The following is a 57,671-nucleotide window of genomic DNA, read 5'->3' as shown; positions in this document are numbered from 1 at the left end:
ACAAACTTTCATTCAAGAAAGTATTGATAAATTAGATCAACTTGACAAGATGAAGAAAGAATTAAATTTATCATTTGAAATTGAAGTTGATGGTGGTATTAACGAAGAAACAGTTGCAACTGTAATCGAACACGGTGCTACTATGTTAGTAGCTGGTTCATATTTCTTTAAACAAAAGGATTATAAACAAGTGACGCAAACATTGAAAGGTTGAAGTCAATGAAAGTCAATTTATTATGCGGTGCAAGAAATTTACCAGAAAACATTTTACAAAATAAAACAAATGAGGCATGGATAGGGATTGATCGAGGTGCATTAATCTTGATTGAATCAGGGATTATGCCACAATTTGCAGTCGGTGATTTTGATTCAATAACTAAAGAAGAAAAGGATTATTTGACTGAAAAATTAGCAATTAATCCATATAATTCTGAAAAAGATGACACTGATTTAGCATTAGGTATCGAACAAGCTATAAGTTCAGGTTATAGTGAAATATGTGTTTACGGTGCAACCGGAGGGCGTTTAGACCATTTTATGGGTGCAATGCAAATATTAGAAAAGCCAGAATATACAAAAAAACAAATTAATATTAAAATCATTGATCAACAAAATGAAATTTCATATCTTTCTGCTAAAGACTATCATATCGATAGAGATTTAAATTACCCATATATATCATTTATTCCTATTGCATATCCCACAGTTATTTCATTAATCAATTTTAAATATGAATTGAAACAAGCATCTTTACAGCTAGGTTCTACATTGACAATATCTAATGAATTAATAAAACCACAGGGCATTGTTTCTATTCATTCAGGTAGCGTGTTAATGATTAAAAGTAAAGATTGATACATCGTAGTAAATTTAATTTCAAACAAAAAAAGACCAATCCTCCACATAAGGATTGGTCTTTTTCGTGCATTATATTTATTAAACTCTAGTTACTTTACCAGATTTTAAAGCACGTGCAGAAACCCAAACTTTTTTAGGTTTTCCGTCTACAAGAATTCTAACTTTTTGAAGGTTAGCATTCCATCTTCTTTTAGAAGAATTTAAAGCGTGTGAACGATTGTTTCCAGTTGAAGCTTTGCGACCTGTTACGAAACATTGTTTGCCCATGAAAGTACCTCCTTTAATAAATATAAATACACATATCTACTACATACTTGAATAATGTACCACATAAAAAAAATAATGGCAATAAAATGAAAAAAATTTCTTTACATAGCTTCTACTTTTGTTACACTCATTTTATGATATAATTGTAAACTATGGATAATATTGTATTTTTTAATCTTAATAAAAAGTTTTAAAGTATCAAAAATAAAGTAAGAACCATAAACTAGGAGGCCCAATAAAATGACATTAGAAATTACAAATGATTATGGTAGCATAGACATTTCAAACGAAGTAATAGCTTCAGTTGTGGGTAGTAAAGCAGTAGAATGTTATGGCATTGTAGGAATGGCTTCTAGACAACAAGTAAGAGATGGAATTGCTGAAATATTAGGCTATGAAAATTATGCAAAAGGCATTGTTGTGAGAGAAGAAAATAGTGTGTTGGATGTTGATATGTACATTATTGTAAGTTATGGTACGAAGATATCAGAAGTTGCAAGCAATGTTCAATCAACTGTCAAATATACATTAGAACAAACATTAAAAGTTAAAGTAAATTCAATTAATATATTTGTACAAGGCGTACGAGTGGATAATGGCAAGAAAAACTAGGAGGACATAACGAGATGGTTAGTAAAATAAATGGTAAATTATTTGCCGAAATGATTATTCAAGGGGCACAAAATTTATCTAATCATTCAGATTTAGTAGATTCATTAAATGTATACCCGGTTCCAGATGGTGATACTGGGACAAATATGAACTTAACTATGACATCAGGTAGAGAAGCTGTAGAAGAGAATTTATCTCAACATATAGGTGAGTTAGGTAAAACCTTTTCAAAAGGTTTATTAATGGGTGCACGAGGTAATTCTGGTGTTATTTTATCACAACTTTTTAGAGGCTTTAGTAAAAATTTAGAAGAATTTAGTGAAATTAATGCACAACAATTAGCAGACAGTTTTAAAGCTGGTGTTGACACTGCATACAAAGCAATTATGAAACCAGTAGAAGGTACAATTTTAACTGTTGCTAGAGATGCTGCGGATGCAGGTATACAAAAGGCACAGGAAACAGAAGATTGCATTGAACTTGTGACATATATTATAGAACAAGCTCATATTTCTTTAGAAAATACGCCTAATTTATTACCTGTATTAAAAGAAGTTGGTGTAGTTGACAGTGGCGGTAAAGGATTAGTCATCGTTTATGAAGGTTTTCTAAAAGCGTTAAAAGGTGAAACTGTAACTGCAGAAACTCCAAAATTAGATACAGAAACTTTAGTAAATGAAGAACATGACTTCCACGGTGTGATTAATACTGAAGATATTGTTTATGGGTATTGTACCGAAATGATGGTTCGTTTTGGAGTTAATAAAAAAGTATTCGATGAAAATACTTTTAGAGAAGAGATGAGCCAATTTGGTGATTCTTTATTAGTTATTAATGATGATGAAATTGTAAAAGTTCATGTACATACTGAAAAACCCGGAGATGTTTTTAATTACGGTCAGCAATACGGTGAATTAATTAAACTAAAAGTTGAGAATATGCGTGAACAACATCGTGAAGTTGTAAAAAAAGAACAAAAAGGTACAAATGCACAACAATCTAATCAAGAAACTTCAACAGTAGACACTGCAGTCATCGCTATATCTATGGGAGAAGGCATATCTGAATTGTTTAAATCCATGGGTGCGACACATTTAATAAGTGGTGGCCAGACAATGAATCCGTCTACAGAAGATATTGTAAAAGTGATTGAACAATCACAATGTAAACGTGCAATCATCTTACCAAATAATAAAAATATTATGATGGCGAGTGAACAGGCTGCAACAATCGTAGATGCTGAAGCTGTTGTCATTCCTACGAAATCTATACCACAGGGAATAGCTGCATTATTTAACTTTGATGAATCCGACGAGCTAACTGACAATAAAGCACGTATGGTTGAATCATTAGAAGTGATAGCGTCTGGTTCTGTTACTTACGCGGTGAGAGATACTAAAGTTGATGGTGTAGAAATTAAAAAAGATGCATTTATGGGATTAATCGAAGATAAAATTATCACAAGTAATGAAGACGAATTTGAGACAGTTAAGCAACTATTGTCTCAAATGATTACTGATGAAAGTGAAATCATCACTATGATTATCGGTGAAGATGCCAATGGTGATATAACATCCAATGTTGAATCTTGGATTGAAGCAACATATCCAGACATTGAACTAGATCAACATCAAGGTGATCAGCCAGTATATCAATATCTGTTCTCCGTTGAATAATTTTAGTTTGTTGATAATGACAAAAATTTCTATCAATATACGTAATTAGGTATGTTTCATATCTAGTTACGTATATTTATTTTTGAAGTAAAATAAAACATTTGGTAGATTTAAAATTTTTAAAAAGTATATACAAGATTGTTATGTTTAATTTATTAACGTTTATTGTGAAAAATAATTATTTTCACTATTTTTATATGTATATTCAATTCACAATAGTGTGCAATTTGTAACAATTTTAAATTAAAAGCAGTACAACCAAAATTAGTTTATAATGTTAACTTAAATTGTTATAATAATAAAGGTGCAAATAAAATGTAAGCGCAACACTTTAGAATGATTAAAAATAAGGGTGGGGTATCCATTATGAAATATAAAACAGTTTTCGATATAATTGGTCCAACAATGGTTGGTCCATCATCTTCACATACAGCAGGTGCAGTCAGAATTGGGTTAGTAGCTAAAGATTTATTTAATGAAATACCAAAACAAGTTGATATATATTTGTATGGCTCATTTATGGAAACATATAAGGGTCATGGTACTGATGTTGCACTTGTAGGTGGTTTATTAGGATATGATACAGACGATGATCGAATCCAAAAAAGTTTGGAAACTGCTGAAGAAATTGGGATGAAAGTAAATTTTATTGAAATGGCAGAAGAACGCTCTCATCCAAATACTGCAATTATTAATATGAGAGACGGAGAAAAAGAAATTTCTGTTGAAGGTGTATCTATCGGTGGTGGTAAAATAGAGGTTGTTGCAATCAATGGTTTTAGTATTGCAATTAGTGGCAATTATCCAGCACTTTTAGTATTCCATAAAGATACATTCGGTACGATTGGACGCGTAGCTAATATTTTAGGTGATTCCAGTATTAATGTTGGCAGCATGCAAGTTTCAAGAAAAGAAAAAGGTGACCAAGCATTAATGACTTGTGAATTAGATGATGCTATCAATGATGAAATAATAGAAAAAATAAAAAACGTCGATGGTGTAGTGACAGTTTCACTCATGGGCGACGCCTAATGGAGGGTTATCAATGTTTAAAAGTGTGAAAGAACTCATTGAAAAATGTGAGACAGAAAATAAAAAAATATATGAAGTGATGCTCGAGCAAGAAATGGAAGTTACGGGTCTATCAGAAGAAGAAGTATATGCACATATGGATAAGAATTTACAAACTATGGAAAATGCTTTAGATGAAGGCTTAGAAGGTGTTACTTCAACGACTGGTTTAACAGGTGGAGATGCTGTTTTAATCAAAGAATACTTAAAAACAGGTAAATCTTTATCTGGTGCAACATTATTAGACGCTGTGAGTAAAGCAGTAGCAACAAATGAAGTAAACGCTGCAATGGGGAAAATTTGTGCTACACCAACAGCTGGTTCAGCTGGGGTAGTTCCCGGCGTTCTATTTGGTTTGAAACCACGACTAGAACCTACGCGTAAAGATATGTTAAATTTCTTACTTACTTCAGGTGCATTTGGATTTGTTGTAGCAAATAATGCATCGATATCAGGTGCGGCAGGAGGTTGCCAGGCTGAAGTTGGCTCTGCTGCAGCTATGGCAGCAGGTGCAACAGTTGAACTCGCAGGTGGTACACCTCAACAATCTTCTGAAGCTTTTGCAATTTGTTTGAAAAATATGCTAGGTTTAGTATGTGACCCAGTAGCTGGTTTAGTAGAAGTACCTTGTGTAAAAAGAAATGCAGCTGGAGCATCTAATGCAATCGTATCAGCAGATATGGCATTAGCAGGTGTAACTTCTAGAATACCGACAGATGAAGTTATAGAAGCGATGTATAAAATAGGGCAAACGATGCCTTCAGCATTGCGTGAAACTGGTCGTGGAGGTTTAGCAGGTACACCGACAGGACAGCGTTTAAAACAAGAAATATTTGGTGATTAAAATGTCAAAAGTCAATTTAATAGAAAGTCCATTTCCTTTATCTCAAATCAAGGGTTTAGGTCCGAAAAGGTTAGCGGTATTAAATGAATTGAACATTTATACAGTAGAGGATTTAATTTTATATCTACCAACGCGTTATGAAGACAATACTGTAATTGACTTGAATGAAGCAGAAGATCAAGCGATGGTGACTGTTGTTGGGGAAGTATACTCAACACCCACTGTCGCTTTTTTTGGTAGGAATAAATCTAAACTTACAGTTCATCTAATGGTTAACAATATTGCTGTAAAATGCGTGTTTTTTAACCAACCTTATCTGAAAAACAAATTAGAATTACACCAAACGATTACGATTAAAGGTAAATGGAATAGAAACAAGCAAGAAATCAACGGAAATCGAATGTTTTTTAATCAATCAGCGATGGATGATGTACAATTTGAACCCATTTATCGAATTAAAGAGGGTATAAAGCAAAAACCACTACGTGATATGATTAGGCAAGTATTAGGACATGTCACGATTCATGAATGGATATCAGATTCGTTAAGAGCAAAATATAAATTAGAAACGCTAGAAGATACAATCAAAACATTGCACCTTGCGCCTGATAAAACCTCATTACTCAAAGCTAGAAGAACATACGCATTTATTGAATTATTTATGTTTGAACTAAGAATGCAATGGCTAAATAGATTGGAAAAAATTTCAGATGAGGCAATCGAAATTGATTATGATATTCAATTAGTTAGAAATTTTATAGCAAGTTTGCCATTTGAATTAACCGACGCACAAAAACAAAGTGTCAATGAGATATTTAGAGATTTAAAAGCACCCATCCGTATGCATAGATTATTACAAGGTGATGTTGGCTCAGGGAAAACAGTAGTAGCTGCAATTTGTATGTTTGCATTAAAAACGGCAGGTTATCAATCTGCTTTAATGGTACCTACGGAAATACTTGCCGAGCAGCACGCTGAAAGTCTTGCGGAGATATTTGGTGACAGAATGAATATTGCTTTACTAACAGGTTCAGTTAAAGGGAAAAAGCGCAGAATTTTGTTGGAACAACTTGAGCAAAATGAGATAGATTGCATTATTGGAACACATGCGCTTATTCAAGATGATGTTGTGTTTAATAATGTCGGTCTTGTAATTACAGATGAACAGCATCGTTTTGGTGTCAATCAACGACAATTGTTGAGAGAGAAGGGTGCTATGACAAATGTTTTGTTTATGACAGCGACACCTATTCCACGTACATTAGCGATTTCAGTTTTTGGAGAGATGGATGTATCCTCAATCAAACAGTTACCAAAAGGTAGGAAACCTATTATAACTTCTTGGTCTAAGCATGAAGCATATGAAAGTGTATTAAAACAAATGTCTGCTGAATTAAAAAAAGGTAGACAAGCATATGTGATCTGTCCATTGATAGAAAGTTCAGAGCATTTAGAAGATGTACAAAATGTTGTTGAATTATTCGAGTCTTTACAAGTTTATTATGGTACTGAAAAAGTTGGATTACTTCATGGTAAATTAACTTCTGAAGAAAAAGATCAAGTGATGCAACAATTTAGTAAGCACGAAATTGATATATTAGTGTCTACAACTGTTGTAGAAGTGGGCGTTAATGTACCAAATGCAACATTTATGATGATTTACGATGCAGATCGTTTTGGATTATCGACTTTGCACCAATTAAGAGGACGTGTTGGTAGAAGTGAACATCAAAGCTATTGTGTATTAATCGCTTCTCCTAAAACAGAAACAGGAATAGAACGTATGAATGTAATGACCCAAACAACAGATGGCTTTGAATTAAGTGAACGCGACTTAGAAATGAGAGGACCTGGTGATTTCTTTGGTGTAAAACAAAGTGGATTACCTGATTTCTTAGTAGCCAATGTAGTTGAAGATTACAAAATGTTAGAAGTAGCAAGAGATGAAGCAGCAGAATTAATACAATCTGGTGCATTTTTTGAAGATGAGTATCAAAGGCTAAGAACTTTTGTAGAAGATAATTTACTATATACAAGCTTCGATTAACCAAATAATATAAAAAAACAGCAATTTAGTACGGGTTTCGCTAAACTGCTGTTTTTTAATATTTACTAATCAACCCCTACATTAGTCCACGCTTGATCTATGGACTTTGATTCGGTACTATCATGACCATATAATTCATCTGAAGCTTGTTTTAAAGCAATTTTAGCATCAGAAAATTCAGCGTTGGATGTCAAATATTGCGTTAATGCTAGATAGTATATTTGTTCAGCCTTATCTTTACCAATAGATTGTATAGTAAGATATGCTGCTTTGTTTGGAATACCACTATTAATATGAACACCACCATTATCTTCAGAGCCAGTATAAAATTGGTCCATATGTGCTGGTTGATCATATTTTTCTGGATTTTTTAAGCTTCTTAACGCATCACCATCTTGTTTGGGTGTATATACATCTTCACTCATTAACCAGTTATCAGGATCTATAAAATATCCAAAAACATCTGAAAAAGATTCGTTGAGCGCACCAGATTGGTTTGCATATTCTAAATTAGCAGTTCTTTCTGTCACTGCATGCGTTAATTCATGAGCGACAATATCTTTAGCGCCTGATAAAGGATTAAATGTTTGACCATCACCATCACCATAAACCATATATTGTCCAGTCCATGCAGCATTATTATAGTTCTTATCAAAGTGTACGATAGAATTAATGTCAGCAGCATTACCGTCGTAACTATTTCTGCCGTGCGTATTTAAATAATAATCATAAACTGCTTTTGCGTAATAGTGTGCATCGACACCCGGACGTTGTTGTTTTTCATCAAAATGTTTTGAATCGTGAGTGATAGGAGAAAACCGATCAATGGTTTCATCGGCACTTTTAGTATTAATATGCGTATCTGTAGTTGTATCATTTAAAGTATATTGTCCACCGTTACTAGAAACGTTAAGTGGTGATTTTTTATCCCCGTTCACTCCGATACCAGAACCTTCTTCCGAAGCATGTTCAATCACATTTTGTTTTTTTAATATTTCCCCAGTACTAGCATCCACTTGTATTTGCCAATGCGCAAGTTTTGGAGATACGTAATTTAATTCAATATTATGTATAAATCTTTCTTTTTCACTATTAATATCTAATTTGTTTTTAGACACTATTTTAAAGCCATCTATGTTTGCAACATCATTACTTTTTTTACCAATCGCTTTAAAGGCTAATTTTTCTGCTTGAGAAGATGAAATGTTTACTTTGTTTTTAACGTCGATATGTTGTCTGTGTATATGCCCATTAATGAGTGATACCTTACCATCTCGGTTGACATGGACTTTTATCGTACTATCATCTGCTAATACATTATTGATTTTTGGCTTTAATTCATAATGCGAAACGCCAGTTGAATCAGTATTGCTATTGATTACTTTATATTGTTTGAAAGCATTTTTATTAATTGATTCCGTTTTCGTTTTATTATTATTGTTAAGCATAGACGTAGCATTGTTTTGAAGGTAATTTTCTACATCTATTTTATTGGAAATTTCTGTTTCAGTTGAACTTTCTAAGCGTTCAGGAATGATACTATTTAGTTCTTTTGCGTTGGACTGAGTAGAGATAGCTGCAAAAAATGTTGCTGATAGTAATGTATTGGTCACTACTTTTTTCAATGTTTTCAACCCCTTTGAATTGGAATGTATGATCTATTTATTTCTTAAAAATTTCTTGATAGTTAAGAATTTTTAAAATTATACATATTATTTTTATATAATTTAACATACTATTATTTTTAATTATATATTAACTACAAAAAACTTTTTTGTTTTAACAATAAAGATGCTCAGTTTTAACTGATATATTATAGAAAGTCTTATGTTTTTAGTTGAGCAATTGAAATAGAAAGTGTTATGATATGTGAGGAATGTTTAAGACTTGGTACTAAAATTGGGGAGTAGTAAACTATGAAATTAAAAAAACAAGAACGTCGTGAAGCAATTAAAAAAGAAATAGAAAAAAATCCCTTTATTACTGATCTTGATTTAAGTAGTCTTTTTTCAGTCAGTATCCAAACAATAAGATTGGACCGTACACACTTAAATATTCCTGAGTTGAGAAAAAGAATAAAATCCGTTGCTCGAAAAAATTACGAAAGTATTCGGTCTATTGACGGAAGTGAAATCATAGGTGATGTGATTAACGTAGAACCTGATCATCAAGCAACATCTCTGATTAATATTGATGAAGATTCAGTATTTACAAGAAATAAGATTGCCAGAGGTCATGTGTTGTTTGCACAGGCCAATTCATTATGTGTGGCACTTATACATAAACCAATCGTTTTAACTAAAGAAAGTAACGTTTCATTTTTAAAACAAGTTAAATTAAATGATACGGTACGTGCTGAAGCACAAGCTGTTGAAATAACTAATAAATATTTTAAGATAAAAGTAAGTTCGTATGTCAAAGATACTTTAGTATTTAGAGGTACCTTCAAAATGTATTATACAAGTGAGGATGAACAAAATGGTTAAAATAGCTATCGACATGATGGGTGGCGATGATGCGCCCGGCATCGTTTTAGAAGCTGTTGAAAAAGCGGTCAATGATTTTAAAGATTTAGAAATTATATTATTTGGTGATCAAAATAAATGTAATATTAACCACGGTCGAGTGGAAGTGCGTCACTGTACAGAAGCAATAACGATGGAAGATGAACCTGTAAGAGCAATTAAACGAAAAAAAAATAGTTCCATGGTGCGCATGGCTGAAGCAGTAAAATCTGGAGAAGCGGATGGTTGTGTATCAGCTGGGAATACAGGTGCTTTAATGTCAGCAGGATTATTTATAGTTGGTAGGATTAAAGGTGTTGAAAGACCAGCCTTAGTGCTTACTTTACCGACTGTCTCAGGTAAAGGTTTTGTATTTATGGATGTTGGTGCAAATGCAGATGCTAAAGCAGAACATTTATTGCAATATGCGCAATTAGGCAATATTTATGCACAAAAAATACGTAATATTGAACAACCTTCTGTAGCATTACTTAATATAGGAACTGAAGCAGCCAAAGGGAATACATTAACTAAAAAAGCATTTAATCTAATGGAAGAACAACAAGATTTTCATTTTGCTGGTAATGTTGAAGCTAAAGTATTAATGGATGATGCTGCAGATGTCGTTGTTACGGATGGGTATACTGGGAATATGATTTTAAAAAATCTAGAAGGTGTAGCAAAATCTATAGGAAAAATGTTGAAAACCACACTTTTAAGTAATTTTAAAAATAAGTTGGCAGCATTAGTCTTGCGTAAAGATTTAAATGAGATAACTACAAAAATGGACTATGCAGAATACGGTGGCTCAGTTTTACTGGGATTGAATGGTATCGTTGTTAAAGCGCATGGTAGTTCTAATGCCAAGGCATTTTATTCAGCAATTCGTCAAGCTAAGGTTGCCGGAGAATTAAATATAGTAGATACAATGAGAGAAACGGTGGGGTCAAAAAATGGGTAAAACAGCGATTATCTTTCCTGGACAAGGGTCACAAAAAGTAGGTATGGCTAGTGATTTGTTTAATGAAAATGATGCAGCAACATCAATTCTAAATGAAGCGCAAGCACAATTGGATTTTGATATTTTAGAAACAATGTTTGAAGATGCCGAAGATAAGTTAGGCCAAACTGAAAATACACAACCAGCATTACTTACGCATAGCACTGCACTATTAAAGGCGTTAAATCAGATCAATGCAGATTATACAATGGGGCATAGCTTAGGTGAATACGCAAGTTTAGTAGCGAGCGGTGTATTAAAGTTTGAAGATGCGGTAAAAATAGTACGTAAACGTGGACAATTAATGTCAGCAGCTTTTCCTGATGGTGTTGGTAGCATGGCGGCTGTACTAGGTTTAAATTACAGTGAAGTTGATGATATTTGTAAACAACTTTCAACAGAAGACGAAATCATAGAACCTGCTAATATAAATGCACCTGGACAAATTGTGGTTTCAGGACATAAAACTTTGATAGATCAACTCGTTGCTGAAGGAAAATCTATGGGTGCTAAACGTGTGATGCCTTTAGCCGTTTCTGGACCATTTCATTCATCAATGATGCAAGTCATTGAATCAGATTTTGCAAATTATATCGAGCAATTTGAGTGGAACGATGCGCATTATCCAGTTGTTCAAAATGTAAATGCTAAAGGTGAAACAGACGCTAAAATAATTAAATCAAATATGATTAAGCAATTATATTCTCCGGTTCAATTTATAGATTCTACAAAATGGTTACTCGACCAAGGTGTAGATCATTTTATAGAAATTGGACCAGGTAAAGTGCTTTCAGGTCTAATTAAAAAAATAAATAGAGATGTTAAACTCACTTCAATTAAAACATTAGAAGACGTAAAAGGGTGGAATGAAAATGACTAAAAATGCATTAGTAACTGGGGCATCTAGAGGTATCGGTCGTAGTATAGCAATTCAATTAGCTGAAGAAGGTTATAACGTAGCAGTAAATTTTGCAGGTAATAAAGAAAAAGCAGAAGCTGTAGTAGCAGAAATCAAAGCTAAAGGTGTAGAAAGTTTTGCAATTCAAGCTAATGTTGCCAATGGTGATGAAGTAAAAGCAATGATTAAAGAAGTTGTAAGCCAATTTGGTACAGTCGATGTATTAGTTAACAATGCAGGTATAACTAGAGATAATTTATTGATGCGTATGAAAGAAAGTGAATGGGATGACGTTATCGACACTAATTTAAAAGGTGTATTTAACTGTATTCAAAAAGTAACACCACAAATGTTACGACAAAGAAGTGGTTCAATCATCAATTTATCTAGCGTAGTTGGTGCAGTCGGTAATCCTGGTCAAGCAAACTATGTGGCGACAAAAGCAGGCGTTATTGGTTTGACTAAATCTGCTGCGAAGGAATTAGCTTCAAGAAATATTACAGTTAACGCTGTTGCACCAGGATTTATTGTTTCTGACATGACAGATGCGTTAACAGATGATTTAAAAGATCAAATGCTTCAACAAATTCCATTATCAAGATTCGGTGAAGATACTGATATTGCAAATACAGTGGCGTTTTTAGCTTCAGACAAAGCAAAATATATTACTGGTCAAACAATACATGTTAATGGTGGCATGTTCATGGAATAGTGTTAACGTGTGAAAAACACCATTTTAACATTACTTGATGTGTCTTATATATGTATGTCATGCTTTAAGTATGTAATTCGTCGAAATACTACTTGTATTTCAATGGATAAAATGGGAAAATATAAAAGTCTATCATAGACTTTTAAAAGGAGGTGAATCGACGTGGAAAACTTCGACAAAGTAAAAGATATCATCGTTGACCGTTTAGGTGTTGACGCTGAAAAAGTAACTCAAGATGCATCTTTCAAAGATGATTTAGGCGCTGACTCACTTGATATTGCTGAATTAGTTATGGAATTAGAAGACGAATTTGGTACTGAAATTCCAGATGAAGAAGCTGAAAAAATCAACACAGTTGGTGACGCAGTTAACTTTATCAATAGTATGGAAAAATAATAAACCAATATCTGAGTCGTGGATTTTACGGCTCAGATTTTTTTCTATTAAAAATGGTTAATTTCAGCAATAATATTATGAGTATTCGTTAAAAAAGTTAAGTGTACGATATATGATAAAATGAACGTATTATTAGCAGTTTTCCCTTTTGTTTTATAATAAATTCACGTAAAATATAAAGGCATAAGTATATACAAAATTACATTAGATTGAGGTGGAAAAGTATTGACGAATCATAAAAAGAAAGAAATGGTTCATGCATTCCAAGAAAAGTTTTCCAAAAAAATGCAAGAATTAAATTTGAATTTTAATCAGGTAAATTTATACCAACAAGCATTTTCGCATTCGAGCTTCATTAATGACTTTAACATGGACAGATTAGATCATAATGAACGTTTAGAGTTTTTAGGAGATGCGGTATTAGAATTGACGGTTTCACGCTATTTGTTTGATAAATATCCAGAGTTACCTGAAGGTAATTTAACTAAAATGCGTGCGACAATTGTTTGTGAGCCTTCACTTGTAATATTCGCGAATAAAATTGCATTACACGACCTTATCTTATTAGGTAAAGGAGAAGAAAAAACAGGTGGCAGAACAAGGCCTTCACTCGTATCAGATGCATTTGAAGCTTTTGTAGGTGCATTATATTTAGACCAAGGACTAGCCGCTGTTTGGAAATTTGCTGAAAATGTGATTTTTCCATTTTTTGAAGGAGATAAACTTGATGGCGTCGTTGATTTTAAAACACAGTTTCAAGAATATGTGCATCAACAAAACAAAGGTGACGTTACTTATCGTTTAATAAATGAAGAAGGGCCTGCACATCATCGTTTATTTACGTCGGAAGTCATCTTAGAAAACAAGCCAGTTGCGATTGGCAAAGGCAAAACGAAAAAAGAATCGGAACAGCAAGCAGCAGAAAGTGCATATAAACTTTTGAAAAATAAAGAAGTTTAATAACAGTGCAATTGTTTAGTGTGATATAGCTCACACGTGATTTATCGCATATTGTACAAAATTGTAATTTATGTAGCATGAGTTAAGAACTGATGTAAAAGTATTTCTAAGAGATTAGTCTATAATGCATTTATTACATGTCTTTAATTGTGGATATTATTTGGTGGAAATGTAATAACTGCAAGTCGTTGTGCCAAATTTATTGATGCACTAATCATATAGAAGCGAGAGCATGAGCATAACTGTATTGCGTAGTTTTTATCTCGCATCTGAGAAACACTTTAAAGGAGAATAGCATGGTATATTTGAAATCTATTGATGCCTTTGGATTTAAATCATTTGCTGAACATACAAATGTACAGTTTGATGAAGGTGTCACGGCAATAGTTGGACCTAATGGTAGTGGTAAGAGTAATATTACAGATGCAATAAAGTGGGTATTGGGCGAACAATCCGCGAAATCATTGCGTGGCGCTAAAATGGAAGATATTATTTTTTCTGGTGCAGAGCATAGAAAAGCTCAAAATTTTGCTGAAGTAAAATTAAAATTAGATAATAGTACAGGTAAATTAAATGTTGATACAGAAGAATTAGTAGTCACTCGCCGTTTATATAGAAGTGGGGAAAGTGAATATTATTTAAATAATGACCGGTCACGACTTAAAGATATTATAGAATTATTTTTAGATTCGGGATTAGGAAAAGAAGCATTCAGTATAATATCTCAAGGTCGCGTTGATGAAATTCTTAATGCAAAGCCAATTGATAGAAGACAAATATTGGAAGAATCTGCAGGTGTATTAAAATATAAAAAAAGAAAGGCAACTTCTGTGCAAAAATTAGATCAAACAGAAGACAACCTGACGCGTGTAGAAGATATTTTATTTGATTTAGAAGGTCGTGTCGAACCATTACGAGAAGAAGCTGCAATAGCAAAAGAATATAAACACTTATCTAATGAGATGGAAAAAAGTGATGTGCTAGTCACTGTTTATGATATTGAGCAATATAATCAAAATATTTATGAGCTAGACGAAAATCTCAATCGCTTAAAAAGTCAACAAGCTTCAAAAGATGCAGAAAAGGTACAACACACACAATCATTAAATCAATATAAATCTGAACGTCAACAATTAGACGAAACAATCGAATCTTTAAATTTTAAACTGGTTAAAGCAACTGAAGAAGTTGAAAAATTTGCTGGACAGTTAAATGTGTTAGAGGAACGTAAGAAAAATCAATCACAAACTAATGCACGATTTGAAGAAGAACAAGAAAGTCTAGAGACACAAGTCACAAATATAAAGCAAGAGCAAGCAGAAGTGAAAGACCAAATAAAACATTTAAAATCCAAACAAACAGATTTAAATGAAGAGATACAACAATATGAGTCACAGCTTTATGTATCCGATGAACAACATGATGAAAAGTTAGAGTCAATAAAAGATAAATACTATCAACTTATGTCAGAACAATCAGATGTCAATAATGATATTCGTTTTTTAGAGCATACGATTCAAGAAAATGAAACGAAACAATCACGATTAGATTCACGCTTGTTAGATGCTTATAAAGATTTGAAAAATATTCAAAATCAAATTACTGAAACTGAGAAACAAAGTACCATCGCGAAAAAAGAGTTGAAAAAAGCGGAAAGTGATTTAGCATCTTATGAGAAAAAACTAACACAACTTAAAAATCAACAAAATGAATACGAAGAGAAATTACACCAAGCATACAGATTTAATGAAAAATTAAAATCACGTATCGACAGTTTAGCGACACAGCAAGAAGAATATAGTTATTTTTTCAATGGTGTCAAACACATACTGAAAATGAAAGATAATAAACTTTCTGGCATCCGTGGCGCAGTCGCAGAAGTCATCCATGTGCCTTCGAATTTAACGAAAGCAATTGAAACGGCATTAGGTGCTTCACTGCAACATATCATTGTGGATTCTGAAAAAGATGGTCGTCAAGCAATACAATATTTAAAACAAAATGGTCTTGGAAGAGCTACATTTTTACCATTAAATGTCATTCAACCTCGTAATGTTGCAAGCGATATTTTGAATATAGCAGATAGCTCAACTGGCTTTGTAAACGTTGCTTCAAATGCGATACAAGTTGAAAATGATTATAAACATGTGATTCAAAATTTATTAGGTAATACAATAATTGTAGACAATTTGAAAAATGCTAACGAGTTAGCTAGAAAAATTCGTTATAGAACACGTATCGTAACGTTAGAAGGAGATATTGTAAACCCAGGTGGTTCCATGACTGGTGGTGGTGATCGTAAAACTAAAAGTATTTTATCTCAAAAAGATGAGCTTTCAACAATGCGTGCACAATTAGAAGATTATCAACAACAAACTGTTTCATTCGAAAAACAGTTCCAAGCTATTAAAGAAGAAGCAGATGCGTTAAGTAATACTTATTTTGATACGAGTCAAAACTATAATACGATAAAACAAAACGTACATGAATTTGACTTAGAATTGGATAGATTACGAAAGCAAGAAACACATTTAAAAAATGAGCATGAGGAATTTGAATTTGAGAAAAATGATGGTTACCAAAGCGAAACAAGTAAGCAAACCTTAAACGACAAAAAGGAACAATTAGCAACAATTCAAGCGCAATTGCAAAAATTAGAAGAAGATATTAATATCTATACAAAATTATCAAAAGAAGGTAAAGAGAGTACAACGTTAATACAACAAAAATTACATCAAAAACAATCTGATTTAGCAGTAATTAAAGAAAGACTAAATACTCAAAAGCAAACTGAATCAAGATTAAATCATCAACTTAAACAATTAAAAGAGCAAAAGCAAAAATTGAGTGAACAAATTGAATTATTTAATTCAGATGAAATAACTGGCGAAAAAGCTTTCGAAACGATTCAAAATAATATTGAACAAAGTAAAAATAATAAAGTAAAATTAACTGAAGATTTAGCTACTATTAAATCACAACGTCAAGCTTTGAATGATACAATTGAGACAACAGAACGTAAGTTGGAAGAAGCAAATCAAGATATTTTATCAATTGAAAACCGTTACCAAGATATTAAAGCAGAACAATCTCGTTTAGATGTACTCATTAACCATGCGATAGATCATTTAAGTGAGCAGTATCATCTTACCTTTGAACGAGCGAGTGAATTATATACATTAGAAGAAGATATTGAGAGTTTGCGTAAAAAAGTAAAATTAACGAAGATGTCTATTGAAGAATTAGGACCTGTAAACTTAAATGCGATTGAACAATTTGAAGAAATCAATGAACGTTATACTTTCTTGAATGAGCAACGTGCAGATTTAAGAGCAGCCAAAGCGACATTAGAACAATTAATTGAAGAAATGGATAAAGAAGTTAAGGAACGGTTTAAAGAGACTTTTCATTCCGTACAAGGTCATTTTTCTGAAGTATTTAAATCATTATTTGGTGGGGGACAAGCAGAGCTGCGCTTGACAGATGATGATTATTTATCAGCAGGGGTAGATATTATCGTCCAACCACCAGGTAAAAAACTACAAAATCTATCATTATTAAGTGGTGGAGAACGTGCTTTAAGTGCAATTGCTTTGTTATTCGCAATTTTAAAAGTGAGATCAGCGCCATTTGTGATTTTAGATGAAGTAGAAGCCGCTTTAGATGAAGCCAATGTTATACGTTATGCGCAATATTTAAAAGCATTATCAAGTCAAACTCAGTTTATTGTCATAACACATCGTAAAGGTACGATGGAATTTTCAGATCGTTTATACGGTGTAACGATGCAAGAATCAGGTGTATCAAAATTAGTAAGTGTCAATTTAAATACGATTGATGAAGTCATTAAGGAGGAACAAGTATGAGCTTTTTCAAACGACTAAAAGATAAATTCACAACGTCTACAGAAAATCAAAAACCAGACGAATTAGAGCAAGAACAACAATCTGAATTAGATGTAGAACAATCTCAAACATCTGAAGAACCACAAGAAAAAACAAAACAGCCAAAAAAATTAAAAGAAGCTGATTTTGATGATGACGGATTAATTTCAATTGAGGATTTTGAAGAAATTGAAGCACAGCAATTAGGTGCAAAATTTAGAGCAGGGTTAGAAAAATCTCGCGAAAATTTCCAAGAACAGTTAAATAACTTAATTGCACGTTATCGTAAAGTTGATGAAGATTTCTTTGAAGCATTGGAAGAAATGTTAATAACTGCAGATGTTGGCTTTAATACAGTGATGGAACTCGTAGAAGAATTACGTAACGAAGCTCAGCGACGTAATATTTCAGAAACTGAAGATTTACGTGAAGTTATCGTAGAAAAAATTGTAGATATCTATCATCAAGACGATGAACATTCAGAAGTAATGAACATTGAAAATGAAGGATTAAATGTCATTTTAATGGTAGGTGTGAATGGTGTTGGCAAAACGACAACAATCGGTAAATTAGCACATCGTTATCAAGCTGAAGGTAAGAAAGTGATGCTAGCAGCTGGTGATACTTTTAGAGCTGGCGCTATTGAACAACTCAAAGTATGGGGAGAACGTGTTGGTGTGGAAGTAATGAGCCAAAAAGAAGGTTCAGACCCAGCTGCAGTTATGTATGATGCTATCAATGCAGCTAAAAGTAAGGGCGTTGATATTTTAATTTGTGATACTGCAGGTCGCTTACAAAATAAATCTAATTTAATGAATGAATTAGAAAAAGTAAAACGTGTGATAGGCAGAGCAGTACCAGAAGCGCCCCATGAAGTACTTCTTTGTTTAGATGCTACTACCGGACAAAATGCATTGTCCCAAGCTAAATCATTTAAAGAGGTTACGAATGTGACTGGTATTGTATTAACTAAGCTGGATGGAACTGCAAAAGGCGGTATCGTTTTAGCGATACGTAATGAATTAAAAATACCAGTTAAATATGTTGGCTTAGGTGAAAAATTAGATGATTTACAACCATTTAATCCAGAAAGTTATGTATATGGACTATTTGCTGATATGATTGAACAAAATGTTGATGATACAGAGGCATCTGACGATGGTGCAGATAGCACGGATGTGCAGAATGAAGGCAATAAAGATGAGTCAAAATGATTTAATTAAGACAATACGTATGAATTACTTGTTTGATTTTTATCAATCATTATTAACGGAAAAGCAACGAAACTATCTAGAACTATTTTACCTACAAGATTATTCTTTAAGTGAGATTGCAGATACGTTTGATGTGAGCCGCCAAGCAGTGTATGATAACATAAGAAGAACTGGTGATTTAGTAGAAGATTATGAAGAGAAACTAGGTCTTTATCAAAATTTTGAAAAACGACAAAATATATATGAAGCAATAAAAAAGCATATTGAGGAGCCAGAAAAAATTAAACAGTATCTTCAAGCACTTGAAGATTTAGAATAATTAAGAGTATAAAGGAGGGTATTGATATGGCATTTGAAGGGTTATCCGATCGTCTCCAAGGGACGATGCAAAAAATCCGTGGCAAAGGGAAAGTAACTGAAGCAGATATTAAATTAATGATGCGAGAGGTCCGACTAGCATTACTTGAAGCAGACGTTAACTTTAAAGTCGTAAAGGATTTTGTCAAAACCGTATCAGAACGAGCTTTAGGTTCAGATGTAATGAAGTCTTTAACACCTGGACAACAAGTTATTAAGATAGTACAAGAAGAACTTACACAACTCATGGGTGGCGAAAATGCAACCATCCAGATGGCCAACAAACCGCCAACAGTTGTGATGATGGTTGGTTTACAAGGTGCAGGTAAAACTACGACTGCAGGTAAGTTAGCATTGCTTATGCGTAAAAAATACAACAAAAAACCATTATTAGTTGCGGCCGATATTTATAGACCAGCAGCAATTGATCAATTACAAACTGTAGGTAAGCAAATTGATATTCCTGTATACAGTGAAGGGGACCAAGTTAAGCCACAACAAATTGTAGAAAATGCAATTAAACATGCAAAAGAGGAACATTTAGATTTTGTCATTATTGATACTGCAGGTCGTTTGCATGTTGATGAAGCATTAATGGAAGAATTAAGTGATGTAAAAGAAATCACTAAACCAGATGAGATTATGCTTGTTGTTGATGCCATGACTGGTCAAGATGCAGTAAATGTAGCCCAATCGTTTGATGAGCAATTAGAAGTTTCAGGTGTTACCTTGACAAAACTAGATGGTGATACACGTGGTGGTGCTGCTTTATCAATTAGAGCAGTGACACAAAAGCCAATTAAATTTGTTGGTATGAGTGAAAAGTTAGATGGCTTAGAACCATTTCATCCAGAACGTATGGCTTCTCGAATATTAGGTATGGGTGATGTGTTAAGTTTAATAGAAAAAGCGCAACAAGATGTAGATGAAGATAAAGCTAAAGATTTAGAAAAGAAAATGCGTACGTCATCATTTACTTTGGAAGATTTCTTAGAACAATTAGATCAAGTCAAGAACCTTGGTCCATTAGATGACATTATGAAAATGATCCCTGGAATGAACAAAATGAAAGGGATGAATAATCTTAATATGGATGATAAACAAATCGACCATATTAAAGCTATTATTCAATCTATGACACCTAATGAACGTAATAACCCTGAAACATTAAATGTATCACGTAAAAAACGTATTGCTAAGGGTTCAGGACGTACTGTTCAAGAAGTTAACAGATTGATGAAACAATTTAATGAAATGAAGAAAATGATGAAGCAATTTTCTGGTGGCGGCAAAGGCAAAAAAGGTAAACGTAAACAAATGGAGAATATGTTAAATGGTATGAACTTACCATTTTAACAATTGTCTATAAAATAATTTTTTAAAGAAATAAACGGGCACAAGTCTCATTCACAAAATAAAGGACTAATCCATATGAAAATGGATTAGTCCTTTTTATATGGATAATTTGCGATTTTGAACGTGCATGCTTGCCTGGGGATATGGCTCGAGCCCGTAGTCTCTCGCTCATATCATTTCCCTGGGCGTCAGCACGATGCAAAATCGTAGAAAATATAAAATTATGAATTTTCATTTGTGAATGACATGTTATTTAATTTAACTTAGGTATATTAATATTTTCCCTGAATGTCGTACCTTCATATTCTGTTCTAAAAAGATTTCTTTTTTGTAATTCTGGAATGATGTAATCTACAAAATCTTCCAAGCTATTAGGAAAAGTTGGCGGCATTAAATTAAATCCGTCAGCTACACCCTCATTAAACCAATGTTCCATTTCATCAACAATTTGTTCTGGTGTTCCGATGAGCGTTAAATGCCCACCACCTGCACTAAGATATCCTAACAATTGTCGTAAAGTTGGATTTTTGTCTTTTATAATTTCCAACACAGTTTGATAACGACCTTTGGGGCCTTTAAAAGATTCTAATGGTGGTAAAGGTGGCACCGGTTCATCCAAATCCCAATTATGACAATCTTGATGGATGAAAAATTCTAATTGATTTAATGCTGTTTCAATTGCTAAGTTTGCATCTAGTTTTTGCTTTTTAGCATAAGCTTCTTCGTATGTTGGGGCGACATATGTGACTAATCCTGGAAAGACTTTTAAACTGTTTTCTGATTTACCTGCTAATTTAAGTTGATGATTTAATCTTTTTTTAAATACAGTGGCTTGCTGTATGTTCCAAGCTACTGCATAAACAGCATCTGCGTATTTAGTAGCTAATGCAATGCCAGGATCTGATGCACCAGCTTGCATAGCAACAGGTTTGCCTTGTAGGCTGCTTGGTGTTGTTAAAAGTCCCTGTACTTTGAAATGCTCTCCTACATGATTGATCGCATGGATATGATTCGCATTGATTAGAATATCATGTACCTTGTCATGTATAAAATCATCTGAGCTCCAAGATGTTAATAATTGATTCATGACACATGCAAATTCATCTGCTTTTTTATAACGTTCATGATGTGCAGGTAAACTAGACATGCTATGATTTGCAGCTTCTAAATCCGTCATAGACGTTACTAAATTCCAGCCTGCACGTCCTTGACTCATATGATCAAGGCTCAATAATTGCCTTGCAGCAGTAAAAGGATTCGAAAATGTACTTGAGATAGTTGCAACAAGACCTATATTTTGTGTTACTTGTGCTATTGCTGCTAAATTCATTAATGGGTCAAACCAAAAAGCAGGCATGTCATTATCCGTTTTAGCAGGAAAAGATTGATTATCTGCAAAAAATATAGCGTCCAACAACCCCCGTTCTGCTAGTCTAGCTAACGATTTGTAATAAGCGGTATCTCCAATTTGGTCAATACTAGAATCATGCATACGCCATGCAGCTTGGTGATGGCCACAACCATAAAGTAATACACCTATATTGAGATGTTGGGTATGTGTCATAATTGATGTCCTCCATATTTTAATTCATTGTTAAGCCGCCATCTACGGTAATATTTTGACCAGTGATACCATTAGCCTGATCGGAAACTAAAAATGTCACCATGTTAGCTACATCTTGTGGTGTTGTAACTTTATGTAATGGCGTAGTTTGTTCGATTAAATCAAACACTTCATCCGTAGTGACAGCACTAGCGTCTGTAGTTTTTAATAAACCACCAGAAACGACATTAACTTTGATGCCATATTGTCCTAGTTCGGCAGCGATATTTCTAGTGAAACCGATTAAACTTGACTTAGCGGTAGTATATTCGTGGTAGGGTACGACAGGATTTTGGTATAAATTCGTTCCGATAGATATAATGGTACCTGATTTGTGCTTAATAAATTGATCAATAACGCTTTGCGTTACATTGAAAGCACCTTTGAGCGTACCGTCAATTTGTTGTTGATAATCTGACCAGCTTAAGTCTTTAAATGATTTTTGACTAGAAGGATCAAATTTAAATCCTATAAGCGCATTATTCACAACAGCATCTATTTTTCCAAAATAATTAGTAGCTTCCGTGATTAATTGATCAACTTGTGTTCTGTCTGTGACATCAGCACGTATTGCAATTGCATGCTCGTGACCAATTTCGTCCACAACTTTTTCTGCTAATGCTTTATTTTGAAAATAATTGATAATTACATTATGTCCTTGTTTACCTAAAGTTTTTGCTATTGATGCACCTAATCCTCTACTGCTACCAGTTATAAGTATTGTTTTAGTCATCATTTCACTCCTAGAATTATTTATTAAATAAAAAAATACACAACCTCCGTGAGAGAAGTTGTGTACTAAAAATCTACAATCTATAGTTAAGATATTAAAATAGCTTTGTCATTTTTGTAACACTTCCCTCCGCTAGTATGGACTAGATCAGGTTCAAAGGGTTTGAGTAAACTCATCTCAGTTAAAAAACACCCCTAGTGCATTTCATATTTAATTTATTCTCAATTTATAGTGTTTAATGATTAATGTCAAGTTTACTTCGAAGTCGGAAGCTATATTGATACAATTAATTGTTTAAAAGTAAAAATATAAAATGGTAAAGAAGAAACTCTTTACAAACTTCTAAATAACTGTTAATATTATTTCTTGTAGAAAATAAAAATTAGAACAATCAAAGGAGAGAATATAAATGGCAGTTAAATTACGTTTAACACGTTTAGGCTCAAAAAGAAATCCATTCTATCGTATCGTAGCAGCAGATGCTCGTGCGCCACGTGATGGTCGTAACATCGAACAAATCGGAACTTATAATCCAAATAATGTAAATGCTCCAGAAGTTAAAATTGACGAAGAGTTAGCATTAAAATGGTTAAAAAATGGTGCTAAACCAACAGATACTGTACACAATATCTTATCAAGAGAAGGTATCTTGAAAAAATTTGACGATCAAAAATAATTGTCATCATTTACACATATTAAATTTATAAAAGGAGAGGCGTAGAAATCTCAGTGATTTAAAATGATTTCGTCGTCTCATCTTCGCATGAATGACTAAGGTAAAATGTTTACCATAGCGCATGCCAATATAATGATAAGAGGCTGAGACAATACATTTGTCCCAGCCTTTTAAATTATCACAAACATTTTAATACACATTAACTAATTGATAAGATTGTTTAAAGGAATAAATAAAATAATCAATAAAATAATCAATACAACATTTTACCACGTAACGATAGAGAAGGCTTATTATAATTATAATAATTCATGTTATAATTATTTTAGTCAAAAAATGAAAAAAACGAATTTCAATGATATATACACATTATCGGAGGAGCTTAAATGAAAGTAGAAATAGGTAAAATTATCAATACACATGGTATAAAAGGCGAAATCAAAGTCCAATCTCACTCAGATTTTACAGATATCCGCTTTCAACCAGGTGAAATTGTGATGATAGAACGTCAAAATGAACCAACAATAGAATTGAAAGTTGCGACATATCGTATGCATAAAGGGTTGCACATGTTGACTTTTGAAGGCATCAATAATATTAATGATATTGAGCATTTAAAAGGGGAGATACTTTTACAAGAACGCGACCATGAAGAAATTGAATTAGGTGAACATGAATATTATTACTCAGATATTATTGGTTGTACCGTATTCGATGAAAAAGAAACGCCTATTGGACGCGTGATAGAAATTTTTGAAACGGGTGCGAATGATGTATGGGTTGTCAAAGGTGATAAAGAATATCTTATACCATATATAGAAGATGTTGTTAAACATATAGATGTTGAAGGTAGACGTATTGATATTACGCCTATGGAAGGACTGTTGGAGTAATGAAGATAGATTATTTAACTTTGTTCCCTCAAATGTTTGATGGCGTATTAAATCAATCGATTTTAAAAAGAGCACAAGATAAGGAAATGCTACAAGTCAATACTGTCGATTTTAGAAGTTTCGCTGAAAATAAGCATAATCAAGTAGATGATTATCCATTTGGCGGTGGACAAGGTATGGTGCTTAAACCAGAACCTATATTTAATGCAATGAAGTGCATTGAAAAAACAGAAAATACACGAGTGATTTTAATGTGTCCACAAGGTCGGCCATTTAATCAGGAAATTGCCCAGGAACTTAGTCATTCAGAACATTTGGTTTTTATTTGTGGACATTATGAAGGATATGATGAACGAATTCGACAGCATCTAGTTACTGATGAAATTTCTATGGGAGATTATGTTTTAACAGGTGGAGAATTGCCTGCTATGGTAATGACTGATGCAATTGTAAGGTTAATACCAGGTGTTTTAGGTAATCAACAATCACATGAGGATGATTCCTTTCAGGATGGTTTATTAGAATTTCCACAATATACAAGACCACGTTCATACCAAGATATGAACGTGCCAGATGTATTATTATCAGGTAATCATGCGCATATTGATCATTGGCGTCATGAGCAAAAACTGATACGTACGTGGGAAAAGCGTCCAGATTTATTAGAAAATTATCCACTTACGGATAAAGATAAAGATATTTTAGAAAGATATAAAAAGCAATTGAAAAATGAATGACAGTGTGCTAACATAATTTAAGTGTGCGACACACGAAAATCACTATGATCCGCTGCTATATATTTGTCAAGGCAAGAACATAGGTTGAAGGAGAGAAAAAATAATGAGTAATCACAAATTAATCGAAGCAGTAACACAATCACAATTACGCACAGATTTACCTTCATTCCGTCCAGGTGACACTTTAAGAGTTCACGTACGTATTATTGAAGGTACTCGCGAACGTATCCAAGTATTCGAAGGTGTTGTAATCAAACGTCGTGGTGGAGGTATTTCAGAAACTTTCACAGTACGTAAGATTTCTTCAGGTGTAGGTGTGGAACGTACATTCCCATTACACACTCCAAAAATCGAAAAAATCGAAGTTAAACGTCGCGGTAAAGTACGTCGTGCTAAATTATATTACTTACGTGAATTACGTGGTAAAGCTGCTAGAATCAAAGAAATTCGTTAATCAGCATAAAAGTCATAAAAAAGAAGCAGTTCCTAATAGGAACTGCTTCTTTTTTTGTTTCGTAATCAATTCGACGAAGGTAATAATGATATTATTTTTTAGCGTAAATCCATTTTGTATATATGAAACTTAAAACGACGCCAATAACACTAATTATGATCAATAACCATGTATAGGGTGGTGTATATTTAAGCGTAATTGTCTTTTGTCCTTGTTCTACAGGGATGATTGTCATGATGCCATTTCCTTGTTTAACTGGTAACGTTTTGCCTTTGTCTGTATAAGCTTTCATTCCATCTCTATAAGGCATTGGCAACACGAGATAACCTTCATCATTTTTATTTTTTTCAATTGTATAATTACGCGCATTTTGTGAAACTTTCACTGAATGTAGTTGTTTATGTGCTTTATTTAATACGTCGTAGTTTTCTCCGTATATTCCTTTAATATTAAAACGATAAGTACCTTTAGATAATTTTATATTCAAATCTTGAGCAGATTTTATGCGCATTGTTACAGGAGTGACGAAACGTCTGTACTTATAAGATAAGTTATTACGATGTTGATTATATTCATTTACGCCAACATTGTGTACTTTATCTGGTCCCAATAATTCAACATCCATCACTACATAGAGGTCTTCATATTGATTGGCAATAGATGTTGGTAACTTATACTGGATACCACCGCCGTCCTTAGAAACGGATAATTTATTTTTTTGTGTACGTTTTGCATTAACTAAATGAGTTGAAGTTTCTGCAAGTAAGTTTTTATTCGGTGTGAACTGTTGATTGGTAGGGTATGCGTCTGTCTGGTCAAAAACGACCCCTTGTAACATTGCTTGTTCTTTATCCAAAGGTGATTTAAGATCTTTTTTATTAAATACTTTATTTGTAATATGCGCACTTGGATAGTTGATTTTATTTGTTGAGTGTACAAAGGATTCATCATCAGAATGTTTGATTGTACTATGCTTAGAAAAACCATAAGGCATATTTTTGTCTTCTGGACGTCGTATACGATCATTGACATCCCAAAGTGCCATCAAATTAGCTCTATTTGAAAGTAAACGGTAAGTGCTGTTTTTATCCGTATGCATATTGATTTGTAATGCTTTATCATAATATTTTAAAATATCGCCATCAAAAATACTTGAATATAATGCAATGCCGTTGAAATGATATATCATTGGTGAATTCAAACCGTATTGTGACATGTAATCGATTCTACTGAATGGATTATCTTGACTCTGTTTAATCTTATCAATTTTTTTGGCTAATGAAGGACTTTTATATTTTGAATCATGCATTGACGAAACTGTCGATTCGTATTTTTGAACATTATTTACATGGTCGTTTTCTAAAATAATTGCTTGTTGAATAATGAATAATATTACAAGTACAACAGATGGCCATTTTAATTTGAATAGTGATTTTTTATAAAGCAATATACCGATAAAAATCATAATTACAAGGCAGACGCCCATCCATGACATTTTTTGTTCTTTTACTATAATTTGCATAATACCCATAATCATTAATACGGGTAAGCAAGCGAATATATACGACTTCAATGATAATTCAGATAAATGCTGAATAAATAATGCAATTAATCCAGCAGTAGTAAGCGCAAATATATAAACCCAGCGGCGCTCAGGTGTTGAGAACCCATTGAACATACTATCGAAAAGGGGAGTTAGAGATCCTATTAGCATCACCCAAGTTGCGATAGCGAAAAGTCTATAATAATAATGTCGATATAATTTAAAAGATAGTAAGGCAATGAGTGCAATGATAGTAACAGTGATATAAAATCCATTTGTGAAAAAATGTTTTTGTCGTGCGAAATCTGTAATGATACCAAAATTAAAATAAGGATTACTTACTCTATCATTATTTAAAAAAGAAGAAACTCCAGTATAAAAACCCCATATAGCAATTAAGGTACTTAATATAACAGCTATAGGTATCATCCAAAGTTGTTGTTTCCTTGTGACGCTATCTTTTGCATGTGGGAAGATACATCTGTAGATAAAGTAACTCAAAATGACAATAGCTTCGTAATAACTAAAATAAAAATTAGAAAATAATGTTAAAGCAATAGCAAAAATAAATAATCCAATTTTTCTTTCTTTATAAAACCGTTCAATACCAAGCAAAGATAGTGGGAGAAAAATTAATAAATCTCCATAATATGACCAAGTAAAATTAAAATAAATGACGGTTGTTGAAGCTGCATATAACATTGAAGCCAAAAATACTATGTAGTTTTTGAGCTTGATATAATTAAAGAAATAGAACGCAAGGATAAATGTAGCAATACCTTTGACAAAAGCTACAATCAATTGGTTACTTGCCCAATATGTGATATTGCTAGGGTTGCTATTAAATATTACTTCAGATAACCACACGAATAAAAAATTAATTATTACAAAAGGTGAGGTTGCATAGTAATAGGATAAATCTTTAACATAATCTCCACCTAAACCAAAAGAATGATCATAAAAACTTTTGAATTGGCTAAAGTGTTCGTAAAGATACATTTGGAAAGGCATCATTTGCCTAAACCCATCACCATGACCACTGAATACGACACCGTCAGTTAAATAGCGATAAATATATGGTGTGAACGTTAATAAAGCTACGCCAACACCCATTAAAAGGATCGTAAAAAATCTTGTTAGTTTGTGAGACCAAATTCTATGAAACACGGTCATACCTCATCTCAGATAAACTCCTTTATTTAAATTTAGATTTTTGTTTTAGACACCAAAAAGCACTTATTAAGATACTTATACCTGAAATTATAATCATCGTAAACCAATATTTCGGTCGATATTTAATGACAATTTCATGATCTTGTTCTGAGACTGGCACACCAGTCATCATATAATTTACTTTTTTAGGTTTTACTTTTTTATGATCTATGTAGGCCATCATACCGTCACGATAAGGAATGTTAATCGTTGCGATACCCTCAGAGTGTGGCGCTAACTTCACTTTAACTCCATTGTTAATATCATTATAATAATGATTTTGTTTTGTGTTATAGGCTTTTTTAAGTTTATTATAGTTTTCTCCATGAAGACTTTGAATTTCAAAATAATAATTACCTCTAGGATTAATAGCTATGTTAATATTACCATCTTTATCTGGTTGCGTCCTATATAATTGGTTTTCAACGCCAGTTTTATAGGTTGAATTGTTATATAAACGGTGGTTAGCATAATTATTTATATTAATTGTGTAGTTACTATCGGGTTTGCCACGTTGAACTTTTAAACTTAAATAAAAGTCTGAATAACGTTTTCTTATGTGATTTGGAACATGAATTTTAATCTGACCTTGGTTTTTGGGCAGATAGATTTGATTATGATTTTTCATTTTTACATTTTTATAAACTATTTTAGTTGAATTGATAAGGTTTTGTGCATTGTCCGTATAAGTCTCACCTTTATTTTTTATAACAACACCATCTAACATCGCATGTTCTCGATCGATAGGTGTTTTTAAAGCGTCGGCATTATAGATTTGATCACTCACTTTTACGGAAGGTAAGTTTAAAGTATTCTCATAAATGTGATATTGTCCTTCACTTTTTACTTTTTTAAAATAACTAGGAACATTGTTTTCGTAATCTTTTAACATTAAATATTTCATTGAAAATAAACTGCTAATATTTTGTCGCCCATTAGTACTTTGGTATCTACTCACTGATTCAGACTGCAGGTTAATTTTTAAATCATCGTAGTAATAGTCTAAAATATTATGGTGAAAGATACTTGAGTATATACTTGAACCTTTAAAAAATTGATACATAGGTGTGTTATCTTGTTCATTAACACGCCAATCGATACGTTCGTCTTCGGTCTTAGAATGTTTCATTTCAGAGACTAACTGTCTTTGTAACGGTGTGTTAAAAAGACTTGCATTGACATAATAACGATTTGCTCGTTCAACATGATCTTCAAAATAAATTTGATTGCGTATAAAAACAGCTACAACGAGTGTTGCTAATATCAATATGGCAGTATAGTAAAAATAAGCTAAACGTTTACGATAAGTTGGAACATGAATACACAATACTAATAAGCCAATTAAACTAACAATAGGTGTAAACCAAAGCCAAGAAACGAAATCATCATAAACCCAAGCGCTTATAAAGATAAAACTTAAACTTATGATTGATGAAAAAAGATAGTTTTTAACCGTTAAAGTGCTAAAGTATTTTGCATATAGTCCAATGAGCAATGCAGCGTTAAAAGCTATTAAGTAATGCCATCTTTTTTGTGGAGCAGAAAAGCCGTTAAAGAGCTGATCGACAAATGGTAAATAATTAGCACCTATCGTAAGGATCATAAAGAAAGCGAATAACTTAAAATAAAAATGTTTGTACAGTTTAAATGATAACAGTGCTTGTATCACTATAAATAAAATCACTATTAGGTAATTGTCATAAAATAAATTCGTATTTTGGTTGAAGGGTTCAAAAGCATCTACGTCTCCATTAAAAGGTATACGTCTATTATTGGTATAAGCACGTAAGCCATGATAAAAAAAGAAAAGACTACAACCAAGTGCTAAAATTGCAGCAATGAGGATTGTGTATATTGCTTTAAGTCTAGGAACGATATCATGTTTATGCTTATATATTAACCTAACCGTGAAATAGATTAGGCCTACGATTAATTGATAATATGCAAAATAAAAGTTATTAATTAATGAAACTGTGACTACTATAATAAACATAGCTTTTTTTTCTTTTTGCAAAAATAATTCAATAGACCATAAGAGTAGCGGTAATAATATAAAAATATCACTGAAAAAAGGCCAATATACAGTAAACCTAAAATAGAGTGGTGATATTACAAAAAGATATGACGATAGTAGTGCAATGCTTCTGTTATGTGTAATGTAACGTACAAAACCAAAAGTTGCTAACATCGCTAATGTTGATTTAAATACTGATATGACAATAGCATTTGTCATCCAAAACATGATGTCTTGCGTATTTATATTGACAACTAATTTTATTATAAAGATAAACAGCACATTCATCATAAATAAAATATTAGTTGAAAAATAATAACTTAAGTCAGTAAAAAAATCTCCGCCTAATCCAAAATCAGTGGCGTAAAACCATTGTCCATGACTCCATTTATCATACAAGTACATTTGCATTGGAATCATTTGTTCCATGCCATCGTTGGGCCCTGTAAATAAAACACCATCATTTATAAATCTATAGATGACATATCCATGACCAATGATTGCTAATATAAAGCATAATAATATGTAAAAAATCATCCTTTTCATGAGTAGTCTCCTGTAATTGAATTATTTTAATTCTATTGTAACGATTTTTTAGATTTATTGATAAAAATTACTATTATTTTATTTCAAAAAAATTAATCTCAAGATTATATTTATTTTGGTGTTTAGTATTGAAGGACACAAATTTGCTTAGTTTAAGGTCTGTTATAGACAATTGGGCACTTATTATAGGAAAATAGTGTAAATTAGTTTTTTAAATAAAGTAAATACAAGTTTTTATTTATCTCTATTCACCGCTCGTGTTATGATTTTAAGGTCAATGAATGGTATGAATAAAATATAAAATTTTGAAAAACAAACGAATAAACGTAAAAAGAAAGGTGAAGTAAATGGTAATCCAATGGTATCCAGGACATATGGCAAAAGCAAAACGCGAAGTTGCTGAACAATTAAAGAAAGTAGATGTTGTTTTTGAACTTGTTGACGCCCGTATTCCTTATAGTTCAAGAAATCCAATGATTGATGACGTGATACAACAAAAACCGAGAGTAGTTATTTTGAATAAAAAAGACATGGCGAATTTAAAAGAATTAGAAAAATGGGAGTCTTATTTTAAAGAAAAAGGCTATTATCCAGTGGCAATCGATGCTAAACATGGAAAAGGACTAAAATTAGTAGAGCAAACAGCTATTAAAGCAACACAAGAAAAATTTGACCGTGAAAAGAAAAAAGGTCTAAAACCACGTGCGATACGTGCGATGATCGTCGGCATTCCTAATGTTGGAAAATCTACACTCATTAATAAGTTAGCACACAAATCCATTGCTAAAACTGGAAATACACCTGGTGTCACAAAGCAACAACAATGGATCAAAGTTGGAAATTCACTTCAATTATTAGATACGCCAGGTATACTTTGGCCTAAATTTGAAGATCAACTTGTAGGGAAAAAATTAAGTATTACCGGAGCGATTAAAGATAGTATTGTACATTTGGATGAAGTTGCGATTTATGGTCTTGAATTTTTAAAAACCTATGATTATGAAGGATTGAAAAATCACTATAAGGTCGATGTGCCAATAGAAGCTGAAAATTTAGAATGGTTTGATGCTATAGGACGTCGTAGAGGATTGTTGCGTAGCGGTAATGAGGTTGACTATGAAGCGGTCATTGAATTAATCATCCATGAAATTAGAAATGCAAAAATCGGAACATATACGTTTGATGTTATTAAAGAAATGGATGTGTAACATAAATTTATGAAGCAAACGATAAAAGAAATTAAAGACCAATTAGCAACGTTACACAACACAAGCGACATTCAACTTCAACCATTTTATAAGGATGAACGTATTGGGGTTCAAAAAGCAATAGCAACAAGAATAAAACAACTAGATAAAGAACAACAATTATTAAATCAATATCAAGCCATGACATTTTATGAAAATCAAATATTAGCAAATGATGAAAGTGCGATAATTTGTGGTATTGATGAAGTAGGGAGAGGTCCACTTGCAGGACCAGTTGTCGCTTGTGCGGTGATATTAAATCATGATCATCACTTTACAGGTCTTAATGATTCGAAACAACTTACTGCCAAAAAAAGAAAAGTATTAGAACGTCAATTATTAGAGGAATTACATGCTTATGCATTCGGCTATGCTACTGTAGAGGAAATTGATGAAATCAATATTTATGAAGCGACAAAATTAGCTATGAAACGTGCTATTAATGGGCTGTCAGTTCAGCCAACACATTTACTCATTGATGCGATGACTTTAGAAACAAATATCGATCAAACATCTCTTGTGAAAGGTGATGCTAAAAGTGTATCGATTGCTGCAGCAAGTGTCTTAGCCAAAGAAAATAGAGACAGGTATATGACTCAGCTTGCCCAAAAATTTCCAGAATATGGGTTTGAAAAAAACGTTGGCTATGGTACTCAGCAACACTTAGATGCAATTAAAAATCACGGCATTTTAAATGTCCACAGAAAAACATTTCAACCAATTAAATCACTTTATAAATAATCTAAAAATTAAAAGAATTGAAATAAGTAGTTTAAATCAGTTTACAATAGCGCTTTCATTTCCTATAATTAAATATGAACTTAACCTAAGAAACAGGAGGATGGAGAATGAATATCCACGAGTATCAAGGTAAAGCAATATTTCGTTCAATGGGCGTTGCTGTCCCAGAAGGACGTGTAGCATTTACTGTTGAAGAAGCAGTTGAAAAGGCAAAAGAATTAGATTCAAATGTATATGTTGTAAAAGCGCAAATTCACGCCGGGGGTAGAGGTAATGCAGGCGGTGTTAAAATTGCAAAATCACTATCTGAAGTGGAAACATATGCAAAAGAATTGTTAGGAAAAACATTAGTAACACATCAAACTGGACCAGAAGGTAAAGAGATTAAGCGCCTTTACATAGAAGAAGGCTGCGATATTCAAAAAGAATATTATGTTGGATTTGTAATTGATCGTGCAACTGATAGAGTAACTTTGATGGCATCAGAAGAAGGCGGTACTGAAATTGAAAAGGTTGCTGCTGAAACACCCGAAAAAATCTTCAAAGAAACAATTGATCCAGTTGTTGGATTAGCATCTTATCAAGCAAGAAGAATTGCTTTCAATATTAATATTCCTAAAGAATCTATTAATAAAGCAGCTAAGTTTTTAGTATCACTTTATAATGTATTTATTGAAAAGGATTGTTCAATTGTTGAGATTAACCCACTTGTAACTACAGGTGATGGGCAAGTACTTGCATTAGATGCAAAACTCAACTTTGATGACAATGCGTTATTTAAACATAAAGATATCCAAGAATTACGCGATTTAGAAGAAGAAGATCCAAAAGAAATCGAAGCTTCTAAATATGATTTATCATACATTGCATTAGATGGCGACATTGGCTGTATGGTAAATGGTGCTGGTCTTGCAATGGCGACAATGGATACAATCAATCACTTTGGTGGTAATCCGGCGAACTTCCTTGACGTAGGGGGCGGCGCAACGAAAGAAAAAGTTACTGAAGCGTTTAAAATCATATTGGGTGATGAAAACGTAAAAGGTATCTTTGTTAATATCTTTGGTGGCATTATGAAATGCGACATTATTGCTGAAGGTATTGTTGCTGCAGTTAAAGAAGTAGAATTAACTTTACCGTTAGTTGTACGTTTAGAAGGTACAAATGTTGAAAGAGGTAAAGAAATTCTGAAAGAATCAGGATTAGCTATTGAACCGGCTGCAACAATGGCAGAAGGCGCACAAAAAATCGTAAAACTTGTAAAAGAAGCGTAAGGAAAGGATGGGAACGCTAAGATGAGCGTAATGATAGATAAAAATACAAAAGTAATTGTACAAGGTATCACAGGGTCTACTGCACTTTTCCATACAAAACAAATGCTTGAATATGGTACGCAAATTGTTGCAGGGGTAACTCCAGGTAAAGGTGGACAAGTGGTTGAAGGCGTACCAGTTTTCAATACTGTTGAAGAAGCTAAAAAAGAAACTGGTGCAACCGTTTCAGTAATCTATGTACCTGCTCCATTTGCAGCAGATGCTATTTTAGAATGCATTGAAGCTGAGTTAGATTTAGCTATATGTATTACAGAGCATATTCCAGTTATCGACATGGTTAAAGTGAAACGTTACTCAGAAGGTAAGAAAACACGTGTTATTGGACCAAACTGTCCAGGTGTTATTACTGCAGACGAATGTAAGATTGGTATCATGCCTGGTTATATACACAAAAAAGGTCATGTGGGCGTAGTTTCACGTTCAGGTACATTGACTTATGAAGCTGTACATCAGTTGACTGAAGAAGGCATTGGTCAAACTACTGCAGTAGGTATCGGAGGAGATCCAGTTAACGGTACTAACTTCATCGATGTATTAAAACAATTTAATGAAGATGATGAAACGAAAGCAGTTGTTATGATTGGTGAAATTGGCGGTACAGCAGAAGAAGAAGCTGCTGAGTGGATTAAAGCTAATATGAATAAACCTGTTGTAGGTTTCGTTGGTGGCCAAACAGCGCCTCCAGGAAAACGTATGGGTCATGCTGGCGCAATTGTTTCTGGTGGTAAAGGTACTGCAGATGAGAAAATCAAAACATTAAATAGTTGTGGTGTGAAGACTGCAGATACACCATCAGAAATTGGTACTACGTTAATTGATGCTGCAAAAGAAGCAGGTATCTATGAACAGTTACTTACTGTTAAATAGTATAAATTAACAATAAAATAGTATTAAAAATGAGCACAAACTCCCAAAATATGTTGGAGTTTGTGCTATTTTAAGTGTATGAAATTTGTATGATATGAAGATTATGTACTGTACTCATTTAAATTTCTTTTTAAACATATATTACAAATGTAGTGTAAATGAATTTAATTTGTAAACTGACTTTATATCGATTTACTTTATAATGATTTTATAAAGGAGCACGATATATGAACACAGATTATCTATTTTTAAAATTACGTTTCTCAGGACTGTCCACACAGCAAATACATCGGTTACTTAAATTTAAAAGCAATTTTCTGTCATACACTAAGCGTGAACAACAAACAATATTAAAACTATATTTATCAACTACTAAATCTCAAAAGAAATATCAAATATATCATGATTTTGTTAACTATCATATTGATGCTATACTGATGCAATTATATAAATGGAATATTAATTTTATTGGAATTAACCATCCATCTTATCCAAATTTACTTCGTGAAATACACAATCCCCCGTTCATACTTTTTTATAAAGGAGATATCGCGTTAACTGCACGTGATCAAAACCTTGCAATTGTCGGCTCTAGACATGCTACTGATTATACAAGGGATGCTCTGAAATTCCTTTTTCCTTCATTTAAAAAGAAGAATTTAACTATCGTTTCTGGATTAGCAGAAGGTGCAGACCAAGTAGCACATCAATACGCTATAGAAAATCATATGTCAGCTATTGCAGTGTTAGCCTTTGGCCACCTTAATCATTATCCAAAATCGACGCAAAAACTTAGGAAACAGTTAGAACAAACAGGATTAGTCATTAGTGAATATCTGCCTTATCAAAAACCGCTTAAACACCATTTTCCAGAAAGAAATAGATTGATTAGTGGTCTTTCGAAAGGTGTATTGATAACAGAATCTACAATTAAAAGTGGCACTTCAATTACAACAAATTGCGCATTAGAACAAAATAGAGAAGTATATGTTTTACCAGGTTCAATGTTTAATAATATGACAATGGGCAACCTAATGAGTGCACAAGAAGGCGCAAAAATTGTAATTTCACCGAAAGATATCATAGATGATTTTGTCTAAAATTGATATAAATAAAATTGTACGAGAATACTTTTTGATTTATAAAAAAGATGTGAATAATCGGTGTCTTTTCCAATAATTAAAGCTAAATATGCCTTTGTTTAAATGAATTTAAAATTAAAAACATTGACAAAAACAAAATAGACCGTTTATCATTTATCTTTGTAATTAGAAATGCAAGGGGGTAACTACTTTGGCAGAAAATTTAGTCATAGTTGAATCGCCTGCAAAAGCTAAAACCATTGAAAAATATTTAGGTAAAAAATATAAAGTTATCGCATCTATGGGGCATGTAAGAGATTTGCCAAGAAGCCAAATGGGCGTAGATGTAGAAAATGACTATGAACCCAAATATATTACTATACGTGGCAAGGGTCCTGTTGTTAAGGAATTAAAAAAACATGCTAAGAAAGCAAAAAATATATTCTTAGCAAGTGACCCCGATCGTGAAGGTGAGGCAATTGCTTGGCATTTAGCGAATATATTAAATTTAGAAGACTCAACTGAAAATAGAGTAGTATTTAATGAAATAACAAAAGATGCAGTAAAACAAAGTTTTAAACATCCTAGGGGCATAGAAATGGAACTCGTGGATGCACAACAGGCTAGAAGAATTTTAGACCGTTTAGTAGGTTATAATATTTCACCTGTTTTATGGAAGAAAGTTAAAAAAGGACTTTCTGCGGGTCGCGTACAATCAGTCGCTTTAAGATTAGTCATAGATCGTGAAAATGAAATCAGAAATTTCAAGCCAGAAGAATATTGGAAAATAGAAGGGGAATTTAGATATAAAAAATCAAAATTTAGTGCTAAATTCTTACATTATAAAAACAAACCATACAAATTAACTAATAAAAATGAAGTTGAGACGATTACATCACAACTTGATGGAGATCAATTTGAAGTTACAAAAGTAACAAAAAAAGAGAAGACGCGTTATCCTGCAAATCCATTTACGACTTCAACACTACAACAAGAAGCTGCAAGAAAATTGAATTTCAAAGCGCGTAAAACAATGATGCTTGCTCAACAATTATATGAAGGTATCGACTTGAAAAAACAAGGTACAGTTGGTTTAATCACTTATATGCGTACAGATTCTACTAGAATTTCTGAACAAGCCAAGAGTGAAGCTAAAGGTTATATTCAAGATACTTATGGGAATGAATATACCTCAAATCGTAAATCTAAAGGTCAAGGAGACCAAGATGCCCACGAAGCTATTAGACCATCTAGTACTTTGCGTACACCTAGCGAAATGAAAAATTATTTAACTAGGGATCAATATAGATTATATAAATTAATTTGGGAGCGTTTTGTGGCAAGTCAAATGGCACCAGCTATTTTAGATACGGTAGCATTAGATTTAACGCAAAATGATTTGAAATTTAGAGCCAATGGACAAACAATCAAATTCAAAGGTTTTATGACTTTATATGTAGAAACAAAAGATGATGGAGATGAAGGTAAAGAAAATAAGTTACCTAATATAAATGAAGGTGAAATGGTTACAGCAACAAATATTGAACCTTCACAACATTTTACACAACCTCCACCACGTTATACCGAAGCAAGATTAGTAAAAACCTTGGAAGAAATGAAAATAGGACGTCCATCAACTTATGCACCTACAATTGATACAATTCAAAAAAGAAACTACGTTAAAAATGAGAGTAAGCGTTTTGTTCCTACCGAATTAGGTGAAATTGTTCATGAACAAGTTAAAGAGTACTTCCCTGAAATTATTGATGTAGACTTTACAGTTAATATGGAGACATTACTCGATAAAGTTGCAGAAGGTGAGATAGCATGGAAAAAAGTTATTTCAGATTTCTATAATAGCTTTAAACAAGATGTTGAACGTGCAGAAGAAGAAATGGAAAAAATAGAAATTAAGGACGAACCTGCTGGAGAAGATTGTGAAGTTTGCGGTGCACCTATGGTTATAAAAATGGGTCGATATGGTAAATTTATGGCATGTTCTAACTTCCCTGATTGTAGAAATACAAAAGCAATCGTCAAAACAATTGGTGTGACTTGCCCTAAATGTAAAGAGGGCGATGTCGTTGAACGTAAGTCTAAGAAAAATCGTATCTTCTATGGTTGTTCTAAATATCCTGAATGTGATTTTGTGACTTGGGATAAACCAATTGGACGTGATTGTCCAAAATGTGAACACTATTTAGTTGAGAAAAAACAAGGACGTAAAAGTCAGGTTATTTGCTCAAACTGTGATTACAAAGAAGAAGAACAAAAATAACAATTATATATAAATTGATTATTAGGAAAAGAAAGTATTTTTTTAATAATATTTAGCAACTTACGATTCATATTTATAATGTAGAGATATGTTATTAAACTTATAAATTAGTATCGTAGTTGCTATTTTTTGTATAGGAGGATAATATATGACTCAAATTGTCAATGTTGTAGGAGCTGGTTTAGCTGGCTCAGAAGCCGCTTATCAATTAGCGCAAAGAGGCATAAAAGTAAATTTAATTGAAATGAGGCCGGTTAAACAAACTCCAGCACATCATACAGATAAGTTTGCTGAATTAGTATGTTCCAATTCATTACGTGGCAATGCGCTAACTAATGCCGTGGGTGTATTAAAAGAAGAAATGCGCCGAATGGATTCTCTCGTTATAACCGCAGCAGATAAAGCACGTGTACCTGCTGGTGGAGCACTTGCTGTAGATAGACATGATTTTGCAGGTTATATTACTGAAACGTTGAAAAATCACCCGAATGTAACTGTAATGAATAAAGAAATTAATACGATACCTGAAGGATATACTATTATTGCTACTGGTCCGCTAACAACAGATCAATTAGCACAAGAAATTGTTGATGTAACAGGTGAAGATCAGCTATATTTTTATGATGCTGCAGCACCGATTGTTGAAAAAGACAGTATTGACATGAATAAAGTTTATTTAAAATCACGTTATGATAAAGGTGAAGCGGCTTATTTAAATTGTCCTATGACCGAAGAAGAATTTAATAAATTTTATGATGCTTTATTAGCAGCAGAGGTAGCACCTGTGAATGAATTCGAAAAAGAAAAATATTTCGAAGGTTGTATGCCATTTGAAGAAATGGCAGCACGTGGACGTAAAACGTTATTGTTTGGTCCAATGAAACCAGTTGGCTTGGAAGATCCTAAGACTGGTGAAATACCATATGCTGTTGTACAATTACGTCAGGACGATGCTGCTGGTACTTTGTATAATTTAGTAGGGTTTCAAACACATCTAAAATGGGGTGCACAAAAAGAAGTGCTTAGATTGATACCGGGTTTAGAAAATGTTGAAATCGTTAGATATGGTGTTATGCATAGAAATACATTTATTAATTCTCCTGATGTACTTACGGAGACTTATGAATTAAAAGGAAAAGAAACACTTCACTTTGCTGGCCAAATGACTGGTGTAGAAGGTTATGTAGAAAGTGCGGCAAGTGGTTTGATTGCTGGTATTAACGTAGCACATAAAATTAAAAATAGAGGAAAGGTTATTTTCCCTAGAGAAACAATGTTAGGTAGCATGGCTTATTATATTGCTCATGCAAAAAATGAAAAAAACTTCCAGCCGATGAATGCTAATTTTGGTTTGCTACCAGTTTTAGATGAAAAAATTAAAGATAAAAAAATAAGATATGAACAACTCGCTCATAGAGCTTTATCATATTTGGACAACTTTAAAGAAACATTATGATTTTAATAGAATGAAAAAGTGATTCAGAAAATTAAAAAAAGTTTTTCTCAATTTAATAGTTATTTTTCGCAGTTCCCTCCATCGATATGCTACAATTTATATCGATGGAGGGGTTTTTATTGGAAGAAATCCAACAAGCTTATTTATATATGCTTAAAGTAGAACGGCATTTTTCAGATCATACATTAAAATCATATCATGATGATTTAGAACAATTTAATGATTTTTTAAATCAAGAGCATTTAAGCTTAGCTAATTTTGAATATAAAGATGCAAGAAATTACTTAAGCTTTTTATATTCAAAAAACTTGAAAAGAACAACGGTTTCTCGTAAAATTTCTACGCTGAGAAGTTTTTATGAGTATTGGATGGTACAAGATGAAAGTGTTATAAATCCATTTATACAATTAGTTCATCCGAAAAAAGAACAGTATTTGCCGCATTTCTTTTATGAAGAAGAAATGGAAGCATTATTTAAAACAGTAGAGCAAGATTTAAAAAAAGGTTTAAGAGATCGTGTTATTTTGGAACTTTTATATGCAACTGGGATTAGGGTTTCAGAATTAGTAAATATCAAAGAACAAGATTTGGACATGAATTTGCCAGGTGTTAAAGTTTTAGGTAAGGGTGGTAAAGAAAGGTTTATCCCTTTCGGCGAATTTTGTAAACAGAGCATTGAACATTACTTAGAAACATTTAGACCCAAAAAAAGTACCGAACACGATTATTTGTTAGTTAATATGAACGGTGCGCCTATCACTGAGCGTGGCGTTCGTTATGTGTTGAATGATGTAGTGAAACGAACTGCAGGTGTGACAGATATACATCCGCATAAATTAAGACATACGTTTGCTACACATATGTTAAATCAAGGCGCTGACTTAAGAACAGTGCAATCGTTATTAGGACATGTTAATTTATCGACGACAGGTCGTTATACACATGTTACGAATGAACAGCTTAAAAAAGTATATTTAAATGCACATCCTCGTGCAAAGAAGGAGAATTAATATATGAGTACATCTATTCATGCGACAACTATTTTCGCAGTACAACATAATGGACATTCGGCAATGGCTGGTGATGGTCAAGTAACACTTGGAGAACAAGTGATTATGAAGAAAACCGCTAGAAAAGTTCGACGCTTATATAATGATAAAGTGTTAGCAGGATTCGCAGGTAGTGTGGCAGATGCATTTACACTGTTTGAAAAGTTCGAGACAAAATTACAACAGTTTAGTGGTAATTTGGAAAGAGCCGCTGTCGAATTAGCGCAAGAATGGAGAGGCGATAAACAGTTAAGACAACTAGAAGCAATGCTTATTGTTATGGATAAAGATTCCATCCTTGTGGTGAGTGGTACTGGGGAAGTGATTGCACCAGATGATGATTTGATTGCAATTGGATCAGGTGGTAACTATGCCCTAAGTGCAGGTAGAGCATTAAAACGTCATGCGACAGATTTAAGCGCGCGCGAGATGGCTTATGAAAGTTTGAAAGTTGCATCAGATATTTGCGTATTCACGAATGACCAAATCGTAGTAGAAGAACTTTAAAAATTCATGTTTTAACGTAAGTAGAAATAACAAAAACTAAAAAATTATGAAATAAATGCATAATAAATGACGAGTTTTTGAAGAAAATATAGTAACGGAGGTATTTATCTTATGGAGTCGAATGGTATTAAATTAACGCCAAAAGATATCGTTTCAAAACTTAACGAATATATAGTCGGTCAAGATGACGCTAAACGCAAGGTAGCAGTAGCATTAAGAAATAGATATAGACGGAGCTTGCTTTCTGATGAAGAGAAACAAGAAATTGCACCTAAAAATATTTTAATGATTGGACCAACTGGTGTAGGGAAAACGGAAATTGCGCGACGTATGGCTAAAGTGGTTGGCGCACCTTTTATTAAAGTAGAAGCTACGAAATTTACAGAAGTAGGTTACGTTGGTCGTGACGTTGAGAGTATGGTTAGAGACTTGGTTGACATTGCTGTTAGATTAGTTAAAGATCAAAAGAAAGCGTTAGTTAAAGATGAAGCGAGAAATAAAGCAAATGAAAAATTAGTTAAACTTTTAGTACCAAGTATGAAGAAGAAAGCGAATAGCAGTAATAGTAATAACCCTTTAGAGTCTCTTTTTGGTGGAGCAATACCCAATTTTGGTCAAAATAATGAAGATGATGAAGAAGATACACCAACAGAAGAAATCAAAACAAAGCGTTCTGAAATTAAACAACAATTATTAAATGGTGAACTTGAAGAAGAAAAAGTGAGATTAAAAGTCGAGCAAGACCCAGGTGCCTTAGGTATGTTAGGAACAAATCAAAATCAACAAATGCAAGATATGATGAACCAACTTATGCCTAAGAAAAAAGTGGAAAGAGAAGTACCAGTCAAAACAGCTCGAAATATTTTGACAGATGAATATGCTGATGAATTGATTGATCAAGAAACTGCCAACCAAGAAGCGATTGAGCTAGCTGAACAAATGGGAATTATTTTTATTGATGAAATAGATAAAGTGGCTACGAACAATCAAAATTCAGGTCAAGACGTTTCACGACAAGGTGTTCAAAGAGACATTTTACCTATACTTGAAGGTAGCATGGTTCAAACCAAATATGGTACTGTTAATACTGAACATATGCTATTCATTGGCGCAGGAGCATTTCATGTTTCAAAACCAAGTGATTTAATACCTGAATTACAAGGTCGTTTCCCAATTCGTGTTGAATTAGAAAGCCTATCTGTGGAAGACTTTGTAAGCATTTTAACTGAACCTAAATTATCATTAATTAAACAGTATGAAGCGCTACTTCAAACAGAGCAAGTAACAGTTAATTTTACTGAAGAAGCGATTAAACGTCTGGCAGAAATTGCTTTTCAAGTTAATCAAGATACAGATAATATTGGCGCGCGTAGATTGCATACAATACTTGAAAAAATGTTGGAAGATTTATCGTTTGAAGCACCGAGCATGCCACATGCTGTCGTAGATATCACACCTCAATATGTTGATGATAAGTTGAAATCAATTTCAACAAATAAAGATTTAAGTGCATTTATTTTATAATACAAACAAAAAGGAGAAGTAATATGAGCTTATTATCAAAAACAAGAGAATTAAATACACTTTTGCAAAAGCACAAAGGAATTGCTGTAGACTTTAAAGACGTCGCACAAACAATAAGCAGTGTAACAGTGACAAATGTTTTTATTGTGTCAAGAAAAGGTAAAATTTTAGGATCAAGTTTAAATGAATTGTTAAAAAATGAACGTATTATTCAAATGTTAGAAAATAGACATATACCTGTAGAATATACTGACAAGTTAATGGATGTAAAAGAGACAGAATCTAACATTGGTATTGAAAGTGCTCTTTCAGTTTTCCCACCTGAAAATAAAGATGTATTTAAAGATAGTAAGTCAACTATCTTTCCAATACTAGGTGGGGGAGAAAGACTAGGTACGTTAGTACTTGGGCGTGTACAAGACGATTTTTCTGAAAACGATCTCGTTTTAGGTGAGTACGCGGCTACAGTTATTGGTATGGAAATTCTGCGTGAAAAACATAATGAAGTTGAACAAGAAGCAAGAGATAAAGCTGCAATCAATATGGCAATCAATTCGTTATCATACTCAGAAAGTGAAGCTATTGAACATATTTTTGAAGAGCTAGGTGGTAAAGAAGGCTTGCTAATTGCGTCTAAAGTAGCTGACCGAGTTGGTATTACACGTTCTGTGATTGTTAATGCATTACGTAAGTTAGAAAGTGCAGGAGTTATTGAATCACGTTCATTAGGTATGAAAGGTACGTTTATTAAAGTTAAAAAAGAAAAATTCTTAGATGAATTAGATAGAATAAAATAAAACGTAGAATAGCTAATTCGCACATTTGGTATTTACACTATTCACATCATTTTGTATATCCATGCGTTATGCGTTGATTTGATAAATATGTAAAAAATAAATACAATGTCATTTTTAAACTTAAGCATTTCATATTAAGCATCTCATACTGGGGTGGAATCGTGTTATCTGAATTTGTAAAAATACAACTTGAGACCATGCCATTATTAATGAGAAATTATAAGCTGAACTATTGCTTTATATGTATGAATATGATATATTTATTCACGGCTATTAAGCCAATACGCACATAAAGAGCGGAAGTATAAAGGGTGCGATAACTTATTATCGTGTTTATATGAGCTTTTTATGGAGGTAAAAAACCAATAGGAGGATTTTATTTATGGCAGTAATTTCAATGAAACAATTACTAGAAGCAGGTGTTCACTTCGGTCACCAAACACGCCGTTGGAACCCAAAAATGAAAAGATACATCTTCACTGAAAGAAACGGTATCTACATTATCGACTTACAAAAAACAGTGAAGAAAGTAGAAGAAGCTTACAACTTTATCAAACAAATTTCAGAAGATGGCGGAAAAGTTTTATTCGTTGGTACGAAAAAACAAGCACAAGAATCAGTAAAAGCTGAAGCAGAACGTGCTGGTCAATTCTACGTTAACCAAAGATGGTTAGGTGGAATTTTAACTAACTATAAAACAATTTCAAAACGTATCAAACGTATTTCTGAAATTGAAAAAATGGAAGAAGATGGCTTATTCGAAGTATTACCTAAAAAAGAAGTAGTAGAACTTAGAAAAGAATATGACCGTTTAATTAAATTCTTAGGCGGAATTCGTGATATGAAATCTATGCCTCAAGCATTATTTGTAGTTGACCCTCGTAAAGAGCGCAACGCAATTGCTGAAGCACGTAAATTACACATCCCAATCGTTGGTATTGTGGATACTAACTGTGATCCAGATGAGATCGATTATGTTATCCCTGCAAACGATGATGCTATCCGTGCCGTTAAATTATTAACTGGTAAAATGGCAGATGCAATCTTAGAAGGTCAACAAGGTGTATCAAATGAAGAAGTAGCAGCTGAACAAAACATTGATTTAAATGAATCAAAAGAAGAAGCTACTGAAGCAGAAACAACTGAAGAAAACACTTCTGTTGAATCAAACTAAGAATAATGTAAAATGGGTGATAAGATATATAAGCTTATCACCTTTTTTTAAAATAAATATATTAAAATTCATTAAATAATGGAGGAATATGAAATGGCAATTTCAGCTAAACTTGTAAAAGAATTACGTGAAAAAACTGGCGCTGGTATGATGGATTGTAAAAAAGCGTTGACAGAAACTGATGGTGATATTGATAAAGCTATTGATTACCTACGTGAAAAAGGTATTGCAAAAGCAGCTAAAAAAGCTGACCGTATCGCTGCAGAAGGACTAGTACATGTAGAAGAAAGAGGAAATGAAGCAGCAATCGTAGAAATTAATTCAGAAACTGACTTCGTAGCACGTAACGAAGGTTTCCAAGAATTAGTAAAAGAAATTGCTATCCAAGTGTTAGATAGTAAAGTAGATACTGTTGAAGCTTTATTAGAATCTGAATTAGCTGACGGTAAATCTGTAGATCAACGCATGAAAGAAGCAATCTCTACAATCGGTGAAAAATTAAGTATCCGTCGTTTTGCAGTTAGAACAAAATCAGATAGTGATGCATTTGGTTCATATTTACACATGGGTGGACGTATCGGTGTATTAACAGTTGTTGAAGGTACTACTGATAGCGATGCTGCTAAAGATGTAGCTATGCATATTGCTGCGATTAACCCTAAATATGTTTCATCTGAACAAGTAAGTGAAGATGAAATTGCTCATGAAAAAGAAGTATTGAAACAACAAGCTTTAAACGAAGGAAAACCAGAAAAAATCGTTGAGAAAATGGTTGAAGGTCGTTTACGTAAATATTTACAAGAAATTTGTGCAGTTGACCAAAACTTTGTTAAAGATCCTGATCAAACAGTTGAAGCTTTCTTAAAATCAAAAGGTGGAAAACTAGTTGACTTCGTACGTTATGAAGTAGGCGAAGGTATGGAAAAACGTGAAGAAAACTTTGCTGACGAAGTAAAAGGACAAATGAAATAATTTTTCATAGTTTGAACAAGAAAGAAGACACCTTTTTGTGCTCCGTATGAAAGACTTACTTTTATATTGGAAGTTCTACTGTGTCTTCTTTACTTGTATCAAATACATATTTTCACAATAGAGAGGATAAGACAATGGCTCAAACTTCTAAATATAAACGTGTCGTTTTAAAATTAAGTGGTGAAGCACTAGCAGGTGAAGACGGATTCGGGATTAATCCGATAATTATTAAAAGTGTTGCTCAACAAGTAGCTGAGGTAGCAAAAATGGATTGTGAGATTGCAGTGATTGTTGGTGGAGGAAATATCTGGAGAGGTAAAACTGGTAGTGACCTTGGTATGGATCGTGGCACAGCCGATTATATGGGTATGTTGGCTACTGTCATGAACGCTTTAGCACTTCAAGATAGTCTAGAACAATTAGAGTGTGATACACGTGTGTTAACTTCTATAGAGATGAAACAAGTTGCAGAACCTTATATTCGTCGTCGTGCAATTAGACACTTAGAGAAAAAACGAGTTGTGATATTTGCAGCTGGCATAGGTAATCCATACTTCTCAACTGACACAACTGCAGCTCTGCGTGCTGCTGAAGTAGAAGCAGATGTTATCTTAATGGGCAAAAATAATGTTGATGGTGTTTACTCTGCAGATCCTAAAAAAGATGAAAATGCAGTTAAATATGAACATTTAACACATATTCAAATGTTACAAGAAGGATTACAAGTCATGGACTCAACAGCATCTTCTTTCTGTATGGATAACAATATTCCATTGAATGTGTTCTCTATTACAGAAGAAGGGAATATCAAACGTGCTGTTATGGGTGAAAAAATAGGAACATTAATTACAAAATAATTTAGAGGTGTATAATATGAGTGACATAATTAATGACACGAAAACAAAGATGAAAAAATCAATTGATAGTCTTTCAAGAGAATTAGCCAACATTAGTGCTGGTAGAGCAAATTCAAACCTTTTAAATGGTGTTACTGTTGATTATTATGGAGCACCAACACCTATACAGCAACTTGCTAGTATCAGTGTGCCAGAAGCACGTCTTTTAGTCATTTCACCATACGATAAATCATCAGTGGCTAATGTTGAAAAAGCCATTAATGCAGCAAACCTAGGTGTGAATCCATCTAGTGATGGTGAAGTAATCCGTATAAGTGTACCTGCATTAACAGAAGAACGTCGTAAAGAGCTTGTAAAAGAAGTTAAAAAAATTGGCGAAGATTCTAAAGTTGCAGTTAGAAATGTGCGTCGTGATTCGAATGACGAGCTTAAAAAACAAGAGAAAAATGGTGACATCACTGAAGATGACCTAAGAACTCAAACAAATGAAGTTCAAAAAATAACTGACGATTCTATAAATGACATTGATAAATTATTAGAAGAAAAAGAACAAGATATTATGTCAGTATAAACATGGTAATTATGATATGACTTTTTGTGAGTAAATATCTATCTTTTAGTTGTTTGATATTGAAAATAAAGCATATTATAAATTTATCTGAACTGTATCAAATCAGACTTTGGTACAGTTTTTTTATTTGTTTATTCATTGCGCTTATCTAGTATGATAAAATGATAGATAATTGCATTTAGAAGCTAATATAAAAAGCAGAGATGATAACGCTCGGAGGAAATACCATGTTTAAAAAGCTAAACAAGAAAAAAAATCAGCCTAACGAATCCAACATTGGCTTGGATTTACATAATGTACCTAATCATATAGCAATTATTATGGATGGCAATGGACGCTGGGCTAAACAAAGAAAGCTGCCTAGAATAAAAGGCCATTACCAAGGTATGCAAACGATCAAAAAAATAACTAAAGAAGCTAGTGATTTAGGTATTAAATATTTAACGTTGTATGCATTTTCAACTGAAAATTGGACTAGACCTAAAAATGAAGTTAATTATATTATGAACCTACCAGTTAATTTCTTAAAAACCTTTTTACCAGAATTAATAGAAAATAATGTTAAAGTAGAAACCATTGGTTTTTTAAATGATTTACCAACAGCAACACTTGAAGCTATAAATAAAGCAAAAGACCAAACCAAAGATAATACAGGTTTAAAACTGATTTTTGCAATTAACTATGGCGGACGTGCTGAAATTGTCCATAGTGTAAAATCAATTTATGAAAAATTATCTTCAGAAGGCTTATCCAGTGAACATATTACAGAACAATTGATTAACGAACATTTAATGACCCACCATTATCCTGATCCAGACCTTTTAATTAGAACCTCAGGTGAACAACGAATTAGTAACTTTCTTATCTGGCAAGTATCTTACAGTGAATTTATATTCAATGAAAAATTTTGGCCAGATTTTGACAAAGAAGAATTAATAAACTGTATTAAAATTTATCAATCTCGTCAAAGACGTTTTGGGGGATTATAGATAGTTAGGAGAATAGTATGAAAGTTAGAACTTTAACAGCAATAATAGCACTTATTGTTTTTCTACCTGTATTGTTAAAGGGTGGGCTTGTACTAATGCTTTTTTCATATTTATTAGCGTTTATAGGTCTCAAGGAATTGTTAAATATGAATATGATAAAGTTCTTATCCATCCCAGGAATTATAAGTGCATTAGGAATTTTAATTATTATGATACCGCAAGAAGCAGGTACATGGGTGAATGATTTACAATTAAAATCTTTGATAGCAATGAGTTTTATTTTATTAAGTTATACTGTGTTATCTAAAAATAGATTTAGTTTTATGGATGCTGCTTTTTGTTTAATGTCTATAGCTTATGTAGGCATAGGTTTTATGTATCTTTATGAAACAAGATCAGAGGGATTACATTACATACTGTTAGCTTTCTTAATTGTGTGGTCTACTGATACTGGTGCATACATTTTTGGTAGATTAATGGGCAAACATAAATTATGGCCAGTAATCAGTCCTAATAAAACAATTGAAGGATTCATAGGTGGTATTATTTGTAGTCTGATTGTTCCACTTATAATGGTGATGTTTATAGACTTTAATATTGCAATATGGTTATTGCTATTATGTACAGTTATTTTGAGTATGTTTGGTCAGCTAGGTGATTTAGTGGAGTCAGGTTTTAAACGCCATTTTGGTGTGAAGGATTCTGGACGTATTTTACCTGGTCATGGCGGAATATTAGACCGATTCGATAGTTTTATGTTTGTTTTACCATTATTAAATATATTTTTAATTTAAGTGATTTTGAAAGAAATGATGTGCTTTTAAAATTGTATAATTGAAAAATAAAAGGAGTTATTAATTTAAATGTTGATGATTGATCGCATGAGACATTTAAATTTTTAACTCCTTTTCATAAGTTTATAAAATGAATCGTATATATTTAAGAGGTAAGTCGTGAAAATTTTTTATACTGTATAAAGTTACGTGTATCAGTCGGTAGTGTTATGTTATAATTTTATAATCAAAAGCATTAAATTTCTTGTATATTATAATAATATAAAATAATGGAACAATCTTACGGAAAATATGAGGTGTATCAATTTGAGTTTTCTAGTGACAATTATTTCTTTTATAATCGTATTTGGTGTTCTTGTAACGGTTCATGAATACGGTCATATGTTTTTTGCAAAAAGAGCTGGCATTATGTGCCCAGAATTTGCAATTGGAATGGGGCCAAAAATTTTCAGTTTTAGAAAAAATGAAACTTTATATACCATTCGTTTATTGCCAGTTGGAGGATATGTAAGAATGGCAGGTGACGGATTGGAAGAACCACCCGTTCAACCAGGTATGCATGTAAAGATAAAATTAAATGATAAAGATGAAATCACACACATCATTTTAGATGATCAACACAAATTCCAACAAATTGAAGCAATGGAAGTTAAGCAATGTGATTTTAAAGAGGATTTATATATAGAAGGTGTTACTGCTTATGATCAGCAAAGACATCATTATCAGATTGCTGACAAAGCTTACTTTGTTGAAAATGGTAGTTTAATTCAAATTGCTCCTAAAAACCGACAATTTACACACAAGAAACCTTATCAAAAATTCTTAACACTGTTTGCGGGTCCTTTATTTAACTTCTTACTTACATTAGTATTATTTATTGGCTTAGCTTATTATCAAGGTACACCAACAAATACAGTTGATAAAGTTGCGCAAGATAGTCCAGCAGCGCACGCTGGCTTAAAAACAGGTGACACTATCGTGAAAATTGATGACAAATCTATCGATAGTAAATCTGATATAGATCAAGCAATGTCTCAGGTTAAAGACAAAAAGACGCAAATTAAAGTAGAACGAGATGGCAAAACAGAAAATTTACAAGTAAAACCGAAAAAATACGAACAAAAAGTAACTAAAACACATTCAGAAACAAAATATTTATTAGGCTATACTGCTTCTACTGAACATACAGTATTTAAACCTATTGCTGAAGGTGTAAAACAAACAATTGTAGCTGGGAAACTGATATTTACTGCGATTTTAAGTATGATTGCGAGCATTTTTACAGGTCAATTTTCATTTGATATGTTAAATGGTCCTGTCGGTATTTACCATACGGTTGATTCTGTTGTTAAAACAGGCATTATCAATTTAATTTCTTGGACAGCATTGCTCAGTGTCAATTTAGGGTTGATGAATTTATTACCAGTCCCAGCACTTGATGGCGGACGTATCTTATTCGTAATATATGAAGCGATTTTCAGAAAGCCATTAAACAAAAAAGCAGAAACTACCATTATAGCGATTGGTGCAGTATTTGTATTAATTGTTATGGTCTTAGTGACATGGAATGACATTCAACGTTATTTCTTATAAAAGGAGAGAGCATGTAAATGAAACAATCTAAAGTATTTATACCAACGATGAAAGAAGTACCGGCTGCAGCTGAAGCTTTAAGTCATAGACTTTTGCTAAAAGCAGGATTAATTAAACAAAGTACGAGCGGCATATATAGCTATTTACCGTTAGCTGCAAAAGTTTTGAATAACATTGAAACAATTGTAAGACAAGAAATGGAACGTATTGATGCTGTGGAAATTTTAATGCCGGCGTTACAAAAAGCAGAACTATGGGAAGAATCAGGTCGTTGGAATGCATATGGTCCAGAACTGATGCGTTTAAAAGATAGACATGGTCGTGAGTTTGCACTTGGGCCAACACATGAAGAGCTTATAACGTCTGTGATAAGAGATGAGCTTAAATCATATAAACAATTACCACTTACTTTATTTCAAATACAATCTAAATTTAGAGATGAAAAACGTCCTCGTTTTGGACTGTTACGTGGTCGTGAATTTATTATGAAAGACGCATATTCGTTTCATGCAGATGAAACTTCTTTAGATGAAACATACCAAGATATGTATCACGCTTATGATCGCATATTTAAACGTGTCGGAATTAATGCACGACCAGTAGTTGCAGATTCAGGTGCTATTGGTGGAAGTCATACACATGAATTTATGGCTTTAAGTGAAATTGGTGAAGATACAATTGTTTATAGTGAAAATAGTGATTATGCTGCCAATATTGAAAAAGCTGAGGTTGTATATCATCCTAATGAAAAACATGATGATGTAGCATCATTAACAAAAATAGAAACACCTCAAGTACACACAGCACAAGCATTAGCAACATTTTTAGAAAAACCATTGGATGAAATTACAAAATCTATGGTATTTAATGTCGATGGTGAATTTATTATGGTACTTGTACGTGGTCACCATGAAATTAATGATGTGAAATTAAAAGCATTCTTTGGTACTGATCACATCGAATTAGCAACAGAAGATGAAATTAAAAATTTATTAGGTGCATCTCCTGGTTCACTTGGGCCAATTTTTGATAAAAATATCAAAGTATATGCTGATAACTTTATAAAAGATTTAAATAATATTGTTGTAGGCGCTAACGAAGATGGTTACCATTTATTGAATGCAAATGTAGGGCGTGACTTTGAAATAGAAGCGTATGGCGATTTTAGATTTATTTTAGAAGGTGAAGCCTTAGCTGATGGGTCAGGTGTCGCTAAATTTGCTGAAGGAATTGAAGTCGGGCAAGTATTTAAACTTGGTACAAAATATTCTGAAGCAATGAATGCAACATTCTTAGATAATCAAGGCAAAGCCAAACCTTTATTAATGGGATGTTATGGTATAGGTATTTCTAGAACTTTAAGTGCGATTGTTGAGCAAAATAATGATGAAAATGGTATTATATGGCCTAAATCAGTGACGCCATTTGATTTACACTTAATTACAATCAACCCTAAAAAAGAAGAACAACGTGAATTGGCCGATCAACTATATACACAATTAAAAGAAACATACGATGTACTATATGATGACCGTAAAGAACGTGCAGGTGTTAAATTTAATGATGCTGATTTAATTGGGTTACCAATTAGAGTAGTAGTTGGCAAAAATGCTGCAGAAGGTATCGTAGAAGTTAAACGACGTGATACAGGTGAAAGTGAAGATGTTCAAATTGATAACTTAAATCGTTATATTAATGATTTATACCTAAGTATATAATTCAGCAATTTACTTTTAGAAAGTAATTGCTATGACGAATGATATGTATGTTAAACAATTAAAAGCAAATATAATTTTTATCAATGAATATATTTGTATATGGGCATAGTTGAATTTTTAAGATTAACCTATAATTTGGTAAATAGTCGCCTTAATTAGGGGAGCGGGAAAGCGAAATCGAATGAGTCAGATTTGATTTCATTTCCGCTCCTATTTATTATTAGTAACCATATTGTAAAAATAGTAGAGTTTAAGTATTAGAAATTAATACTTTTCCGTTATAAGATAGATAATGTAAAAAATACATACGCGACAGTTAAAGAAATGATTTGAAATAGTAACGTAGTGTAATTAATAGTAAGGTGGTTATCGTCATGTCAATGACAAATCAAGAAAAATTTAAGGTCTTAGCAGATCAAATTAAAATTGCAGATCATTTGGATCCAGAAATTTTAGCACAAAGTGAATTAACGCGTGTAGATGTTAAAACAACTGATCGTATTTGGGTATTTCAGATAACATTTCCATATTTTTTACCTATAGAAGATTATCTGTTATTTATGAATGCAATCACTGAAGAATTTAAAACAATTGCCAAAGTTGATTGCAATTTTACAGTTACGAATAAAGTGAATCAAGACGAATATGCCTTGAAATACTTTAGTTATTGTATTGATCAAACGCAATTATCGCCAAAAGTAAAAGGTCAGCTTAAGCAAAAACGCTTAATTATGTCAGGGGATGTTCTCAAAGTCATGTGTCAGAATGATATAGAACGAGATCATTTTGATAAAGCTTGCAATGGGAGTTTGATTAAAGCATTTCAACAATGTGGATTTGCAATCAGTAGTATCATTTTTGAAACTGATCATACTTCAAATGGAGACGATTTAGCATCATTAGAGGCACATATTCAACAAGAAGATGAAAAAAGTGCACGTGAAGCCACTGAAAAGTTAGAAAAGATGCGCGCTGAAAAAGCCAAACAACAAGATAATAACGAAAGTGCTGTAGCTAAATGTCAAATTGGTAAACCGATTCAAATAGAAAATGTAAAACCTATTGAATCAATTATCGAAGAAGAATTTAAAGTTGCGGTGGAAGGTGTTATCTTTGATATTAATTTAAAAGAATTGAAAAGCGGACGTCATATTGTTGAATTAAAAGTTACAGATTACACCGATTCATTAGTGTTGAAAATGTTCACTAGAAAAAATAAAGATGATTTAGCTCATTTTAAAGCCCTTAGTGTTGGTAAATGGGTACGAGCACAAGGTCGAATAGAAGAAGACACATTCGTACGTGACTTAGTAATGATGATGTCTGATATAGAAGAAATAAAAAAAGCAGTTAAACAAGACAAAGCAGATGAGAAACGCGTAGAATTTCATTTGCATTCATCCATGAGTCAGATGGACGGCATTCCGAATATAAGTGCATATGTGGACCAAGCAGCCAAATGGGGTCATAAAGCGATTGCAATTACTGATCATAATGTGGTTCAAGCATTTCCAGATGCGCATGCTGCAGCTGAAAAAAATAATATTAAAATGATATATGGTATGGAAGGCATGTTGGTTGATGATGGTGTGCCTATAGCTTACAAGCCACAAGATATTGATTTAAAAACTGCAACATACGTTGTTTTTGACGTTGAAACAACAGGTTTATCTAATCAGTATGATAAAATTATTGAACTCGCAGCTGTAAAAGTAAAAGAAGGAGAAATCATTGATAAGTTTGAACGTTTTAGTAATCCACATGAACGTTTATCTGAAACAATCAAGAATTTAACGCATATCACTGACGATATGCTCGTCAATGCGCCTGAAATTGAAACAGTATTAACAGAGTTTAAAGAGTGGGTCGGCGATGCGATATTTGTAGCACATAATGCATCATTTGATATGGGATTCATAGATACCGGTTATGAAAAAACTGGTCTAGGTGTATCAACGAATGGTGTGATAGATACACTTGAACTTTCCAGAACTATCAACACAGAATATGGTAAGCATGGTCTGAATTTCTTAGCTAAAAAATATGGTGTAGATTTAACACAGCATCACAGAGCGATTTATGATACTGAAGCAACAGCTTATATTTTTATAAAAATGTTAAAACAATTAGAAGAAGCGGAAGTTTATAATCATCAAGATATTAATAAATCGTTATCTAATGAAGATGCGTATAAACGTGCACGTCCAAACCACGTAACACTTATTGTGCAAAATCAACAAGGCTTGAAAAATTTATTTAAAATAGTAAGTGCGTCTTTAGTTAAATATTATTATAGAACACCTAGAATTCCACGATCATTATTAGATGAATATCGTGAAGGTATTCTTGTTGGTTCTGCATGTGATGAAGGTGAAGTATTTACTGCAGTAATGCAAAAAGATCAATCTCAAGTGGAAAGAATAGCAAAATACTATGATTTCATTGAAGTTCAGCCACCTGCATTATATCAAGATTTAATAGATAGAGAACTGGTGAGAGATAATGAAACATTGCATGAAATTTATCAACGCCTTATTCAAGCTGGAGATGTAAATGATATTCCTGTCATTGCTACAGGGAACGCGCATTATCTAAACGAACATGATGGTATTGCACGTAAAATTTTAATTGCATCACAGCCAGGTAACCCGTTAAATCGTAGTACTTTACCTGAGGCACACTTTAGAACAACAGATGAAATGTTAGACGAATTACATTTCTTAGGTGAAGCAAAAGCTCATGAACTAGTTGTTAAAAACACGAATGAATTAGCAGACCGTATCGAACGTGTAGTTCCGATAAAAGATGAATTGTATACGCCGCGTATGGAAGGTGCTAATGATGAAATACGAGATATGAGCTATGCCAATGCCAGAGCATTATATGGCGAAGATTTACCACAAATTGTCATCGACCGATTAGAGAAAGAACTTGAAAGTATCATTGGGAATGGATTCTCTGTTATATATTTAATTTCGCAAAGACTTGTTAAAAAATCGCTGGATGACGGTTACCTAGTAGGTTCACGTGGCTCTGTAGGTTCGAGTTTTGTAGCGACAATGACTGAAATTACAGAAGTTAATCCATTACCACCGCATTATATTTGTCCACAATGTAAAGAAAGTGAGTTCTTTAACGATGGATCCATTGGCTCTGGTTTTGATTTACCAGATAAAAAATGTGGCACATGTGGTTGTGAATTGATTAAAGAAGGGCAAGATATTCCTTTTGAAACTTTCTTAGGCTTCAAAGGTGATAAAGTGCCTGATATCGACTTGAACTTTAGTGGTGAGTATCAACCTCAAGCTCATAATTACACAAAAGAATTGTTTGGTGAAGACAAAGTCTTTCGTGCCGGTACTATTGGTACGGTGGCAGAAAAAACAGCTTTCGGTTTTGTGAAAGGATTTTTAAACGATCAAGGCATTCACAAAAGAGGAGCTGAAGTTGACAGACTCGTGAAAGGTTGCACGGGTGTTAAACGTACAACAGGACAACATCCAGGTGGCATCATCGTTGTCCCAGATTATATGGATATCTACGATTTTACACCTGTTCAATTTCCGGCAGATGATCAATCATCAGCTTGGATGACAACACATTTTGATTTCCACTCAATACATGATAACGTATTGAAACTGGATATATTAGGACACGATGACCCGACCATGATCCGTATGTTACAGGATTTATCAGGTATTGATCCTAAAACGATACCTGTTGATGATAAGGAAACCATGGGGATTTTTAGTTCACCAGAACCATTAGGTGTAACATCAGAGCAAATTTTATGTAAAACTGGTACATTTGGTGTGCCTGAATTTGGTACAGGATTTGTTCGTCAAATGTTAGAAGATACCAAACCAACTACATTTTCAGAATTAGTTAGAATATCTGGATTATCACATGGTACGGATGTTTGGCTAGGTAACGCACAAGATTTAATACGCTCAGGAACTTGCGATTTATCAAGTGTCATTTGTTGTCGTGATGATATTATGGTTTATCTAATGTATAACGGTTTAGAACCTTCACTAGCCTTCAAGACAATGGAATTTGTGCGTAAAGGTAAAGGGCTTACGGATGATATGGTTGAAGCAATGGTAGACAATGAAGTGCCTGATTGGTATTTAGATTCATGTAGAAAAATTAAATACATGTTCCCTAAAGCGCATGCTGCAGCATATGTGTTGATGGCGGTACGTATTGCATATTTCAAAGTCCATTACCCACTTTACTACTATGCAAGCTACTTTACGGTGCGTGCATCTGATTTTGATTTAATCTCAATGATTAAAGATAAAGAAGGTATTCGAAATACAGTAAACGATATGTATTCGCGCTACATGGATTTAGCCAAAAAAGAAAAAGATACATTAACTGTATTAGAAATCATGAATGAAATGGCGCAACGTGGTTATCGTATGCAACCGATAAGTTTAGAGAAAAGCAAAGCATTTGATTTTATCATTGAAGATGATAGTTTAATTCCACCGTTTATTGCTGTTCCTGGATTAGGAGAAAATGTTGCGCAACGCATAGTTGAAGCACGTGAAGAGGGACCGTTTTTATCTAAAGAAGATTTAAATAAAAAAGCTGGCTTGTCACAAAAAGTCATTGAGTATTTAGACGAACTTGGTTCATTACCTAACTTGCCAGATAAAGCACAATTATCAATATTTGATATGTAATCGTGCAATATAGTGATTGAAATTGAATATCAAAATGCTAAATTTATAAAAATTTGATATTAGTTATTGTCATACTATATGAAAAGATATAGTTGTTTGTATAGGAAATAAACATATGGTATAATAATATTGCTTAAAAAATTAGACTCAGGCAGGAAGAGTGGGCGTTATACCCGCTCTTTTCTATTTGCCAAAAAAGGAGGTCAGTATGAGTAAAGTAACTGAGCAAGTTGAATCAATTATTCAACCCGTCCTTGACGACTTAAATTTCGAATTAGTTGAAGTCGAATACACAAAAGAAGGAAAAGATTACTTCTTAAGAGTATCCATTGATAAAGAAGGTGGCGTCGATTTAAACGATTG

48 protein-coding genes and 1 riboswitch (2 of these 49 cut by a window edge) are annotated in these 57,671 nt (G+C 33.0%); of the genes, 42 read left to right on the top strand and 6 right to left on the bottom strand.

The window, feature by feature from the left end; translation table 11 throughout:
- Together rpe and KA824_RS07705 are read left to right on the top strand one after the other, a co-directional pair.
- On the top strand, window positions 1-214 hold the 3' end of the coding sequence (rpe, locus tag KA824_RS07710) for a ribulose-phosphate 3-epimerase (protein WP_107384633.1). It extends 431 nt beyond the left edge of the window; 214 of the gene's 645 nt are visible here — the last part of the coding sequence; its start codon lies beyond the left edge, outside the window; the stop codon is at window positions 212-214.
- Between the two features lie 5 nt (window positions 215-219).
- Window positions 220-855, top strand: a complete 636-nt coding sequence (locus KA824_RS07705) for a thiamine diphosphokinase (protein ID WP_107384632.1) — start codon at window positions 220-222, stop codon at window positions 853-855.
- 81 nt (window positions 856-936) lie between these two features.
- Here the strand turns inward: KA824_RS07705 and rpmB are convergent, their stop codons facing one another.
- Window positions 937-1,125: a 50S ribosomal protein L28 gene (gene rpmB, locus KA824_RS07700; RefSeq protein ID WP_002483503.1), complete on the bottom strand. Its 189-nt coding sequence runs from the start codon at window positions 1,123-1,125 to the stop codon at window positions 937-939.
- Window positions 1,126-1,365: 240 nt separating this feature from the next.
- Here rpmB and KA824_RS07695 point away from each other — a divergent pair, with 240 nt between their 5' ends.
- The 5 genes from KA824_RS07695 to recG all read left to right on the top strand — a co-directional run bounded on the left by KA824_RS07695 (window position 1,366) and on the right by recG (window position 7,375).
- On the top strand, window positions 1,366-1,737 hold the full coding sequence (locus KA824_RS07695) for an Asp23/Gls24 family envelope stress response protein (protein ID WP_019467949.1): 372 nt from the start codon (window positions 1,366-1,368) through the stop codon (window positions 1,735-1,737).
- Between the two features lie 14 nt (window positions 1,738-1,751).
- A complete protein-coding gene (gene fakA, locus KA824_RS07690) occupies window positions 1,752-3,413 on the top strand; it encodes a fatty acid kinase catalytic subunit FakA (RefSeq protein WP_107384631.1) in 1,662 nt (553 codons plus the stop codon).
- A 366-nt stretch (window positions 3,414-3,779) separates the two neighbouring features.
- On the top strand, window positions 3,780-4,445 hold the full coding sequence (sdaAB, locus tag KA824_RS07685) for an L-serine ammonia-lyase, iron-sulfur-dependent subunit beta (protein ID WP_040030555.1): 666 nt from the start codon (window positions 3,780-3,782) through the stop codon (window positions 4,443-4,445).
- 13 nt (window positions 4,446-4,458) lie between these two features.
- Window positions 4,459-5,328 carry an L-serine ammonia-lyase, iron-sulfur-dependent, subunit alpha gene (gene sdaAA / locus KA824_RS07680; RefSeq protein ID WP_019467946.1) on the top strand — a complete coding sequence of 290 codons (870 nt, stop codon included), beginning with the start codon at window positions 4,459-4,461 and terminating at the stop codon, window positions 5,326-5,328.
- A gap of 1 nt (window position 5,329) precedes the next feature.
- The gene (gene recG, locus KA824_RS07675) at window positions 5,330-7,375 is read left to right on the top strand and encodes an ATP-dependent DNA helicase RecG (protein WP_107384630.1); all 2,046 of its coding nucleotides are present in this window, start codon (window positions 5,330-5,332) and stop codon (window positions 7,373-7,375) included.
- A 65-nt stretch (window positions 7,376-7,440) separates the two neighbouring features.
- Here recG and KA824_RS07670 read toward each other — a convergent pair whose 3' ends face one another.
- Entirely contained in the window at window positions 7,441-9,000 is a 1,560-nt protein-coding gene (locus tag KA824_RS07670; protein WP_181187475.1) for a M4 family metallopeptidase, read from the bottom strand.
- 291 nt (window positions 9,001-9,291) lie between these two features.
- Here KA824_RS07670 and fapR point away from each other — a divergent pair, with 291 nt between their 5' ends.
- The 10 genes from fapR (at window position 9,292) to ffh (ending at window position 20,656) form a co-directional block, all read left to right on the top strand.
- A complete protein-coding gene (fapR, locus tag KA824_RS07665; RefSeq protein ID WP_107384505.1) occupies window positions 9,292-9,861 on the top strand; it encodes a transcription factor FapR in 570 nt (189 codons plus the stop codon).
- The gene (plsX, locus tag KA824_RS07660) at window positions 9,854-10,840 is read left to right on the top strand and encodes a phosphate acyltransferase PlsX (protein WP_107384506.1); all 987 of its coding nucleotides are present in this window, start codon (window positions 9,854-9,856) and stop codon (window positions 10,838-10,840) included. Before fapR ends, plsX begins: the two co-directional genes overlap by 8 nt.
- Window positions 10,833-11,759, top strand: a complete 927-nt coding sequence (fabD, locus tag KA824_RS07655) for an ACP S-malonyltransferase (protein ID WP_107384507.1) — start codon at window positions 10,833-10,835, stop codon at window positions 11,757-11,759. The genes plsX and fabD overlap by 8 nt, the downstream gene beginning before the upstream one ends.
- Entirely contained in the window at window positions 11,752-12,489 is a 738-nt protein-coding gene (gene fabG, locus KA824_RS07650; RefSeq protein WP_107384508.1) for a 3-oxoacyl-[acyl-carrier-protein] reductase, read from the top strand. The genes fabD and fabG overlap by 8 nt, the downstream gene beginning before the upstream one ends.
- Before the next feature lie 162 nt (window positions 12,490-12,651).
- Window positions 12,652-12,885, top strand: coding sequence for an acyl carrier protein (locus KA824_RS07645; protein WP_019467939.1), 234 nt, complete (start codon window positions 12,652-12,654; stop codon window positions 12,883-12,885).
- A 249-nt stretch (window positions 12,886-13,134) separates the two neighbouring features.
- The gene (gene rnc, locus KA824_RS07640) at window positions 13,135-13,845 is read left to right on the top strand and encodes a ribonuclease III (protein WP_432595665.1); all 711 of its coding nucleotides are present in this window, start codon (window positions 13,135-13,137) and stop codon (window positions 13,843-13,845) included.
- Window positions 13,846-14,141: 296 nt separating this feature from the next.
- The gene (smc, locus tag KA824_RS07635; protein ID WP_107504895.1) at window positions 14,142-17,711 is read left to right on the top strand and encodes a chromosome segregation protein SMC; all 3,570 of its coding nucleotides are present in this window, start codon (window positions 14,142-14,144) and stop codon (window positions 17,709-17,711) included.
- Window positions 17,708-18,943, top strand: a complete 1,236-nt coding sequence (ftsY, locus tag KA824_RS07630; protein WP_107384511.1) for a signal recognition particle-docking protein FtsY — start codon at window positions 17,708-17,710, stop codon at window positions 18,941-18,943. Before smc ends, ftsY begins: the two co-directional genes overlap by 4 nt.
- A complete protein-coding gene (locus KA824_RS07625; RefSeq protein ID WP_040030561.1) occupies window positions 18,930-19,262 on the top strand; it encodes a putative DNA-binding protein in 333 nt (110 codons plus the stop codon). Before ftsY ends, KA824_RS07625 begins: the two co-directional genes overlap by 14 nt.
- A 26-nt stretch (window positions 19,263-19,288) precedes the next feature.
- Window positions 19,289-20,656, top strand: a complete 1,368-nt coding sequence (ffh, locus tag KA824_RS07620) for a signal recognition particle protein (RefSeq protein ID WP_107384512.1) — start codon at window positions 19,289-19,291, stop codon at window positions 20,654-20,656.
- Window positions 20,657-20,909: 253 nt separating this feature from the next.
- Here the strand turns inward: ffh and KA824_RS07615 are convergent, their stop codons facing one another.
- Together KA824_RS07615 and KA824_RS07610 are read right to left on the bottom strand one after the other, a co-directional pair.
- Window positions 20,910-22,220, bottom strand: a complete 1,311-nt coding sequence (locus KA824_RS07615) for an LLM class flavin-dependent oxidoreductase (protein WP_181187473.1) — start codon at window positions 22,218-22,220, stop codon at window positions 20,910-20,912.
- 19 nt (window positions 22,221-22,239) lie between these two features.
- On the bottom strand, window positions 22,240-22,992 hold the full coding sequence (locus KA824_RS07610) for a 3-oxoacyl-ACP reductase (RefSeq protein ID WP_181187472.1): 753 nt from the start codon (window positions 22,990-22,992) through the stop codon (window positions 22,240-22,242).
- 107 nt (window positions 22,993-23,099) lie between these two features.
- Window positions 23,100-23,198, bottom strand: a riboswitch (TPP riboswitch).
- Between the two features lie 203 nt (window positions 23,199-23,401).
- On the opposite strand from KA824_RS07610, the gene rpsP reads away from it, so the two are divergent.
- From rpsP to rplS, 4 genes are all read left to right on the top strand, one after another.
- Window positions 23,402-23,668: a 30S ribosomal protein S16 gene (gene rpsP / locus KA824_RS07605; protein WP_019468468.1), complete on the top strand. Its 267-nt coding sequence runs from the start codon at window positions 23,402-23,404 to the stop codon at window positions 23,666-23,668.
- A gap of 386 nt (window positions 23,669-24,054) precedes the next feature.
- A complete protein-coding gene (rimM, locus tag KA824_RS07600) occupies window positions 24,055-24,561 on the top strand; it encodes a ribosome maturation factor RimM (protein ID WP_107384515.1) in 507 nt (168 codons plus the stop codon).
- Window positions 24,561-25,298 carry a tRNA (guanosine(37)-N1)-methyltransferase TrmD gene (gene trmD / locus KA824_RS07595; RefSeq protein ID WP_107384516.1) on the top strand — a complete coding sequence of 246 codons (738 nt, stop codon included), beginning with the start codon at window positions 24,561-24,563 and terminating at the stop codon, window positions 25,296-25,298. The genes rimM and trmD overlap by 1 nt, the downstream gene beginning before the upstream one ends.
- A gap of 103 nt (window positions 25,299-25,401) precedes the next feature.
- Window positions 25,402-25,752 carry a 50S ribosomal protein L19 gene (gene rplS, locus KA824_RS07590; RefSeq protein WP_019468465.1) on the top strand — a complete coding sequence of 117 codons (351 nt, stop codon included), beginning with the start codon at window positions 25,402-25,404 and terminating at the stop codon, window positions 25,750-25,752.
- A gap of 91 nt (window positions 25,753-25,843) precedes the next feature.
- Here the strand turns inward: rplS and KA824_RS07585 are convergent, their stop codons facing one another.
- Both KA824_RS07585 and KA824_RS07580 read right to left on the bottom strand, forming a co-directional pair.
- Window positions 25,844-28,462, bottom strand: coding sequence for a YfhO family protein (locus KA824_RS07585; protein WP_348634145.1), 2,619 nt, complete (start codon window positions 28,460-28,462; stop codon window positions 25,844-25,846).
- A 28-nt stretch (window positions 28,463-28,490) separates the two neighbouring features.
- On the bottom strand, window positions 28,491-31,067 hold the full coding sequence (locus KA824_RS07580; RefSeq protein ID WP_181187470.1) for a YfhO family protein: 2,577 nt from the start codon (window positions 31,065-31,067) through the stop codon (window positions 28,491-28,493).
- A gap of 347 nt (window positions 31,068-31,414) precedes the next feature.
- Here KA824_RS07580 and ylqF point away from each other — a divergent pair, with 347 nt between their 5' ends.
- From ylqF to rimP, 21 genes are all read left to right on the top strand, one after another.
- A complete protein-coding gene (gene ylqF, locus KA824_RS07575; RefSeq protein WP_107384719.1) occupies window positions 31,415-32,275 on the top strand; it encodes a ribosome biogenesis GTPase YlqF in 861 nt (286 codons plus the stop codon).
- Window positions 32,276-32,284: 9 nt separating this feature from the next.
- Entirely contained in the window at window positions 32,285-33,055 is a 771-nt protein-coding gene (locus KA824_RS07570; protein ID WP_107384720.1) for a ribonuclease HII, read from the top strand.
- 107 nt (window positions 33,056-33,162) lie between these two features.
- Entirely contained in the window at window positions 33,163-34,329 is a 1,167-nt protein-coding gene (gene sucC / locus KA824_RS07565; protein WP_181187469.1) for an ADP-forming succinate--CoA ligase subunit beta, read from the top strand.
- Between the two features lie 21 nt (window positions 34,330-34,350).
- Complete coding sequence (gene sucD / locus KA824_RS07560) at window positions 34,351-35,256, top strand: succinate--CoA ligase subunit alpha (protein ID WP_019468459.1); 906 nt, start codon at window positions 34,351-34,353, stop codon at window positions 35,254-35,256.
- Window positions 35,257-35,483: 227 nt separating this feature from the next.
- A complete protein-coding gene (dprA, locus tag KA824_RS07555) occupies window positions 35,484-36,356 on the top strand; it encodes a DNA-processing protein DprA (protein ID WP_107384721.1) in 873 nt (290 codons plus the stop codon).
- A 193-nt stretch (window positions 36,357-36,549) separates the two neighbouring features.
- A complete protein-coding gene (topA, locus tag KA824_RS07550) occupies window positions 36,550-38,616 on the top strand; it encodes a type I DNA topoisomerase (protein ID WP_107386104.1) in 2,067 nt (688 codons plus the stop codon).
- Window positions 38,617-38,764: 148 nt separating this feature from the next.
- A complete protein-coding gene (gene trmFO, locus KA824_RS07545) occupies window positions 38,765-40,072 on the top strand; it encodes an FADH(2)-oxidizing methylenetetrahydrofolate--tRNA-(uracil(54)-C(5))-methyltransferase TrmFO (protein ID WP_181187468.1) in 1,308 nt (435 codons plus the stop codon).
- A gap of 119 nt (window positions 40,073-40,191) precedes the next feature.
- Complete coding sequence (gene xerC / locus KA824_RS07540) at window positions 40,192-41,082, top strand: tyrosine recombinase XerC (protein WP_107384724.1); 891 nt, start codon at window positions 40,192-40,194, stop codon at window positions 41,080-41,082.
- Between the two features lie 3 nt (window positions 41,083-41,085).
- Entirely contained in the window at window positions 41,086-41,628 is a 543-nt protein-coding gene (gene hslV / locus KA824_RS07535; protein WP_107384725.1) for an ATP-dependent protease subunit HslV, read from the top strand.
- A 111-nt stretch (window positions 41,629-41,739) separates the two neighbouring features.
- Window positions 41,740-43,152 carry an ATP-dependent protease ATPase subunit HslU gene (gene hslU, locus KA824_RS07530; protein ID WP_107384726.1) on the top strand — a complete coding sequence of 471 codons (1,413 nt, stop codon included), beginning with the start codon at window positions 41,740-41,742 and terminating at the stop codon, window positions 43,150-43,152.
- A 23-nt stretch (window positions 43,153-43,175) separates the two neighbouring features.
- Entirely contained in the window at window positions 43,176-43,949 is a 774-nt protein-coding gene (gene codY, locus KA824_RS07525; protein WP_107384727.1) for a GTP-sensing pleiotropic transcriptional regulator CodY, read from the top strand.
- A gap of 382 nt (window positions 43,950-44,331) precedes the next feature.
- Window positions 44,332-45,123, top strand: a complete 792-nt coding sequence (gene rpsB, locus KA824_RS07520) for a 30S ribosomal protein S2 (RefSeq protein WP_040030607.1) — start codon at window positions 44,332-44,334, stop codon at window positions 45,121-45,123.
- Window positions 45,124-45,216: 93 nt separating this feature from the next.
- Complete coding sequence (gene tsf / locus KA824_RS07515) at window positions 45,217-46,095, top strand: translation elongation factor Ts (RefSeq protein ID WP_107384728.1); 879 nt, start codon at window positions 45,217-45,219, stop codon at window positions 46,093-46,095.
- Between the two features lie 134 nt (window positions 46,096-46,229).
- Window positions 46,230-46,952, top strand: coding sequence for a UMP kinase (gene pyrH, locus KA824_RS07510; RefSeq protein ID WP_019468449.1), 723 nt, complete (start codon window positions 46,230-46,232; stop codon window positions 46,950-46,952).
- A gap of 16 nt (window positions 46,953-46,968) precedes the next feature.
- Entirely contained in the window at window positions 46,969-47,523 is a 555-nt protein-coding gene (gene frr, locus KA824_RS07505; RefSeq protein ID WP_107384729.1) for a ribosome recycling factor, read from the top strand.
- Between the two features lie 227 nt (window positions 47,524-47,750).
- Window positions 47,751-48,512: an isoprenyl transferase gene (locus KA824_RS07500; protein ID WP_107384730.1), complete on the top strand. Its 762-nt coding sequence runs from the start codon at window positions 47,751-47,753 to the stop codon at window positions 48,510-48,512.
- Window positions 48,513-48,529: 17 nt separating this feature from the next.
- Complete coding sequence (locus tag KA824_RS07495; RefSeq protein ID WP_107384731.1) at window positions 48,530-49,306, top strand: phosphatidate cytidylyltransferase; 777 nt, start codon at window positions 48,530-48,532, stop codon at window positions 49,304-49,306.
- Between the two features lie 306 nt (window positions 49,307-49,612).
- Window positions 49,613-50,899: an RIP metalloprotease RseP gene (rseP, locus tag KA824_RS07490; RefSeq protein WP_107384964.1), complete on the top strand. Its 1,287-nt coding sequence runs from the start codon at window positions 49,613-49,615 to the stop codon at window positions 50,897-50,899.
- Between the two features lie 17 nt (window positions 50,900-50,916).
- Entirely contained in the window at window positions 50,917-52,617 is a 1,701-nt protein-coding gene (locus tag KA824_RS07485; RefSeq protein WP_107384965.1) for a proline--tRNA ligase, read from the top strand.
- A gap of 374 nt (window positions 52,618-52,991) precedes the next feature.
- Window positions 52,992-57,308: a PolC-type DNA polymerase III gene (locus KA824_RS07480; RefSeq protein WP_181187467.1), complete on the top strand. Its 4,317-nt coding sequence runs from the start codon at window positions 52,992-52,994 to the stop codon at window positions 57,306-57,308.
- A gap of 208 nt (window positions 57,309-57,516) precedes the next feature.
- On the top strand, window positions 57,517-57,671 hold the 5' portion of the coding sequence (gene rimP, locus KA824_RS07475) for a ribosome maturation factor RimP (RefSeq protein ID WP_019468442.1). Its footprint extends 313 nt past the window's final position; the window shows 155 of its 468 coding nt (coding positions 1-155); its start codon is at window positions 57,517-57,519; the stop codon falls past the right edge of the window.

This window comes from Staphylococcus sp. GDY8P198P, from assembly GCF_017891615.1.
Taxonomy (GTDB): Bacteria; Bacillota; Bacilli; order Staphylococcales; family Staphylococcaceae; genus Staphylococcus; species Staphylococcus cohnii.
The sequence above is the reverse complement of the archived record's forward strand: the minus strand, read 5'-3'. Positions and strand labels throughout refer to the sequence as shown.

Coding starts and splice junctions, on each gene's coding strand:
- KA824_RS07570 (WP_107384720.1), top strand. CDS start 32,285: ATGAAGCAAACGATAAAAGAAATTAAAGACCAATTAGCAACGTTACAC.
- trmD (WP_107384516.1), top strand. CDS start 24,561: ATGAAGATAGATTATTTAACTTTGTTCCCTCAAATGTTTGATGGCGTA.
- dprA (WP_107384721.1), top strand. CDS start 35,484: ATGAACACAGATTATCTATTTTTAAAATTACGTTTCTCAGGACTGTCC.
- sucD (WP_019468459.1), top strand. CDS start 34,351: ATGAGCGTAATGATAGATAAAAATACAAAAGTAATTGTACAAGGTATC.
- rplS (WP_019468465.1), top strand. CDS start 25,402: ATGAGTAATCACAAATTAATCGAAGCAGTAACACAATCACAATTACGC.
- sucC (WP_181187469.1), top strand. CDS start 33,163: ATGAATATCCACGAGTATCAAGGTAAAGCAATATTTCGTTCAATGGGC.
- ftsY (WP_107384511.1), top strand. CDS start 17,708: ATGAGCTTTTTCAAACGACTAAAAGATAAATTCACAACGTCTACAGAA.
- KA824_RS07705 (WP_107384632.1), top strand. CDS start 220: ATGAAAGTCAATTTATTATGCGGTGCAAGAAATTTACCAGAAAACATT.
- sdaAB (WP_040030555.1), top strand. CDS start 3,780: ATGAAATATAAAACAGTTTTCGATATAATTGGTCCAACAATGGTTGGT.
- frr (WP_107384729.1), top strand. CDS start 46,969: ATGAGTGACATAATTAATGACACGAAAACAAAGATGAAAAAATCAATT.
- fapR (WP_107384505.1), top strand. CDS start 9,292: ATGAAATTAAAAAAACAAGAACGTCGTGAAGCAATTAAAAAAGAAATA.
- rpsP (WP_019468468.1), top strand. CDS start 23,402: ATGGCAGTTAAATTACGTTTAACACGTTTAGGCTCAAAAAGAAATCCA.
- KA824_RS07485 (WP_107384965.1), top strand. CDS start 50,917: ATGAAACAATCTAAAGTATTTATACCAACGATGAAAGAAGTACCGGCT.
- fakA (WP_107384631.1), top strand. CDS start 1,752: ATGGTTAGTAAAATAAATGGTAAATTATTTGCCGAAATGATTATTCAA.
- KA824_RS07695 (WP_019467949.1), top strand. CDS start 1,366: ATGACATTAGAAATTACAAATGATTATGGTAGCATAGACATTTCAAAC.
- recG (WP_107384630.1), top strand. CDS start 5,330: ATGTCAAAAGTCAATTTAATAGAAAGTCCATTTCCTTTATCTCAAATC.
- KA824_RS07625 (WP_040030561.1), top strand. CDS start 18,930: ATGAGTCAAAATGATTTAATTAAGACAATACGTATGAATTACTTGTTT.
- hslU (WP_107384726.1), top strand. CDS start 41,740: ATGGAGTCGAATGGTATTAAATTAACGCCAAAAGATATCGTTTCAAAA.
- KA824_RS07610 (WP_181187472.1), bottom strand. CDS start 22,992: ATGACTAAAACAATACTTATAACTGGTAGCAGTAGAGGATTAGGTGCA.
- hslV (WP_107384725.1), top strand. CDS start 41,086: ATGAGTACATCTATTCATGCGACAACTATTTTCGCAGTACAACATAAT.
- plsX (WP_107384506.1), top strand. CDS start 9,854: ATGGTTAAAATAGCTATCGACATGATGGGTGGCGATGATGCGCCCGGC.
- rpsB (WP_040030607.1), top strand. CDS start 44,332: ATGGCAGTAATTTCAATGAAACAATTACTAGAAGCAGGTGTTCACTTC.
- sdaAA (WP_019467946.1), top strand. CDS start 4,459: ATGTTTAAAAGTGTGAAAGAACTCATTGAAAAATGTGAGACAGAAAAT.
- ylqF (WP_107384719.1), top strand. CDS start 31,415: ATGGTAATCCAATGGTATCCAGGACATATGGCAAAAGCAAAACGCGAA.
- smc (WP_107504895.1), top strand. CDS start 14,142: ATGGTATATTTGAAATCTATTGATGCCTTTGGATTTAAATCATTTGCT.
- KA824_RS07500 (WP_107384730.1), top strand. CDS start 47,751: ATGTTTAAAAAGCTAAACAAGAAAAAAAATCAGCCTAACGAATCCAAC.
- KA824_RS07495 (WP_107384731.1), top strand. CDS start 48,530: ATGAAAGTTAGAACTTTAACAGCAATAATAGCACTTATTGTTTTTCTA.
- rimM (WP_107384515.1), top strand. CDS start 24,055: ATGAAAGTAGAAATAGGTAAAATTATCAATACACATGGTATAAAAGGC.
- rpmB (WP_002483503.1), bottom strand. CDS start 1,125: ATGGGCAAACAATGTTTCGTAACAGGTCGCAAAGCTTCAACTGGAAAC.
- ffh (WP_107384512.1), top strand. CDS start 19,289: ATGGCATTTGAAGGGTTATCCGATCGTCTCCAAGGGACGATGCAAAAA.
- trmFO (WP_181187468.1), top strand. CDS start 38,765: ATGACTCAAATTGTCAATGTTGTAGGAGCTGGTTTAGCTGGCTCAGAA.
- KA824_RS07580 (WP_181187470.1), bottom strand. CDS start 31,067: ATGAAAAGGATGATTTTTTACATATTATTATGCTTTATATTAGCAATC.
- KA824_RS07615 (WP_181187473.1), bottom strand. CDS start 22,220: ATGACACATACCCAACATCTCAATATAGGTGTATTACTTTATGGTTGT.
- codY (WP_107384727.1), top strand. CDS start 43,176: ATGAGCTTATTATCAAAAACAAGAGAATTAAATACACTTTTGCAAAAG.
- KA824_RS07480 (WP_181187467.1), top strand. CDS start 52,992: ATGTCAATGACAAATCAAGAAAAATTTAAGGTCTTAGCAGATCAAATT.
- pyrH (WP_019468449.1), top strand. CDS start 46,230: ATGGCTCAAACTTCTAAATATAAACGTGTCGTTTTAAAATTAAGTGGT.
- fabG (WP_107384508.1), top strand. CDS start 11,752: ATGACTAAAAATGCATTAGTAACTGGGGCATCTAGAGGTATCGGTCGT.
- tsf (WP_107384728.1), top strand. CDS start 45,217: ATGGCAATTTCAGCTAAACTTGTAAAAGAATTACGTGAAAAAACTGGC.
- rnc (WP_432595665.1), top strand. CDS start 13,135: ATGGTTCATGCATTCCAAGAAAAGTTTTCCAAAAAAATGCAAGAATTA.
- fabD (WP_107384507.1), top strand. CDS start 10,833: ATGGGTAAAACAGCGATTATCTTTCCTGGACAAGGGTCACAAAAAGTA.